The sequence below is a fragment of the Paraburkholderia aromaticivorans genome (assembly GCF_002278075.1).
Taxonomy (GTDB): domain Bacteria; phylum Pseudomonadota; class Gammaproteobacteria; order Burkholderiales; family Burkholderiaceae; genus Paraburkholderia; species Paraburkholderia aromaticivorans.
The window spans coordinates 111899-169569 of sequence record NZ_CP022992.1; the positions used below are offsets into that span (position 1 = coordinate 111899).

Annotated in this window: 52 protein-coding genes and 1 pseudogene (1 of these 53 cut by a window edge); 21 read left to right on the forward strand and 32 right to left on the reverse strand. The window is 59.1% G+C overall.

Going from position 1 to position 57671, the window contains the following annotated elements; translation table 11 throughout:
- Window positions 1–16 carry the start of an RES family NAD+ phosphorylase gene (locus CJU94_RS36700; protein WP_033536808.1) on the reverse strand. Its footprint begins 467 nt before the window's first position, so only the first 16 of its 483 coding nucleotides appear in the window; its start codon is at window positions 14–16; its stop codon lies beyond the left edge, outside the window.
- Window positions 13–504, reverse strand: a complete 492-nt coding sequence (gene parS, locus CJU94_RS36705) for a type II RES/Xre toxin-antitoxin system antitoxin (RefSeq protein WP_208645446.1) — start codon at window positions 502–504, stop codon at window positions 13–15. Before parS ends, CJU94_RS36700 begins: the two co-directional genes overlap by 4 nt.
- A gap of 313 nt (window positions 505–817) precedes the next feature.
- Between parS and CJU94_RS36715 the strand changes: the two genes are divergently transcribed.
- Entirely contained in the window at window positions 818–1417 is a 600-nt protein-coding gene (locus CJU94_RS36715; protein ID WP_157763874.1) for a hypothetical protein, read from the forward strand.
- A gap of 68 nt (window positions 1418–1485) precedes the next feature.
- Here the strand turns inward: CJU94_RS36715 and CJU94_RS36720 are convergent.
- The 6 genes and pseudogenes from CJU94_RS36720 to CJU94_RS36745 all read right to left on the reverse strand — a co-directional run bounded on the left by CJU94_RS36720 (window position 1486) and on the right by CJU94_RS36745 (window position 7678).
- Window positions 1486–2394: pseudogene (locus CJU94_RS36720) on the reverse strand (DUF72 domain-containing protein).
- Between the two features lie 153 nt (window positions 2395–2547).
- Complete coding sequence (locus CJU94_RS36725; protein ID WP_095423517.1) at window positions 2548–3795, reverse strand: MFS transporter; 1248 nt, start codon at window positions 3793–3795, stop codon at window positions 2548–2550.
- 8 nt (window positions 3796–3803) lie between these two features.
- Window positions 3804–4655 (reverse strand): aspartyl/asparaginyl beta-hydroxylase domain-containing protein, encoded by an 852-nt coding sequence (locus tag CJU94_RS36730; protein WP_095423518.1) that lies wholly within the window; start codon window positions 4653–4655, stop codon window positions 3804–3806.
- A gap of 35 nt (window positions 4656–4690) precedes the next feature.
- A complete protein-coding gene (locus CJU94_RS36735) occupies window positions 4691–5407 on the reverse strand; it encodes a haloacid dehalogenase type II (protein ID WP_095423519.1) in 717 nt (238 codons plus the stop codon).
- Window positions 5408–5438: 31 nt separating this feature from the next.
- Window positions 5439–6314: a 2OG-Fe dioxygenase family protein gene (locus CJU94_RS36740; protein ID WP_212159544.1), complete on the reverse strand. Its 876-nt coding sequence runs from the start codon at window positions 6312–6314 to the stop codon at window positions 5439–5441.
- A 20-nt stretch (window positions 6315–6334) separates the two neighbouring features.
- The gene (locus tag CJU94_RS36745) at window positions 6335–7678 is read right to left on the reverse strand and encodes a preATP grasp domain-containing protein (protein WP_095423520.1); all 1344 of its coding nucleotides are present in this window, start codon (window positions 7676–7678) and stop codon (window positions 6335–6337) included.
- A gap of 425 nt (window positions 7679–8103) precedes the next feature.
- On the opposite strand from CJU94_RS36745, the gene CJU94_RS36750 reads away from it, so the two are divergent.
- Both CJU94_RS36750 and CJU94_RS36755 read left to right on the forward strand, forming a co-directional pair.
- A complete protein-coding gene (locus CJU94_RS36750; RefSeq protein ID WP_095423521.1) occupies window positions 8104–8670 on the forward strand; it encodes a TetR/AcrR family transcriptional regulator in 567 nt (188 codons plus the stop codon).
- Window positions 8671–8828: 158 nt separating this feature from the next.
- Window positions 8829–9890, forward strand: a complete 1062-nt coding sequence (locus CJU94_RS36755; protein WP_157763875.1) for an iron-containing redox enzyme family protein — start codon at window positions 8829–8831, stop codon at window positions 9888–9890.
- A 333-nt stretch (window positions 9891–10223) separates the two neighbouring features.
- Here CJU94_RS36755 and CJU94_RS36760 read toward each other — a convergent pair whose 3' ends face one another.
- The 6 genes from CJU94_RS36760 to CJU94_RS36785 form a co-directional block, all read right to left on the reverse strand.
- A complete protein-coding gene (locus tag CJU94_RS36760) occupies window positions 10224–10757 on the reverse strand; it encodes a DUF2726 domain-containing protein (protein ID WP_059888468.1) in 534 nt (177 codons plus the stop codon).
- A gap of 232 nt (window positions 10758–10989) precedes the next feature.
- The gene (locus tag CJU94_RS36765) at window positions 10990–11484 is read right to left on the reverse strand and encodes a hypothetical protein (RefSeq protein ID WP_059888469.1); all 495 of its coding nucleotides are present in this window, start codon (window positions 11482–11484) and stop codon (window positions 10990–10992) included.
- Between the two features lie 349 nt (window positions 11485–11833).
- Window positions 11834–12676, reverse strand: a complete 843-nt coding sequence (locus CJU94_RS36770; protein WP_059888472.1) for a hypothetical protein — start codon at window positions 12674–12676, stop codon at window positions 11834–11836.
- A gap of 109 nt (window positions 12677–12785) precedes the next feature.
- Complete coding sequence (locus tag CJU94_RS36775) at window positions 12786–13130, reverse strand: hypothetical protein (RefSeq protein ID WP_059888474.1); 345 nt, start codon at window positions 13128–13130, stop codon at window positions 12786–12788.
- A 15-nt stretch (window positions 13131–13145) separates the two neighbouring features.
- Window positions 13146–13349 (reverse strand): hypothetical protein, encoded by a 204-nt coding sequence (locus CJU94_RS36780; protein ID WP_043292963.1) that lies wholly within the window; start codon window positions 13347–13349, stop codon window positions 13146–13148.
- Complete coding sequence (locus CJU94_RS36785) at window positions 13346–14368, reverse strand: DNA-binding protein (RefSeq protein ID WP_059888476.1); 1023 nt, start codon at window positions 14366–14368, stop codon at window positions 13346–13348. Before CJU94_RS36785 ends, CJU94_RS36780 begins: the two co-directional genes overlap by 4 nt.
- Window positions 14369–14525: 157 nt before the next feature.
- Here CJU94_RS36785 and CJU94_RS36790 point away from each other — a divergent pair, with 157 nt between their 5' ends.
- On the forward strand, window positions 14526–15698 hold the full coding sequence (locus tag CJU94_RS36790; RefSeq protein ID WP_095423523.1) for a tyrosine-type recombinase/integrase: 1173 nt from the start codon (window positions 14526–14528) through the stop codon (window positions 15696–15698).
- A gap of 201 nt (window positions 15699–15899) precedes the next feature.
- Here the strand turns inward: CJU94_RS36790 and CJU94_RS36795 are convergent, their stop codons facing one another.
- The 4 genes from CJU94_RS36795 to CJU94_RS36810 all read right to left on the reverse strand — a co-directional run bounded on the left by CJU94_RS36795 (window position 15900) and on the right by CJU94_RS36810 (window position 19573).
- Entirely contained in the window at window positions 15900–16100 is a 201-nt protein-coding gene (locus CJU94_RS36795; protein ID WP_095423524.1) for a DUF1289 domain-containing protein, read from the reverse strand.
- A 3-nt stretch (window positions 16101–16103) separates the two neighbouring features.
- A complete protein-coding gene (gene dmeF, locus CJU94_RS36800; RefSeq protein WP_095423525.1) occupies window positions 16104–17399 on the reverse strand; it encodes a CDF family Co(II)/Ni(II) efflux transporter DmeF in 1296 nt (431 codons plus the stop codon).
- 9 nt (window positions 17400–17408) lie between these two features.
- Window positions 17409–17681 (reverse strand): metal/formaldehyde-sensitive transcriptional repressor, encoded by a 273-nt coding sequence (locus CJU94_RS36805; RefSeq protein WP_028206235.1) that lies wholly within the window; start codon window positions 17679–17681, stop codon window positions 17409–17411.
- Between the two features lie 350 nt (window positions 17682–18031).
- Window positions 18032–19573, reverse strand: a complete 1542-nt coding sequence (locus CJU94_RS36810; protein WP_095423526.1) for a carbohydrate porin — start codon at window positions 19571–19573, stop codon at window positions 18032–18034.
- Between the two features lie 1729 nt (window positions 19574–21302).
- On the opposite strand from CJU94_RS36810, the gene CJU94_RS36820 reads away from it, so the two are divergent.
- Together CJU94_RS36820 and CJU94_RS36825 are read left to right on the forward strand one after the other, a co-directional pair.
- Entirely contained in the window at window positions 21303–22964 is a 1662-nt protein-coding gene (locus CJU94_RS36820) for an NRAMP family divalent metal transporter (protein WP_095423528.1), read from the forward strand.
- Window positions 22965–23240: 276 nt separating this feature from the next.
- Entirely contained in the window at window positions 23241–24188 is a 948-nt protein-coding gene (locus tag CJU94_RS36825; RefSeq protein ID WP_095423529.1) for a cation diffusion facilitator family transporter, read from the forward strand.
- Window positions 24189–24726: 538 nt separating this feature from the next.
- On the opposite strand, the gene CJU94_RS36830 is transcribed toward CJU94_RS36825, so the two are convergent.
- On the reverse strand, window positions 24727–24930 hold the full coding sequence (locus tag CJU94_RS36830; RefSeq protein WP_095211915.1) for a hypothetical protein: 204 nt from the start codon (window positions 24928–24930) through the stop codon (window positions 24727–24729).
- A 746-nt stretch (window positions 24931–25676) separates the two neighbouring features.
- Here CJU94_RS36830 and CJU94_RS36840 point away from each other — a divergent pair.
- Entirely contained in the window at window positions 25677–27077 is a 1401-nt protein-coding gene (locus CJU94_RS36840; RefSeq protein WP_095417514.1) for a transposase, read from the forward strand.
- Here CJU94_RS36840 and CJU94_RS36845 read toward each other — a convergent pair.
- Complete coding sequence (locus tag CJU94_RS36845; protein ID WP_244221190.1) at window positions 27022–27930, reverse strand: ParA family protein; 909 nt, start codon at window positions 27928–27930, stop codon at window positions 27022–27024. The two genes, CJU94_RS36840 and CJU94_RS36845, sit on opposite strands and share 56 nt — an antisense overlap.
- A 497-nt stretch (window positions 27931–28427) precedes the next feature.
- Here CJU94_RS36845 and CJU94_RS36850 point away from each other — a divergent pair, with 497 nt between their 5' ends.
- The gene (locus CJU94_RS36850) at window positions 28428–28637 is read left to right on the forward strand and encodes a hypothetical protein (protein ID WP_095423530.1); all 210 of its coding nucleotides are present in this window, start codon (window positions 28428–28430) and stop codon (window positions 28635–28637) included.
- A 207-nt stretch (window positions 28638–28844) separates the two neighbouring features.
- Here CJU94_RS36850 and CJU94_RS36855 read toward each other — a convergent pair whose 3' ends face one another.
- From CJU94_RS36855 to CJU94_RS36870, 4 genes are all read right to left on the reverse strand, one after another.
- The gene (locus tag CJU94_RS36855) at window positions 28845–30287 is read right to left on the reverse strand and encodes a hypothetical protein (protein WP_095423531.1); all 1443 of its coding nucleotides are present in this window, start codon (window positions 30285–30287) and stop codon (window positions 28845–28847) included.
- Complete coding sequence (locus CJU94_RS36860; protein WP_244221191.1) at window positions 30284–31207, reverse strand: AAA family ATPase; 924 nt, start codon at window positions 31205–31207, stop codon at window positions 30284–30286. Before CJU94_RS36860 ends, CJU94_RS36855 begins: the two co-directional genes overlap by 4 nt.
- A gap of 70 nt (window positions 31208–31277) precedes the next feature.
- The gene (locus CJU94_RS36865) at window positions 31278–33251 is read right to left on the reverse strand and encodes an integrase core domain-containing protein (RefSeq protein ID WP_095423533.1); all 1974 of its coding nucleotides are present in this window, start codon (window positions 33249–33251) and stop codon (window positions 31278–31280) included.
- Window positions 33248–33889, reverse strand: coding sequence for a hypothetical protein (locus CJU94_RS36870; protein WP_244221192.1), 642 nt, complete (start codon window positions 33887–33889; stop codon window positions 33248–33250). The genes CJU94_RS36865 and CJU94_RS36870 overlap by 4 nt, the downstream gene beginning before the upstream one ends.
- Window positions 33890–34293: 404 nt before the next feature.
- Between CJU94_RS36870 and CJU94_RS36875 the strand changes: the two genes are divergently transcribed.
- The 3 genes from CJU94_RS36875 (at window position 34294) to CJU94_RS36885 (ending at window position 37502) form a co-directional block, all read left to right on the forward strand.
- On the forward strand, window positions 34294–35562 hold the full coding sequence (locus tag CJU94_RS36875; protein WP_157763876.1) for a tyrosine-type recombinase/integrase: 1269 nt from the start codon (window positions 34294–34296) through the stop codon (window positions 35560–35562).
- Between the two features lie 198 nt (window positions 35563–35760).
- Window positions 35761–36231 (forward strand): DUF2844 domain-containing protein, encoded by a 471-nt coding sequence (locus CJU94_RS36880; RefSeq protein WP_095423536.1) that lies wholly within the window; start codon window positions 35761–35763, stop codon window positions 36229–36231.
- 11 nt (window positions 36232–36242) lie between these two features.
- Window positions 36243–37502: a DUF3443 family protein gene (locus CJU94_RS36885; RefSeq protein ID WP_095423537.1), complete on the forward strand. Its 1260-nt coding sequence runs from the start codon at window positions 36243–36245 to the stop codon at window positions 37500–37502.
- Between the two features lie 204 nt (window positions 37503–37706).
- Here CJU94_RS36885 and CJU94_RS36890 read toward each other — a convergent pair whose 3' ends face one another.
- Window positions 37707–39317, reverse strand: coding sequence for a replication initiation protein (locus CJU94_RS36890; RefSeq protein WP_095423538.1), 1611 nt, complete (start codon window positions 39315–39317; stop codon window positions 37707–37709).
- Between the two features lie 602 nt (window positions 39318–39919).
- On the opposite strand from CJU94_RS36890, the gene CJU94_RS36895 reads away from it, so the two are divergent.
- Window positions 39920–40444 (forward strand): hypothetical protein, encoded by a 525-nt coding sequence (locus CJU94_RS36895; RefSeq protein WP_095423539.1) that lies wholly within the window; start codon window positions 39920–39922, stop codon window positions 40442–40444.
- Between the two features lie 514 nt (window positions 40445–40958).
- Window positions 40959–41243: a hypothetical protein gene (locus CJU94_RS36900; protein ID WP_095423540.1), complete on the forward strand. Its 285-nt coding sequence runs from the start codon at window positions 40959–40961 to the stop codon at window positions 41241–41243.
- Between the two features lie 283 nt (window positions 41244–41526).
- On the opposite strand, the gene CJU94_RS36910 is transcribed toward CJU94_RS36900, so the two are convergent.
- The 3 genes from CJU94_RS36910 to CJU94_RS36920 form a co-directional block, all read right to left on the reverse strand.
- Window positions 41527–42564, reverse strand: coding sequence for a ParB/RepB/Spo0J family partition protein (locus CJU94_RS36910; protein ID WP_095423542.1), 1038 nt, complete (start codon window positions 42562–42564; stop codon window positions 41527–41529).
- Window positions 42565–42570: 6 nt separating this feature from the next.
- The gene (locus CJU94_RS36915; RefSeq protein WP_095423543.1) at window positions 42571–43236 is read right to left on the reverse strand and encodes a ParA family protein; all 666 of its coding nucleotides are present in this window, start codon (window positions 43234–43236) and stop codon (window positions 42571–42573) included.
- A 967-nt stretch (window positions 43237–44203) separates the two neighbouring features.
- Window positions 44204–45541 carry a replication initiation protein gene (locus tag CJU94_RS36920; RefSeq protein ID WP_095423784.1) on the reverse strand — a complete coding sequence of 446 codons (1338 nt, stop codon included), beginning with the start codon at window positions 45539–45541 and terminating at the stop codon, window positions 44204–44206.
- Between the two features lie 1062 nt (window positions 45542–46603).
- Between CJU94_RS36920 and CJU94_RS36925 the strand changes: the two genes are divergently transcribed.
- A complete protein-coding gene (locus CJU94_RS36925; RefSeq protein WP_095423544.1) occupies window positions 46604–46807 on the forward strand; it encodes a hypothetical protein in 204 nt (67 codons plus the stop codon).
- A 135-nt stretch (window positions 46808–46942) separates the two neighbouring features.
- Window positions 46943–47521: a YcbK family protein gene (locus tag CJU94_RS36930; RefSeq protein ID WP_095423545.1), complete on the forward strand. Its 579-nt coding sequence runs from the start codon at window positions 46943–46945 to the stop codon at window positions 47519–47521.
- Between the two features lie 11 nt (window positions 47522–47532).
- On the opposite strand, the gene CJU94_RS36935 is transcribed toward CJU94_RS36930, so the two are convergent.
- Window positions 47533–48435 carry a PD-(D/E)XK nuclease-like domain-containing protein gene (locus tag CJU94_RS36935; RefSeq protein WP_095423546.1) on the reverse strand — a complete coding sequence of 301 codons (903 nt, stop codon included), beginning with the start codon at window positions 48433–48435 and terminating at the stop codon, window positions 47533–47535.
- A gap of 124 nt (window positions 48436–48559) precedes the next feature.
- On the opposite strand from CJU94_RS36935, the gene CJU94_RS36940 reads away from it, so the two are divergent.
- From CJU94_RS36940 to CJU94_RS36965, 6 genes are all read left to right on the forward strand, one after another.
- Entirely contained in the window at window positions 48560–48961 is a 402-nt protein-coding gene (locus CJU94_RS36940) for a hypothetical protein (protein ID WP_095423547.1), read from the forward strand.
- 112 nt (window positions 48962–49073) lie between these two features.
- Window positions 49074–49712 (forward strand): hypothetical protein, encoded by a 639-nt coding sequence (locus CJU94_RS36945; protein WP_244221193.1) that lies wholly within the window; start codon window positions 49074–49076, stop codon window positions 49710–49712.
- 65 nt (window positions 49713–49777) lie between these two features.
- Entirely contained in the window at window positions 49778–51070 is a 1293-nt protein-coding gene (locus CJU94_RS36950) for a recombination directionality factor (RefSeq protein WP_095423549.1), read from the forward strand.
- Between the two features lie 300 nt (window positions 51071–51370).
- Window positions 51371–51988, forward strand: a complete 618-nt coding sequence (locus CJU94_RS36955) for a hypothetical protein (RefSeq protein ID WP_157763877.1) — start codon at window positions 51371–51373, stop codon at window positions 51986–51988.
- Window positions 51985–52674: a bactofilin family protein gene (locus CJU94_RS36960; RefSeq protein WP_095423551.1), complete on the forward strand. Its 690-nt coding sequence runs from the start codon at window positions 51985–51987 to the stop codon at window positions 52672–52674. The genes CJU94_RS36955 and CJU94_RS36960 overlap by 4 nt, the downstream gene beginning before the upstream one ends.
- Window positions 52675–52813: 139 nt before the next feature.
- Window positions 52814–54004 (forward strand): carbon-nitrogen hydrolase family protein, encoded by a 1191-nt coding sequence (locus CJU94_RS36965; RefSeq protein WP_244221194.1) that lies wholly within the window; start codon window positions 52814–52816, stop codon window positions 54002–54004.
- A gap of 56 nt (window positions 54005–54060) precedes the next feature.
- Here CJU94_RS36965 and CJU94_RS36970 read toward each other — a convergent pair whose 3' ends face one another.
- From CJU94_RS36970 to CJU94_RS36980, 3 genes are read right to left on the reverse strand one after another with little or no spacing between them, the layout of a single operon-like run.
- Window positions 54061–54459 (reverse strand): hypothetical protein, encoded by a 399-nt coding sequence (locus CJU94_RS36970; RefSeq protein WP_095423552.1) that lies wholly within the window; start codon window positions 54457–54459, stop codon window positions 54061–54063.
- A gap of 42 nt (window positions 54460–54501) precedes the next feature.
- A complete protein-coding gene (locus CJU94_RS36975) occupies window positions 54502–56343 on the reverse strand; it encodes an ATP-dependent helicase (protein ID WP_095423553.1) in 1842 nt (613 codons plus the stop codon).
- Window positions 56344–56346: 3 nt separating this feature from the next.
- Window positions 56347–57090: a hypothetical protein gene (locus CJU94_RS36980; protein ID WP_095423554.1), complete on the reverse strand. Its 744-nt coding sequence runs from the start codon at window positions 57088–57090 to the stop codon at window positions 56347–56349.
- Window positions 57091–57671 lie beyond the last annotated feature (581 nt).

Here is a 57671-nt window from a genome sequence, read left to right on the forward strand (position 1 = left end):
GTCGGTACAGCCTCATGCAGACACGCCGTGGATGATGCGAAGCAACAAGTCGCGCACGCGGTCGTAGCCCGGCTGCGAATCCAGTACCTCCAGCGGCCGCAGGCCGCCCAATTCCATATGCGGCCGTTGCATCCATTCTGCCGCCAGTGCGTCGTCTTCGAACACCTCCGCTGCCTGCTCGAATACATAGAGCACTCGCGCGACGCGATCCGACTCGGGTCCGGACAGGCGTTCTTCCTTCGAGATCTTGCGGAGGATCGTCGAACTCGGCAGCCCAAGACCGCTCAACAGGGTTTGTACGGGAATATGCAACAGCTCCTTCGCGACCCGATCGATAATGATCGCCTCCATTCCCTCACGAATCTGGCGGCGCTGCTCAAGCGGGTCCATCTTCCGGAATGATTCGAAGTCGTGCGGTTGTGCGCCGAGGCCGTTGGAGCCTGCGAACGCCTTCGCCCGTTTGCCGGCGGCCGGGTCGCGGCCGGCGGGTTGATTCAGTGCCATGCGAGTCTCCCAAATGAGAACATCATAGCTCCCAGATTAGTACTGTCTCAAATGGGAGTCAAGGTATTTCCATATGGCAGCAGTATCGCTCGGGACACGGACGTCGAAACTGTACTTGGGAATCGGTCTTGCTGACCGAGGGTGTAACGTCGAGGGAGAACCGCCATGTGCTACGGAGAGCCAGACAAGCTGCTCGAACTTGTTCTCGGGAATCGCGAGCTGCCGAGAAACGACCTCGGGCACACGCCGCTGGACGACTTTCGCGACTTCTGCGCCCGCACGCGCTGCAAAGAGGATCACGGCCTTTTCTTTCGTGAAGGTCGCGTACGTAACTGCCGCTCTTGGCCGCGCCAGCTTCCGACGCGCCGTTGAATGGAATGATCCGCCGCCGCCAGATGCCGCCCACATGGCGCCGGATGAGCTGCTGCAGCTGTTCATCGTTGATGGCGCGCTTCCGAAGAACGATCTGGGGCATACGCCGCTCGACGACTTCGAACACTTCTGCGCGTATAGCGGCTGCAATGAGGGTGCCCTAGGTCAAGGGGCATTCGCATTCGTCAGACTTGCATATGTGACGGCAAGCTTGGGACGTCGAGGGTATAGATGGGCGCCAATCGACGACGAGCTGGCAAAGGCCCGGGCGAACGTCGGCATGCTCCTGCGCGATCACCCGCCGGGAACCACCGCTGACATTGCCGAGTACTGCGTGCTGTACTGGGATGGCGACGAGCTTGCCGGCGCGCACCTTTCCGCTGACCAGCCCGGGACCGTCGACGAACCGTTCGACACGGATGAGGTGCTTCCGGAGATCGCTGAAGCGGTCGACGACTGGCTCAAGTCGCCAGTCTTCACTTTCCGCCCGTCACTTCTGGAGTGGCTGAAAGATGCGCCGCCGCGCGATTCCGCCGTCTGAAAAAAACTGTCTGACCACACGGCGCCTGTCACTGTGGGCTCCGTCTGCCCTGATCGCCCTTGCGACGCTCACGGCGAGATCGCCGCAGAACCGAGGATACCCATCAGGGTCCTCGCGTTGCGCTGTCCCTGGTCTTCGAAATTGTTGTTGAACACGACGTGAGTGCGCCCCACCGCCTTCGCGATCTGCAGGATTGAAACGGCTAGCTCCCCTAGCTCCTGCTCGGTGTAGTCATAGTTAAACCTCGAGGACGCTGAAGCTGCACCCTGGATGTTCCACGTTTCATGATTTCTGCCGTGCAGCCGGATAAGAGCGAGTCGCGGGTTCGTTACCTGCCAGATTGCCGGGATCGAGTTGGCCGTCGTGTTCGGTTCGTCGACAATCACATTGACCAGCCGGCGCTCGCGCTCCATCGCGAGCGTCGCCTCGCGTGCATTTTCAGAGAACTAGGACTTGTGTCGAAATTCGGCTGCGAGCGTGTAGCCGTCCATCACGTCCGCACAGTGCTCGACGTGCGCCCTGCCGTCGGCGTTGTTCACCACCCACGGCGCAAACTGGAAGTGCACAGCGCCCAACCTCCCCGCTATGCGCAACGGCTCGATTGCTTCGACATACCGACGCCAGAGTTCGCGCAGGATCTCTCCAGGAGTGTCCTTGTAATACAGGTTCTTTTTTTCGCTTGCTGGTAACGCGGCCTGTATATCCTTGGGCAGCTTGGCCCGGTCTGTATGATGCCCGGTGAAAAGGCGGAATGCCTTGATGTTGAACGTGAAGTGCGGCGGCGTTCGCTCGACCCACAGCGCCGAATTCGAGGCACTGGGCATCGCGTAGTAGCTAGAATCGACTTCGACCAGCGGAAACTGGGTCGCATAGAAGCGCAGTCGCGCTTCGGCGCTCGTGCAGCCGGGAGGATAGAACCGCTTGCTTGCGATCAACGTTGGGTCCGTCCAGGATGCCGTACCTACGCTAATGGTCATGGATAGGCCTGTTCGTTTCGCATGCGAAAAGCGTCCCGCACAACGCTTGATAAGGGGCGCGCAGCACGCGGTCGAAGTATTCCGTAGTGGGAAGTGGCATTGCGCTCTGCTTGCGGAAGATGCGATCCAAATTCTAGCGCTTGACTTGGGCGGCTACCTCGATCGAATCGCTTTCCCTCGTGCGACCATGTTGAAACGGGCTGAAAGCGCAACGCCGACTAAAGCCGCCAAAGCGAGCGTACCCCATATCACCGCCGCGCTCCGATCGCCGATTGCAAGCCAACTACCGACATAGTTGCCCAACCCACCGCCCAGTCCCCATGACAAGCCCACTGCGCCAAAAAAAGTCGCTTGCTTGCCTTCATGGGCAAGCTCTGCGGTTAGCGATTCTATCGCTGGCAATATCAGCGTTTCCGCAAAGGTGTAGGCGACGACAATACCTAGCAGCCAGGCGAATCCCTCTCCGAGTCCGGCCACTGAATAAAGCACTGCGAGAAAAATGTACGACCACAGCAAAACTTGGTGCCGCGAGACTCGCCGGAAGACAAGCAACGACGCGCCCACGAACACTAGACCCGCAATGCCGTTGGCCGTAAAGACGGCGCTCGCCCCAGCCTCTGAGCCAGTCAATCTCGCGCCGAGAATTGGAAAAAGGACAAAGAGCTGGGAGAAGAGGAACCACCACGCGAACGTGGCCAGCAGAAAAAGCAGGAAGACGCGGTCTTTGACGACCGCGCCCCACCCCGAGAGGAACGCAGACCTACTGAGATAGGTTCGGTCGAGGTGACCGAATCCTATGCACCATACCGCCATACAGGCGAACAGCGCACCGCTAACGTAAAACGGCGCAATCGCGTTGAAGCCGAGGAGATACGCGCCGAACATCGGACCAGCGACCACTCCAAGATTCAGAAGCAAGTTGTTGAGTACAAATACCTGGGGGACCTGGCCTGCCGGCTGGCGGCCAAAGATGCCATAGACCGCCGATTCGTACAGCGATGTGCCAAGCCCTATTGCAAGCGTGGTAGCCGAGATCATGGCGAAGCTGCTCACGATGCCAAACCCGCAAAAGCCGACGGCGCGCAACGCCAGCCCAAGTACCATCAGCCCTCGGAAGCCAAAGCGGTCTGATAGGGGCCCGGTTATGATCGGCAATGCGCGCGCACCGATGAGATGAATCGACAACACTGTGCCTACCTCGGCAGCGGAGAAGTGCAGTCCACGCGCCATATAAACGGCCATGAGCGGGAAGGCCATGAACGTAGACACGTTGAGAATAAACTGCGCCAACAGAAGTCGACGGACATCGCGGGGCAGCACCGCGAAGTCATCGTAAAGACTCTGGGCGAGTGCTATGACTCCAGCCTTTCGCTTCTCATCGGCTTCGCGCCTGCTGATCATGGGCTCTCCTAGACGAGCCCCTCTCCCATGGTCAGATCTTGGCGGCCGTTGCTCTGGCGGAGCCGGGCGAAGGAGCTCTTGATATCCTGCATTGCGTTCTCGACGGTGAAGGAGCCATTGTAATCGTCGTCCAGCAGTTTGAGCATCGGCTCGAGGATCGCGCGCTCAACCGGGGTGAGATCAGGATGCCAAACGTCTACGAGAAGAATGGCGCGCGACTCCGAACTTCTGTTCCAAACTTCATGCTCAAAGCTGTCGTCGAACGCTAGCACTTCGCCGCTTTTCCAAGCGCGAACCTCGTCGGCCACTCTAATTTCGCAGTCGGGCGGTATGCTGAGGCCAAGGTGCAACGTAAGCCTCGTGTTCCATGGGGCGCAATGCGGCAGAATTTTTCCACCCGGGCGTAGGACCGAAAACATGGCTGTCTCTGCCACGTCCGCATCTCGCAGTACGGCCGCTGTAACGGGATAGCGATCTGTCTCTTCGTCGTTGAAGTACCAACGTTTGAGAACCGCCGCCCGCCACTCGGTGCCTGTGATGAACTGGGCGTTGTTTTGGGTGTAGGCCGAGCGTGATGCTTCGGCGGACCGCGTCATAAATTCTTCCCTAATCTGCCGATAGTTTCTGGCGAGCTTTTGGCAAAAGGGCACTGCGTCCGGCTCGTGCCATGCGGTGTCGGACAGCCCAGGATAGTAGAGACGAGGGTGCTGATAGTCATGAACCGATTTTGGGCTGCTTCGCATACACAACGAGTCAAGCCACTCTAAAGGTCTACTGGTATCTGGGTCAGGGCGTAGGGCGCTGAATCTGTCCCGGAACTGCTTGAGGCTATTGATAACCTTGCCGCTGATTTCATCCATGTTCTTCCCCAATGAGTTTCGCAGAATCTGGCCGTTCAAGCCCTGCGGAATATCGCCTCTGCGAACTCTGCCAAGCTTCGAAACTCGAAGTCAGCACGCGTGTTGTCTTTGCCACCCGGGGTTGCGCCGGAGCCTTGCATCCCATGCCTGCGGTCAATGAAGCACGTTGTCAATCCGCAATCTTTAGCGGGCTCTACGTCGTGAAAGATGCTGCATGCCACGTGCAGCAGTTCGTCGGGTCGGATGTCCCAAGCTCTGACCTGCTCGATCAAGTACTCGAAGTTCTTTCGGTCGGGCTTATAGGTGCCTATGTCCTCCGCGGTTATGACAGCGTCGAAGCGCACTCCCAGGCGTTCCTCGGTCCGGGAGAAGTTCTCGTTGTCGACGTTAGACAGTACTACCAGCTTGTACTGCTTCTTCAGTTGACGAAGCGCGTTCGCGGTATCGGGAAACACCGGCCAGTCCCCTACGGTTCGCCCATACCGCTGGCATTCGTCCCACGTCACGGGTACCGATAGCTGTTCGGCCACCCGCTTGTACACCGTCGCCAGCAAGTCCCGGTAGAGCTTCCACGGAGTCGCGTGTTCTAACGCGATCGCGTGCCGCGCGTGCAGTTGGAGCAGTTCTTCGGAGCTAATTTCAGCGCCCGCCTTAGTCGCCAACGGCTGGAGGGCAGACACCATACCCGCCTCCCAATCTACGAGCGTACCGTAGCAATCGAAGGAAAGCGCCTTGAAGTCTTTGAACGCCATATCACATGTCCCAGGTTAGTGTGGCCGTCTATCAGAAGCTCGCAACCATCGGCATTTCTCGATGCGGTCTTAGGGAATCGTAGGGATGAGTAGGATGCCCCGGTTCCGTCGGACGACGCGTGAAGAAAATCAGCATGTCGCGGGTAGCGCAGCGCGATGTGTCTACCGCACGCACCGGCGATAGACTGTGCTTGCGTTCGTTGTCGACGATGAGCAAAGTGTCGAGGAATGAGCGATGCTGGACTTTTCCCAGGATCAGATCGCGGCTTGCCTGTGCGTTTGGCGTTCCGTTCACTTCCTTGACGTCATGGATATACGTCTGCGCGCTGTCCGGTGACATATTCGAGTGACCGAGCAGTGTTGTCATAGTATGTTCGACACCGTCGCTGTGGACGCCCTCGAGCGCCGGTTCGCCAAGCAAGTCCGGCGTCGTAACGGTCCGGAGGTTGAACACTGTAGACACCCACAATCGCGACGTGTGATTGAGCCTCGGACGACCCTGGATAGCGATCCCATCAATGACATAGGCTTTGAAACGCAGCAGTCCTTGGAACGCCGCATTTAGCTGAAGGTCATCCTGGATCGCCCGAAATTCCCTGACCTTGCCCGAATCGTGGCGAACAAAGTCTTCTTCTTTCGAAAGGATGAATGGTTGATACTCGGCTCGTTCGATTCGTCTGCCCCCGAAGTCGATGACAAAGCGCCCGTTGCGGGATCTGCGAAACGGTAAGGTCGGGTCGGGAGGTAGCGATTCGCTCACTCGTTGGAGTTCAGCGAAGTCACCGTCGGTCGCCCCCATCTCGCTTAGTATTTCCCTCATGGTGTGCCCTGAGACGAAGGCAACTCGCTCCCGGATATAGCCCTCTCGAAGGCGCTTCAGCTCAAGAGAGAGGTTTTTGATAAGCATTGCGTCCTCCATCTGTGTCGTTAAGCTGCGACCTTCGAGCTGATGCTTTCCTGAGTAAGCCGGATTAAAGAAGCTTCGACTTCCAAAACCTCGTCCTCCGACTTTCCAATTGACAGCGCTTCGAGGCGGCCGGACTGATTCGCGTCTTCTGCTGTGATCACTACGCCCCGTTGGGTGCGTTTGTCGAAGGCAAGACCGGTTTCCCGTAACCGTGACATCAACCTGGACAGGGAGCGCGTCCTGACTTCATTGCTCGTTGCAGCGACTGCCCTGTTGCCGTAGCCTTTCCCCAAGAGCTTTTCGCAGATGGCGTGTACGTGAGAGCACCCTCCGGTGCGGCCATTCACCTCGTTGAAGATCACATCGCCTTGACTGGTTACGATCCCGTCGACGTCAAGCAAGCCGTCGAATCCAAGATCGCACGCGATCCGAGCAACTTCAGTCGCACCCGAAATAAATTTTGCCGCGAGGAACGGCGGCACTTCACCTGGCGGAATCGTAAGTCCGAAGCAACCGGGATTCATCCTCGGTGAACCCCAGTTCCTAAAGTGGACGCTGCTCGTAGCCCGTTCGATCAGAAACTCGGCATAGAGAATTTTCTTTACCGGGTAATACGCTTCGACTACGAGCGCAGCTCCTTCGTACCCCAATCGCTCCCATATCGTATTGAGCGCATCCGCTCCGTTGCCAACAAACTCCAATACCTCGCTTGCGCCTTGCCCGGATATGCCGCGAACCTTGGTCACGACCAGATTCCCGTCCGTGGACGAATGGCGATCCTGTTTGACGATAACGGACCCAGTTACTTCGATAAGGTGCTGCACAGCCTGTGACAGCTCAATCAGTGAACTGACCGAACATCCGTCGGCGATCGGTATGAGGCGTCCAGCGGCCATCGCCCGGAAAATTCGCTTGTCATTGAAGAGCTCGGCGCCGCCCTCCGACAGGAACGGATTAGTGCCTTCACGCCTTCTTATGCCGAGCGCATTTACAAAAGTGTCAACGTCCCGGTCGTGGTAGTACGGCCAGATCGTCCACTCATTGTCAGTATCAATAGCCTCTCGCACCCGCGGAAGAAAGTCCGACCCGAGAAGTATGTCAAGGCCCATTGGCCCGCAAAAATCCGAGGGCAGCTCCGGTGCGAGGAACGTCACGTCACCGTCGTCGTATTCCATCAATTCTGCGATGTAAATCTGCATTTGGTGACTAAGTGGCCTCGGTAGCACCACAATGTCGCCCGGCTCTGCAAACCATGCATGACGCATCGCAAGCGTCGTGCTGCTGCGATAGAAATCTGGGGACCATCGGTATTGATCGCCCATCATGCTTGGGTTGTCGAGATTCGCTATTAGAAGTTTCGGCATGCCTCTTCCACCTCATTCTGTTTGGATGTGTCAGTAGATGGGATAGCAATGCGCCAATGACAACGCGGCCCGCGTCGTCATTAGCGCATGTAGATCGGGTTGGACCGCGCCGTGCAAGGCCCATCGTGTGGGCCAACAGGAGCGTTGCGTACCTATCGCTTGTGGCTAGAGTTCGCGTTATGTCGCCGGTAGACAGACAGACCTGTATACCCTAGTCAACTTTTTTAAGAAGGCAATGAATTTTTTTTGACGTGGTATGAAGGCGAAGCAGGGAAAGCAAAGCACACCGTCGCTGAAGGACGCGGGAGGGGGCTCGCCGTTGGCGTGGTATCCTCCCCTCAGCCAACGTTAGGTTGGCGGTCTTGGGCGCTTGCTGCGGTCAAGCAAGCTGAACAACCCTTGTCCGATGGACTTTTGATCGTCTCATGGCTCACAAGAGAGAAGACATCCTCGCGGCCGCAACCAGATTGTTTGCAAGCGACGGATATCACGCTGTCGGCGTCGACCGGATCATCGCCGAATCGGGTGTCGCCAAGATGACTTTCTATAAGCATTTTCCGTCGAAGAACAAACTCATTGTCGCAGTGCTTGATGCAAGATCTGCCGCAGCGCTTTCGTCTCTCCGTTCATTCGTGGGTGGCAGAAGCACACCGATGAAGCGACTCCAGGCCGTTTTCGATTGGCATTCAAGGTGGTTCGGGTCAGCAGATTTTACCGGCTGCATGTTTATCGCTGCGACGGCCGAGTTTCATAATTCTCAGCCCGAGGTCTCCCGGTGCTCCTCGGAGCATAAACGCCTCCTCACCGGTTTCATCTCCGAAATCCTCTCTGACTTGGTAGAACACAGGTCTGTCGACCGGCTCGCCCGACAAACCGTCATGTTATTGGACGGTGCGGTGACCGCGGCGCTTTTGCACGACCGCAGCGCCGCCGCGAAAGAGGCCTGGGTCGCAATGCAAGCACTGGTAACCGCCGCCGCCCGGCCGCGCTGAGAAGCAGCCGCTTCCGATAGGCAATTTCGCCCAATCCTGACATACTGTTGACGCGCAAATAGACGAACCTGTCTGTATGTGATGTATCGGCCGTCGCGAAGGACGTCTTCCGATTCGGCCGTTGATAAATGGTCCTCATTCGGATGCGAGGTTGGCTGATGACGACACAGATGCTTTTCGCAACGCCCACTTCTGACAAAGGCAGCGCGATTGGGATACCGCGGCCCCCCACCCTGCTTGAACTCGCTTCGCAATTGCTTAGTTCGGATTTCCGAGCCGATTCCGCGATCGATTGGGGCAAGCTGCCCGGATTGATATCGAAGGGCACGAGCGCGATAGCGACGGCGTACGAATCGGAAGACTCGGCGCTTCTACATGACGTGCATCACGCCCTTTACATGCTGCAGTCCGCTCACTTTGCGTCGCCGGACGATGTCGCCGCAGCCTCCCAGTTTTCGCCTTTCACGGTCGCCCTTCGAAGCAGCATGGAAGACGTGATGATCGATCGGATGCTTTCCAAGCTTGAACTCGACGAAGCCGTAGATCAACTAGGCTCAGCGATACGGGAACAGGTTCGGCAACATCCGGCCGGAGCACATCGACTCTTCGATCACTTGGAACAAAGAGCATCAGTGGCCGAGATCCGCCTGTTTTTTGAGAGTGACGCGAGGCTGAACGAGCGATTTTTTGACCTTCTCGCGATGTGCTTGGTCGGCACATCGGGCACGGCGAAAACCGAGCTTGCAGCAAATCTTTGGGACGAGGCTGGGCGAGGCAACAACGCACGAGGCCATGTCCATCTATTCTCGGAAGCGCTCGCTGCAGTGGGCGGGCGAGAACCCACGATCGAAAGCTTGGCTTCGTGGGAATGGCAGGCCCTCGCTGGCCACAACCTCTTCGTTGCACTGTGTTCTAACCGGAAGCATACATTCCGAGCAATGGGCCTCATGGCCGCGACGGAACTGCTAGACCCACCTCAATATTCCAAGCTTATCCAGGGCTGCAGGCGAGTAGGACTACCCGTGCCCGAATACTATTCGGAACACGTAGAGATCGATGTCGTGCATGGCAGCGGATGGCTCGATAACGTAATCGCACCGCTTGCGCGCTCGAATCCACGGGCCGCAAGGCACATACTCGAGGGCGTCGCGTTACGGCTTGAGAGTTGCCGCGACTATTACGATACGCTCTTACGAAAGCTGCAGTCGATCGGTAGCTAAACGGGAAACCATCACTGCGTGCAGCACACGGCACGCTTTTCGACGGTCGCGAATGAGTACGCGAGAGGAATCCCCAACGGCTGTTCAGAATGAGCGTCTGGCCGTTGGGGAACAGAGCAAGAGCCTTGCAGTTGTTTTGCCCCCTCGCTCAGGCCAAGCTCGCACTTCTATCACGGTGCTTTTCGGTTTCGGACTAGTCAGGTCCTCGATACGAACCGCTAGAAGCCCTTGAAGCCACGTCGGATGCACTCCTTAATCAACGCGTTGCACACCGCGAGCGGTATCGGCGTGCGAAGTAGCGGCTCGAGGGTTGGAAATAACACACGGTCCGCATCAAGCACGCCAGCCACGTATCCCTGCCGTTCGCTCAACGACCAGTGGCCCTTTGTTGGACGGGTCCACCGGCGCGACGTCGCCATCGGAGAACATCGCGAGCCGAATCTCTGCCTCTGTCGGCTTTCGCGTGGACCGGAAGCGTATTGTCCGTATGGACGCTGTCGCCAACGCCGCGTCCCTTGCAGCGTCCCGTTTACGGTTATGGGTCCGATCATCCAGTTCGACGACTGCTAGCAACTGCAGCGCGGTGTCGTAAATCGCAAAGTCGACGCGCTTTTGGGAGATGCGGTTGAAATCGCTTAATCGCTTGCCCGTACCCGGACGCGGCTCTATTAGTGCGGACATTGCCACTTGCGGAAATATGTGTTCGTCCGGAAGCGCCCGGCGCAGTCGTTCAAAGAACTCCATCTCGTTCGAGGTCATCAAGGGCCTCGCGCAATATCGCGGGTCGGGTGTCTTTCTTTTGTTGCCAACTGCGAACACCAGGCCGACAAGTAACATGACAGCGAGGAGTGACAGATTCAAATGCATGGTGCCTCGACTTTTTCCTATTCAGTTCGGAGCGCATCTCAGGAGAAGCCAATAGCGATCGAGCGCCTACGCGGAGACGCGTGCAGCCGGCCATGCAGACGTTCTCCTGGTAGTCCGCCCACACCGTGTGGCCGGCAGCGCACTACTCCGTTCCTCTTTTTTCGATGACCCTTCCGCTCCGCCGGGCCTCTATCCATGCAGCGCCGCTGGCTTTGCGGTGTTTTCGTCTAAGTCATGCTCCAAGACGACGCTTGAGATCAGACGCATCTGGCGATGTCTGGAAGTCCATGTAATCCGCAGCGAGAATCGTCTGTCTGGCGGCAGCCGGCGTTAGATGCTCTGTGACGCTTACGGATTGTACGGCGTAGGCGACCCTGCCGTGGGGCAACTTCAGCGCCAACACATCATCGAGCAACTGGGCCACTTCCTGATCCCGCGGAGAACGCCTCATGGTCATGCCCGGTGAATCGATCACCATCGCCACAGGACATCTGACCTGCTCAGCGTCGGCGAACGGAAGATCAATGTCAAGATCGGCCACTGCGATCAAGAGCGGGCAGTTCTGTATCAGCGACCCGTTTGTAAATCCGGCCGGGAAATCGCTTGGGTGCACATATCTCTCCGTGAAGGCGAGCCGAAGGTGTTTGAGCTGCGGGTGAGCGGCATACGCGCGAATCGCTGTTGCGCACTGGGTCGTCGTCTGCGTGGTGGCACGGAAAACAATCATGATTGTCCTCTACGTCAGCCGGCAGGATGCCGGCGAACTGAAAATGCAGAATTATGTGACGGCGATCGACGGAGTGCGATGGCTCACCGGCTTTTCGCATGCGAAATCGACCTATCCACCGAAAACCTGCTGCAGATCATCCAGGCGATGAGCGTCGAGCCGCTAGCTGGCATACCGGATTGGGTGTCGGCACTTTGCGCTCGGAGTTAGGACATTCGTGAGCGGCTTACCGGCGGTAGCAGCCGGGCTGCCAGAGCCCGGCTCCCGCGGCTACATCAGCGCGACTTGCGACGGTGGATGCGGAAGGTCTCAGGTATTCCCCCGCTGAGCAGAAGCGCGCAAGGCGGGGCTAGCGGCCTCCAAGACGCTGATGTTCGTGCAGCAGGTACGATAGATAGCTACGCGTCAGGTCACAGAAAAGGCGCGCCTCGCCCTCGGTCAACTCGTACGCGTCACCAAGCACCGCACCGTGTCTCACGCCACCTCCGGTCGGCGACGACAGATACCCGTGCAACTTTTCCATCCATGAAATGGCTTCGCTGAGCACGCGTCCGCGGTTGAACCGCTTGAGGTCGCCGATGATCCGGTTGAAGTATTTACCCGTCACCGTTCCGTCTTCGTGCTCCAGCCCCTGGAACGCGGTCGACACGGTTTCGAGCAACCAAAGGATCTCCTGCACGGCGAGCCGATACTTGCCGGTGGTCAGCAATCGCTCGGACTCCGCAAGCGACCGTTGGATACGGTCGTTAGCCTGTTCGTCTAACGACGGCACTTTGGCCGGCACCGCGACCGGCATGACAATGCGTCCCACGACCAGCCTCGGCGGATCGATCGCGTATCCGCTCGCAGCCAGCGCGTCGTTGACGTAATGCCACGGCGGCAGGCCTGCATGGGGATGCTTCTTCGCGAAGTCCTGCAGGGCGTCGTACAGGGCCTCTACGAAGAGTGCCGCGTTCCGCCCGGCCTGCCTCATATAGCCGAGGAGGTCGCTCGCGGCCCAGCTTTCGCTCGAGCTTCGGCTGGAAGACTCGCCGCAGCACGCGGCAAAGCGTGGCTTGAACAGCTCGTAAATATCCTGCCGGCTGCCGTGCGCGGGCAGGCGGGATATGACCTGTGAGAACACCGCGTCGACGGCGTCATCAGGCATCACACCCGGAGACTCGTATCGCCACGCCTGATCGAACTGCAACATTGTTCGCCCCCGTTTCGTCGTCGGTCGCCCTGCCCTCAGTAGCCGGTGGACCTTCTGGGCTGCATTCTGCACCAAAGCAAGGACGTCATGAGTGTCAAACGAAGCAAAGTTACGTAGCCGACCGGTGGCGATCGAGGGTATGAAAGGCAAGCATGAATACGGCGAGCAGCCATAGCAAGCCGGCCATGACCCCGATCTGCCCGACCAAGGGGAGGAGCGCATGAGACATGATCTGCCAAAGCGCACCGCCGAGTAGCAATAGCGCAAAGTAGACACCGCCAAACAGGATGGCCCGTAGCCGCTCCATCGTGGGAGCAAGCGCAGGGTCGAGTATGACGTCACGACAGATGAAACCAGCGAGTGCGGTAGGCGCAGCCACAAACGCGCAGGCGAAGGCGATCTGACGTCCGACGAAGTAAAAGTTGTTCCGTTGCAGAAGTAAAACTTGTACCAACTAACCGTCTCGCGATCAGAACAACTGGGTGGTAAGGGCTGAGAGGTTGGCCCATTTCACCGCGCTCCGAAAAAGCCTCCCGTCGCCGTTGACCGACTCGACGATCACGCGCTGGCCACTTGCCTCCGCCACCACGCGTACAACACGCACCCCGTAACGCATCAAGGCACCTATCTCAGGACAGACTGGCCGGTGCCGCTGCCGTTTGACGGCGCTCATGTCCCTGCGGCTCCTTTGCGGGAACTGCGCACGGATTTCACTGCACCGGCGATGGCACGACGCGACTTGCGCCGCTCCGGCGGCCGACCGGCCGCAGTGGTCAATTTCTGCCGCAACACTTCGATCGTCTGGTTCTGCGCATCGTGGCTCGCCTGGAGCGCCCCCAGCTGGCCTTCCAGTATGCCCGCATGATGGCGCACATCGCCCAGCTGCTTCTGCAGCGCCTGGATTTCCCCTTGAGCGCGCTCGCCGTCGAGCGTTGCGCGCTGCTGCGCGCCTTCGAGTTCGCGTTGCAGGCGAGCCGTCGCGCTGCGCTCGCGATCGATCTCAAGGAGCGCGCGTTTCTCTGCCGCCTGCAGACGTGTTTCTGCCAGTTCGGCGCTCGCACGCACCTTGTCGAGTTCGGCCGCAAAATCCACTCGGGCCTGCGCGAGCGCGGCGTCGCGCTCACGGCCTTCCTGCTGCAGACGTCCAATTTCGCCTTCGAGCGCGCTGCGCGTCGCCGCGGCGGCGGCCAGCTCCCGCTCCTGGTCGCTCACCTGAACCTGTGACGCGAGCAGGGCGGTCGTCCGCTGCTCGAGCGCGGCCTCGGTGCGCGCGAGATCCGCCTGTAGCGTTGCAACCGAAGCCTCGGCGGCGAGGCGTACTGCCTCCACGTCGTCGCGCAAAGCGGCGAGCGACGTTTCAGCGGCCGATGCGGCACGTTTCCACAACGCGGCAACAAGCTCGCCGGCCGCGCCTTGCAGATCCTCGGGCAGGTCGGCGTGCTCAATCCGCACGCGGCTTTTTTCACGCAGGTCAGACCAGAACTCCGCAAGCACGGCCACGGGCGTGCTCATGCTGCCGCGACGCACCAGTTGGTGGAGCCGATTCGCCGTAGGCGTCATGCCGAACCGAAAGAACAGCAGCACGCAGGCTTCGCGGTACAGCTCGCGCGTCTGCGAAGTCTGGGGGAATTCGACCTTCAGGCGCTCGATCTCGGCGGCAAGGCGGATTTCGTCAGGTGCGGCGTCGGACATGGCATTTTTGGTCGCTTTGGTACTTACCATATTACGTCATAAACCGTCTGATTCCTACTTTCGTGCACTCATATTTTGACATTATTTATATAATGTTGAAAAGTTGCGACAAGGGTGAGAGAATCGTCGTGTGACACCTGAGGCCGTCCGGAACTCCATGAAAACTGCCCTGATCGCGCCGCGTCCGCTCGACGCACTCGAGCTGCCCGCTGACCTCGACGGCCGCACTGGCGTCAACCGCGCCACCGGCCGCCGCCAGATCGCCGCGGATGACGACCTCGCGGCTGTACGCGCTTGGCTGGCGCGCGTCGCCGACACGAAAACCACCTTCGAGAACTACCGCAAGGAAGCCGAGCGCCTGCTGCTGTGGTCGCTCGTCGCTCTTGGCAAGCCGCTGTCGTCGCTCACACACGAGGACCTGCTCGTGTACCAGCGCTTCCTGGCCGACCCGCAGCCGCGTGAGCGCTGGGTTGCCGCCGGCCGCAAGTTTGCGCGTCACGATGCGCGCTGGCGCCCGTTCCACGGGCCGCTCGCCGCCACCAGCCAGCGACAGGCCATGGTGATCCTCAACACCCTGTTTTCGTGGCTCGTCGGCGCCGGTTACCTCGCCGGCAATCCGCTTGCCCTCTCACGCCAGCGCGCCCGCCGCGCGGCCCCGCGCGTGACGCGCTTTCTGGAACGCGACCTCTGGCAGGAGGTGAAGCTCTACATCGACAGTCTCCCGCGCGACACGGACCGCGAGCGCGAACGCTACTGGCGCGCGCGGTGGCTCTTCACCCTGCTCTATTTGGCTGGATTGCGCATCTCGGAAGTCAGCGGCAACACGATGGGCGACTTCTTCTGCCGGCGCGACGCCGACAGGCACGAGCGCTGGTGGCTCGAAATTACCGGCAAGGGGGACAAGGCGCGCCTTGTCCCCGCCTCGGCCGAAATGATGATCGAGCTTGGCCGCTACCGGCGCGAGCGCGGCCTGCCTCTTCTGCCGGCCCCACATGAGGACACCCCGCTCGTGCTGCCGCTCGGCCAGTCCATGAAGCCGCTCACGCGCGCGGCCCTGCACACGATCGTCAAGGGCATTTTCGCGGGAGCGGCAGAAAAGCTGCGTATGCGCGGTGAAGAGTACGCTGCCCGGGCAGCACAGCTCGAGCGCGCTTCGGCGCACTGGCTACGCCACAGCGCGGGGTCGCACATGGCGGATGGCGATGTCGACCTGCGCATGATCCGTGACAACCTCGGACACGCCTCGCTCACCACGACGAGCCTGTACCTGCATGCCGACGATGACGATCGGCATCAGGAAACCGAACAGAAACATCGTATGGACTGGTAGCACCCACCCTGCCGCAACAACGATGCTTGATCAACAGGGAAATTTCATCGAGCAAGATATCCGACTTCACCTGCAGAACTCGGGCACCTGCAAGTGTCCGTGGACGACCCGTGTCTGCCGTTGACAAGCCGCCCACTCAAACGGCCGCAATATGGCGTACTTCGGACATCCCGAGCGATGTCGAGCAACACGTCTACTCCTTCAACTTGCCACCTTAGCCATCTGCGCCGCACGTGCTACCTTTGCCTGTCGCCGGGACTTCTCGCTAAGGATCTGGTGACGCCGGTGGTCCGTCATCTGCTTCCAGCCCCGGATTTCGTCTCGCGTCCGAAAGCAGCCGATGCAATGTCCAGTCTTGCCATCAAACGCACATACATCGATGCAAGGCGATTTGACTGTCATCGGTCAGGCAGCGGCGGCGGGCGAATTCACTTCGACTGTCACGTGCGATAGTCCCTTGAAACGCTTGAGTGCCGCGCGGTAGAAGCCCGGGTTGCGCTGCGCTTCGCCGGTGGCCACCGATACGATCGCGCTCATGTGCCCCGGACCGACGCGCCAGACATGAAGGTCGAGCACGGTGTCGCCGTTGTCTTCGATGACATGACGGACATTCTCGGCCATGCGCTCGTCCGGATTCATGTCGAGCAGAATGCCGCCCGTATCGCGCATCAAGCCCCACGACCAGTTTGCAATCACCAGTGCGCCGACGACGCCCGCAAGCGGGTCCATCCAGACCCAGCCAAACGCACGCGCCAGCAGCAGGCCGATGATTGCCAGCACGGAAACCGCCGCGTCGGCAATGACGTGAATGTAGGCCGAGCGGATGTTGTGGTCACGGTTCGCGGCCGCCTGTGCATCGTCGTGATCGTGCTCGTGTTCCTCGAACTCGATCTCATGTTCACCATCGGGCAGGAGGACAATGGCCCTGAATGCGTGCGGCTCGGGAATGTCGTCCTTCGACTCGAGATAGCCATCGCGATCGGCAAACGCGAAGGTCTGGTGCTTGCCGTCGGGGCGGATCGTCGTAACTGAGACATCGCTGGCGTTCAGTTTCGAGGAAGCCGTTTCGGGCATGATGCGAAAGACAGGCGGTACTCCGTCTTCGAACACCGACAAGGCAAATACACCCCCACTGCCGAAGATGCGGTGCACCTCGTCTTCGTGACCGTGTTCGTCTTCATGGCCGTGACCATGACCGTGGCTATGACCGTGGCTATGCCCGTGACTGTGGCCGTGGTGGTTGCCGCGCAGCAGCCAGACGCTCGCGAGATTGACCAGCAGTCCAAGCACCGCGATAGGGATAGCCTGACCGAAGTGAATGGGCACAGGCGAGAGAAAGCGCGATATGGCTGCGTAGCCGATCAGAAGCGCGATCATGGCGAGCACGATGGCGCTGGTAAAGCCCGCGAGATCGCCCAGCTTGCCCGTACCGAATACGAAGCGGTTGTCGGTCGCGTGCCTGCGCGCGTAGGTGTACGCCAACGCGGCGATGAGCATCGCGCCGGCATGTGTCGACATGTGCAGACCGTCGGCGATGAGCGCCAGCGAGCCAAAAAGACTGCCGCCGACAATTTCAGCCACCATCATCGCGCTGCACAGCGCAATGACCATCCAGGTCCTGCGCTCGTTGTCTTCGTGGGCTGCACCCAGAAAGATGTGGTCGTGCCCCGCTCCGAAAGCGGAATCTTCAAAGTTGCTCATGGTTCCCTCTTACTTGAAGTAGCTGTGGACTACCTCAATCAGCTGCTCGGTGCCGCTGCCGTGCTCATCGTCCGGCTCTGCGTCGACGAGATGCGTTCGGATGTGGTCTTCGAGAACCACGGCAAGCAATCCGTTCATCGCGCCACGGCTACTGGTGATGAGCTGGAGCACATCCATGCAGCCGCGCTCTTCTTCGAGTGCGCGCTCGATGGCTTCGACCTGTCCCTTGATGCGGCGAACCCGGTTGAGCAGCTTCTGTTTTTCGCGAATCGTATGGCTCACGGTTAGCCTCCTGAATACGGTAGGGGGCTATCTTACCCTAGATAGGGTACGGGGGTATACGTTTGTGTCGATCTGGATTTGTGGAAAACGTTGCCCTGCGGCTCGTAGGCCAGAGGACCGCAGCCGGCCAGGCAGGGTGGGCTCGATTCGGACGACTGCTTATCGGCCCGAGGACACGTCTGAATGCCTACTGCGGTGTTCGCGCGCGGTTCAGCCGTTCGGCCCCTAGAGGACACTCTTTCCGCCAACCGCGGGACCATGTCCGCGGCGAACGCGTCGGTCGAATGACCGTTTATCCGGGCCTGTTCGCTAGATCGTTGACGGCCCGGGCACCTCAGAACGTCACGCCATCAGAACGTCACCACCGTCCGCAGTCCGGCCACGGCCTCGTTGCCGATGCGTGCGCCACTGTTGTTCGGATCAGGAATGCCGCCGCCCGGATGGAAGATGTACTGGAGTTCGCCCTGCAGCAGCCACCACGGCGTGACCTGGTACTGGTACGTCGCCTCGATCACCGTCTCGGCCGTTCGCACGGGGTACCCCGGCGTCTGGACGGTTGCGATGTCTCGGTCGAGCGCGCTCACGCTCGAGCTGATGTTCGCGTAGCTGAGCGCGAGACCGACCGAGTCGTTGTCCCGGCCCTTGAACGGCGCTTTTAGCACCACCCCCGCGTTGATGTTGAAGTCGATCAGGTTGCGGTCGCCCGGCGCGCCCATCACACGCGTGAATACGCCGAGCGACTGGGGGCTGTCGGCACTCGGGCGCCACACCATCTGGTCTGCGACTGCATAAATGCTGAAGTTGCCGCGATGCGTGGCCGGCACGCCGTTCGACGCCGGGCTCGCGAGCGAGATGCCGTTTGTGTCGAGGTGTTGATCCGCGAAGCGATTGTTGTTGTACCAGAAGCCCAGTTTGTAGGTGCCGGGGAGCCCGCCTGGCTGCGCCGCGCCGGAGCCGTTTGCCGGCGGCTGGTTGATCGCGTACTGGATCTCACCGATCATCATCGCGCCGTTGTGCAGGTTGAACTGCGTACCGCTGGCGTTGAGCTGCTGTGGGTCGCCGTTGCCCGGCGCCGGGTTGCCGTCGAAGATGCCACCGAGAATCGTCATCGAATCACTCGGCTTGAACCGCAGGCGCACGCCGAGCGATGACAGCGGATAGGCGGGACCGCCCGCAGGCAGGGCGGTGGCAGCCAATACGGGCCAGCCGAACGTCGCGTTCGCGAAAGTGCTGGCGTACTGGCTGACGATGAATTCCTGATCAAGGCTCTGCTGACCAATCTTGACGTCGAACCTGTCGCCGAACGCCTGCTGGTACCAGAGTTCCCACAAACGCGTCGACGCTTCCGCCTCAACGCCGCTCACAGCTTGCAACGCATCCAGGCGTGCCGCCGTGATGCCGTGCCCGTGAATCTGCAAGGCATCGACGAAAAAGGTACCGCCCTTCAGACCGAACGCCTTGTCAGTATCGACGTTCAGGCCTAACTGCGTGGCGCCGTTGTACGAAGCGCCCTTCGAGATACCACCTGAGAAGTTGCCGTAGAGCTCGCTCGTCTCCTGCGCGTTGAACGTGATGCCGTGGTCGCCGAGCAGTGTCCGCAGTCCGCCCATGTCGCCGAGCAGGTTCGAGCGGTCCCAGAAACCGGTCGGAGCGGCGGCGGCCCCACCCGGAGTGGGGTTTGCGTCGGCGTTCGAGGCCGGCGCGGAGGTCTGGTTTGGCTCTGTCGGCGCAGCGGACTCTGACTGTGCGCAAGCCGGAGTGGGTACACCAGCGGCCAGTGCAATCACCAGCGCTGCGGCGGCGCAGACCGGCTTCAGGCTCGATGAGGGAGCGAGGAGGCACTGCTTGTCACAGCCATTGCCGTTTTGTGTGAGCGTGGTAGAGGAGATCATTTTTACTTTTTCTGGGAAATGAATTTACGAATGGGCGATGCCGAAGCACTGTGCGCCTCCGGCGCGCCATTGGTCCGCTGTTTGGTGACACCGCACTCGCGACAATAGCGCTCAGGCCGGCCACGATGTGCCGGAAATGTTGTGTTGTGATGTCATCCAAAGGGACGCGATCGAGGCATTGCGTTGCACTGGCTGGCCTGTGCGGCTGCCTGTGCGTCGCCAGAGCTGGCCATGTCCGTCAAGGTCCCGGCGCAGTGAGGCGACCGACGACACGCGCAGGTAAGCGCGCGAGTCGCGTAGAAAGCGTTCGATATGCATGACTCAACTCCCGTCAGGCCCGGGCAGGCCGGGCAACGTTCGATAAGCGACGCGCGTGCAGGCAGCTTAAACGCTGCTGTCCGCGTTCTTACGCAAAAAGGGAGCGAGCTACAGACGGACCGCACAGGCGGTCCTGAAGAAGCGCGCTGACCCGGCAATCGGAGTCAGCGGCGGGAAGGAAAGTCCGGGCGTCGCTAACGCGCGATTGCAGTCTGGGTGCCGGCACAGGCCGGCGTACAAGATCGACTACTAGAGCTTGCGTCCACGAAGGACTCTCCTGTTGATAAGACGGGGCGGATTCTATTCGCGCCGACTGTGAACGCGCAAGCGGAAATTGTCATGCAGTGCTTAGTAGCCTGAAGAGCGATGCCGAACGCACCGGCCCCGGCGAAGTGGATGACATCCACGACGGCAGGACGGCACACGAGCGCGCCCCGCGTCGCACGATGCGGCACGCGTTCACGAGCAACGGTCACTGCTGCATGAGTGCAATACGAGGAGGTGTGCAAATGATTTGCATCCACCCCAAGTAACGGATTCGAAAGAAAAATCTTCGAAATATCCGTTGACTCGGCTCGCGCGTCGTCACTAGAATTCGCCTGTTTTCACGAAAGGGGCATATGCCTTGGACAGTTGCAGTAGTCGACCTTCGAATAGTTTTTCTGCCTGACCGGCACGACGCCCGCCTGGATTCTTCCCGAGCTGCCGTCCTGCCAGCAGGCAGACGGTGCGCGCCGCAGTAGCTTCCGCAGTTTCTCCCCCGCGCATTTTTTCGATTGGCCGCCGTCGTTGACGCGTGCGTTGTAACGCGCATTCGTCGAGACGACCTGGCGCGTCGAGCCGTTGGCTCGCGGTGCCGCTTGCCCACGCCGTTTTCGCGCACCCTGAATGCCGCGCGGACCCAGCGTGCGGTTAAACACGTCCGTCAAACGAGAATCGGACCCAAACGACAGAGGAGTTCACGATGCCCGACCCCGAGCCTGGTCCCTGCACGACTCGCCGCGCGTTCTCGCAGAACGCCGCCCGCTTCGCCTGACATCCTGGCCGCACACGTTCCTCCCACACGCCCGAGCACTTCGGCCCGTGTGAACTGAAACGAAGGCAGGCCCGATTGAAGGCGCCACGTTTCAAGTATTGGAGGAATCACCATGCACTTCGCTCTGCTCGTTTCGCAACTCCCGCGCGTCCAGGAAGCTCGCATGCATTACAACGGCATGCTCGTGCTCGACGCCCGTCCGCACGTTTCGGCCCGCCTGGTCGCCGCCATCCGGACGGCGCTCAAAAAGCTCGCTCACTGACGCCGCCAGGCGTTGCCGCCCGCCTGCGCACTGGCACGAACACCGGCGCGTGGCAACGTTGCGCCGTGTGTTCAAGCACGACTTAAAGCATTACCGATAAGGAATAAATTCAAATGTCCGCCACACCTGCAAACATCGCGCCGCGCCGAACTGCCGTGCTCGACGACGCGCACGTCGGCGATATCAAAGGTGCCTTCGGCACGATCGCCCACCACGACACCGCCCCGCGGCACAACTGGATGGCGCGTCTGCGCACGCTGCTCGCCATCCTTGGCCCCGGCCTCATCGTCATGGTCGGAGATAACGACGCTGGCGCTTTCGGCACCTACACGCAAGCCGGCCAGAACTACGGCACGTCGCTGCTCTGGACGCTCGCCCTGCTGATCCCGGTTCTCTACGTGAATCAGGAAATGGTGCTGCGCCTCGGCGCCGTGACTGGCGTCGGTCACGCACGCCTCATTTTCGAACGCTTCGGCAGGTTCTGGGGTGCCTTCAGCGTCATCGACCTCTTCCTGCTCAATGCGCTCACGATCGTCACCGAGTTCATCGGTATCACGTTTGCGCTCGACTTCCTCGGCGTCTCGAAGGTTCTCGGCGTCTGCATCGCCGCAGTCCTGACGATGGCCGCGGTCAGTACCGGCAACTTCCGGCGCTTCGAACGCTTCGCGATCGTCCTGTGCCTGCTGAGCCTCCTCCTGATTCCCGTGCTCGTGTCGATCCACCCGCCGGTCCACGTCATCGCGCGTGACTTCTTCGTGCCAACATGGCCGAAGGATTCGAAGCTCTCCGACGTGATGCTGCTCGTCATCGGCATCGTCGGCACGACCGTCGCACCATGGCAGCTGTTCTTCCAGCAGAGCTATGTGATCGACAAGCGCATCACCCCGCGCTTCATGAAGTACGAAAAGGCTGACCTCTGGATCGGCATCGCCTTTGTGATTATTGGCGCGGTGGCGATGATGGCCTTCACGGCTGCGCTCTTTGACGGCAAGCCCGAGTTCGGCAACTTCACCGACGCTGGCGGCGTGATCGCCGGCCTGCACAAGTATGTCGGCCAGACGTCGGCGACGATCTTTGCTGTCGCGCTGCTCGACGCGTCGATCATCGGCGCTGCCGCTGTCTCGCTCTCGACGGCCTACGCGATCGGCGATGTCTTCAAGGTCAAACACTCGCTGCACCGTAGCGTACTCGACGCGAAGGGCTTCTATCTCGTCTATTTCGGCATCATTGCGCTCGCTGCCGCCCTTGTGCTGATGCCGGGCAGCCCGCTTGGCCTCCTGACGGAAGCCGTGCAGACGCTCGCCGGTGTGCTGCTGCCGAGCGCAACCGTGTTCCTGCTGCTGCTGTGCAATGACCAGGCTGTGCTCGGTCCGTGGGTGAACTCGAAGAAGCTGAACGTGTTCACGGGCGCCGTCATTGCCGTCCTCGTCGTCCTGTCGGTCGTCCTGACAGCTGCCACCGTGTATCCGGACATCAGCGGCGCGACGATCGTCAGGATTCTCGTGGGCGGATGCGGGCTTGCCGTGGCCGTGTATGCCGCGGTGGAACTCTCGCGCAAGTCGCGCGGCACGGCTGCCGCCAACGATGCGCCGGCACTGAATAAGCCAGCCCTGAAGGCGTTGCGCAACACGTGGCGCATGTCGCCGCTCGAAGACCTGCCGGCGCCGCAGCATCTGACGCTGTCGACGCGTGTGTGGATGGGCGTACTGCGCGGCTACCTCATCGTCGCGGTGGGTCTCGTCATGGTGAAGGTCGTGCAGATGGCCATTCACTGAGACTGTCAAACGGATCGGGCAGGCGCGTGCCTGCCTCGCTTTCCACACGGGTTCGGAGTCGGCGCCGAACCCGTTTTTTATTTTAGGACCTGCAAATTAGCGATAGAAAGACGCCTCACTGAGCGGACAATTAACGAAAAAGATATCGCGAATTATTGTCATTTTATATTCCATATAAATCAATAAGTTACGTGATTATTTGGTTCGTTTGTGCGACAATTTGTGCTTTGATTTTTTAGTCTCTGCGTGCAGTCGGAGACCTGCGGAGCCAGACTCATGAGCGTTAAAGATTCGATTGAAGCTAACCATCACGCGGCGGCCCAGCGCAGCACAATGGTAAGTGTTTGCGTGAACCTGCTCCTCTCATTGGCGCAAATCATCGTCGGCGTCTTTGCGAGGTCGCAGGCTTTGCTATCCGACGGTGTCCATTCGCTGTCAGATCTCATCTCAGATTTCGTTGTCCTTTTCGCAAGTCAACAAAGCAGGAAAGGGCCGGATGACGACCATCCCTATGGACATCGACGCTTCGAGAACGCCGCGTCTTTCTTTCTGGGACTGCTTCTACTTGCCGTCGGCGTTGGAATGCTCTGGACCGCCGTCGTGAAATTCCGCAATCCCGGGGCGATACCGCGCGTGCACGTGGCCGCCTTGTGGGTTGCATCCGTCGCGCTTGTGGCGAAGGAACTGCTTTTCCGTTACATGCTCGCAGTTGCCAGGCGCGTTCGGTCGAGCATGCTAGCCGCGAATGCCTGGCACGCACGGTCGGATGCCGCGTCGTCGCTGGTCGCAGCTGTCGGCATTGTCGGCAGCCTGCTCGGCTACCCGATTCTCGATCCTGTCGCGGCGCTCATCGTGGGTGTGATGGTGACACGCATGGGTGCGAAATTCGCGTGGGCCGCTTTGAACGACTTGATGGATCGCGCGGCAGACGAGGACGAAGTCGCTGCAATTCGGGAGACGCTAGCGGCAATGCCTGGCATCGCAGGCTTCCATGACCTTCGAACGCGCAAGATGGGCGACATGATCGCGGTCGACGTTCACCTCGAAGTGAATGCAGGGTTGTCGCTTGTCGAGGCACACGACATCTCGACCGCGGTGCAGCGCGTGCTCGTCGAAAAACATCCGGTACTGAATGTCATGACGCATATAGACCCTGTGCACGAACCGGCGCCTGGGGAAATGAATGTATATCGCCACGAACATAGGCTTAACCTGTCAAGCTGATCGGGCAGCCCGTCGTCCGCGGGCCCCGAGTCAGTTCCAGGGCATGTACTCGGCGCTAGCCATCCCGATCCTGTAAGTATTGTCTTCCCATGAGAATGCACATTGACAGGCAAGTGAGCGTCTCTTCCCAGGTGAGCAGGAGTCTTTCTTAGGGCAGTACACAATACATGACGAATGTCGCTTGCTGGCCGACCGGAGCCGGATGACGATCGGCTCAGATCGACCCATTGGCGCCCTTCAGCGAATTTTTGCGAATGTCACTATCACGCTCCAAAGCAGCCACTCTGGTTAATACAGGCTGATCGGTGCGACTGACGGCCCCGTTCTGAGGTCATTTTGTTTTGTCGACGCTCACCGGGATTTACGTTAAACGAGGCGCTCATCGCATCTGTCGTCGCGTTGCCTGCGAGTGGTGATGTCCGCGCCGACTGAATACATCAGCGGCAGACAGGCCCAACCGATTAGAGCTTTCCATCGACCTCTGCCAAGCTCTTGCCAAGTCTGAGGGCGAATAGAAAGCTTTCCGCCATTGCTCAGCTCAGACCTTACGCCAATGGTCGGGCATTCGTTTGTCACTCAGATGCCGGACGCGAGCAACATGCAGCGGGCTTGCCGGGTGATTATTCTTTGCCCAAGCAATCGCCTCCGCCTGTGTCTTGAAAGTTGCGAGTGGCACGCTGGTATGTGCCGGCTCGACGGTAAAACCTGAAGCTTTTTCGTTTATGAACAGACTGTTACTCATATCACCTGCCTCCTGGCTTGCTGGCAAACGGCCAGCACGTTGCGTCGCAAGTTAAAGACGCGACACGAGCTCATCCATTGCTACCTTGGCGTTTTCTAGGTAGTCGTCTTTAACCTGTACGCGGTGGCCGTTGATGGTTTGCTTTCCGACTTGCAGTTTGGAAAAAGGAAGTCCTTTTGCGAATGCAACGACGCCTGTCGTCTGGAAGTCCCGGATTTCGACAAAACCTTTGGGTATCGTTTTAAAGCCGAAAATTTCAGGGTTTCTCGAGAGTGCCGACTTCTCGCTTGTTTTTTCTCGGACTCGCTCCGGCCTCGGCGCTTTTCATCTGAACACCGATCCATTTCCTGGTGATGTGATCCGGCGTGGCCGGTTGCCTTCGTGCACCAGATTCATCGTCAGGCGGCAGTGATCAAACTCACGTTGCTCTATTCCTCAATCAATGCCTTGTTGATGCTCTCGTAGTTGACTTGCAGGGGCTCACATCGCTCAGCGCATCGCCCACGAAGGACTCAGTGCGGATCTTCCTGTCCCGCGTATCGCTCGTCTGTCAGTATGCCCCGAACTGGTTCGGGAGGGCCTTGCAATGGGGGGGGGGTGAGTGACCCCGCGCGTCTTTCATCTATCGCGGCGAGCATCGCCTTGATCGTCTCAATGAGTCTTTCGATTTGAAGGAGCCGTTTGTGCTGCCTATATTGCATATTCTATGCGATACTTCGTAGTGCAAAATAATGTAGAGAACAACAATGAAACTCTGGACGGCTTGGTGGGACGCGATCTGGCTGCTACGCCCAGCGTTTTCTCGCCTGCGCAGCTTCATGTGGTTCGCAACTGTCGTCGCTGGCTTGACTGTGCGCACCGAGTTGCTGGGCGTGACCAGCATCGTGCGGGCTCTCAAACTGCGGCCAGCCCTGTACAACAAGCTGCGTGACAGCCTGCATAGCGACGCCGTGCAGCTCGATCAGCTTTCAGCGCTGTGGACCCAGACGGTGCTGCGCCTGTTCCCTGACCCGCTACGCGTCAATGGCCGACTGGTTTTGGTCGGCGATGGCATCAAGGTGGCCAAGAGCGGCAGGAAGATGCCCGGCGTCAAGCTGCTGCATCAACAGTCCGACTCCAACACCAAGCCCGAATACATCATGGGGCACTCGATGCAGGCGGTCAGTATGCTTGTGCGGGCCGCCCAGAGCGTCTTCGCCGTACCGCTGGCCGTGCGTATTCACGAAGGTCTGGTGTGGTCCAACCGCGATCGGCGTACCTTGCTCGACAAGATGATCTCGCTGCTTGGCATCGTCTCGGTGCAGCAGCCGTTCTACTTCGTGGCCGATGCCTACTACGCTGCTGGCAAGATCGTCAAAGGCCTGCGCGATCGGGACAACCACCTGGTCACACGCGTGAAGTCCAATGCAGTCGCCTGTGCCCCGTACGTGCAGCAGGGACCGCGCAAACGGGGGCGTCCCAGGCGCTACGGTGAGAAGATCAAACTCAAATCGCTACTGGCTGATCCCCAGGCCTTGCAATCCGCCCCCAGTCCGGTCTATGGCGAGCACAATGTCACCATTCACTATCGGGTCTGCGATCTGCTGTGGCCGGCGTACGGTCAGCTGGTTCGCTTCGTGGCAGTGACTCACCCAAGCAGGGGTTCGTGTCTGCTGATGTGCACCGACCTCAGTCTGGATGCCGTCGAGATCATCCGCCTGTATGGATTGCGCTTCAAGATCGAGTACAGCTTCAAACAGGCGGTGCATCGGATCGGCACATTCGCGTACCACTTCTGGATGCAGGACATGAAGCCGCTCGCCCGCCGAAACGGCGATCAATACCTTCATCGCGAGTCACTCGAGTACCGCAACGCCGTCAAGCGCAAGATCCACGCGTACCACGTCTTTATGCACGCTGGCATCGTCTGTCAGGGACTGCTTCACTATCTGGCAGCGGTGTTCCCTTCACAGGTCTGGAGTTCCTTTGGATCCTGGCTGCGCACTATCCGCCCCGGCATCCCTCCATCGGAGTTGGTCGTCGCCAACGCACTACGTCAATGCCTGCCCGAATTTCTCGTGAATAGCGCCAAAACCCATTTCTTCGCAAAATTCATCGCAGAAAGGCAGGACCCCGACACATTCGAGATGTTCCGCCTGGGCACATAGCCGAAAAACCACGCCTGAATTCGGCACTCTCGAGTTCAGGGTTTGATTTCAGCAATTTTGTGATGTCCGTCTCGATTGCGGCCAGCACGGCGGCGTAGGCAGATGCGGCTCCCATGTACTGTGTGATGCGATTTTTTACGATTAGATGCACCTTGGGAAGCGGTCGACCCGCAGCCTTGAGTTTCGTGGCAAAAGCATAAGCCGCGTAGATTTCTGACGGCAGCTTCAGTCCATAGATAAGAGAAAAGGCATTCTGGATCGCGCGCCGCGAAGAGTCGTCCGCCATCACCGGCAAGACGATGCGGTCGGTCGCTGCAAGTGCGATCTGGGTGTAGAGAGAAAAGCTGGGGTTGCAATCGAGGAACACGGTGTCATATTCGTCTTCGACCTGGGCCAGGAAGTCCTTCAGCCAGTCGACAACGGCAATCCAGGGATTCGTGCCGGGAATCTGGTTGTTGGCGAGAGTATTGACCGCATTCGCCTGCAATTCAAGCAGCGGATCACCACATACTAGGTGAATGTTCTTCGCAACCCCCTTGTTGTACTCATGCGGGAGCGTGATGAAGTCTTGAGCGTCAAAGGCGGGCGGCGAATACGGTGCTGGTAGCCGGAGCTGGAAATACCCTCCAACACTGCAGCGAGGAACAAGCCCCTGCCGCTCCAGGAGCTTTTCGCTACCCTTGCTGTTCAGACCGCCGAGCAACAGTTCCGACAGGTTTGCTTGAGGACACATGTCGACGGCGAGCACCCGTTTTTTCGGGTGTTTCTCCGCATAGCGCACGATTGACTGGAAAGCCAGGCTGGTCTTCCCGGTGCCTCCCTTGTTGTTCCAAAAAGCGTACCGGATTTCCATACCAAGGCCCCTATCATAGTGTCGCTACCAGACGGACGTGCGTCCATTTGAGACACTGTAACGTCAAACGTGGACAACTTCAAGTCCAATTTGTAACTCCGCCGCTGTAACTGGGGATGCGCCCGACGTCGCGGGCAACGGGCATCAACTGGGTACTTGAAGAACGGCGGTACGCTCGAGAAGGCGCAGAGTTGGCCAATCATGCGTTGACACTACACTGCAACCAATATTCGAGAGCGGCCCAGTTTGAAGAGATCGAACGGTTTTCTTTTTAGGACATGGACAGATATTCCGCGTCGAATCTACGCTGGACTTCGGCCATTCGATCATATAGGTCGAATGTCTCTTGATGGCCGATCACTGCCTACTGGGGAACGCACGACAAACCAGCCCACAATGCTCAGACGATGTCGACGCGCGCGAACCTTGGGGGCAAGTTCTCGGCGCCAATTCGTGAATGCGGGTGGTTAAACTCCGCCCGATAGCGCGCCGACCCGATGAGCGCGCTATTCGTGATCAAGCCGTGGCAGGTCCGCGAGCGTTCGGCCCGCATCGGTATCCGCGACCACCATTTCTATGCCTTCGCGTCCGGCCTCGTCGACGACGCGTCGGACCTCTGGACCGGCGACGCGCTGTCCCTCCAACGGGAAGACTGTTACAACGGTGTCGCCCTTAGCCAGTGCTTCTACCACTTCGATTACTGGTGACGCTTGCGGAGCAACCTCAAATTGTTCTCCGCTCACGGACACCTGCCCCCAAAGCACATGTGTGACCCTTTGCGAATTCCCGTCCATCCGAACCGCTGTTATAGCGTGCACTGCCATCGCTTTCCCCCCCTTGTCGAGCTTAGATGGTAGCGGTAATCGAACCAGAAGCCATCGTTGAACTAGTTGCTCGTCTCTCGGTCGTTGTGCTCACGACCGCGGAACATGAAACGCGTCGCGCATCGGGTTATGGTTGTGGCTCAGGCGGTCGAGGTGTTCACGATGATGTTTGGCCGTGCCATGCTGAGGCCCTGGCGAGTGATCGCTATATCTCCGGTCAAGCGGCATAACGCAGAGCTGCTGCGGCACGTCCTGCAGAGATGCGCCGCCGCGCATCACCATCGCGCGTCGTAGAAAATCGTGCACCGGAAATGGCAGCCAAAGCATACCCCGCGCACCCGCGCCCTGCGCCTCATCCAGATACGTACGGAAGCTGTCTATACAGGCAAGCGCCAAGGCGTGCAACGTCAGCCAGTGAGCCGCCTCCCTGCTCCATGCTCGTGGCGCGACCGGTGCGTGAAGCGACAGCCAGACTGTCAGGCCGAGCGGCCCATGCACGGGCTGTTGTAACAGGGAGCGGGGTATCCCTATGCCTTCCCATTTGCAACGCCATCGCAGGAAGGCCAAGGCGACCGGACAACACGATGTCGTCGTACCTCCGCAAAGCGGCCATGCGAGGTGAAGGGCAGCACTCTTAATGCAGGCCAGGTGGCTCCGGCCATACATTCGCATGATCCGTCGCCGCACCGCCTTGTAGCACGCGTGCGCCGATGCGTCGTGATCGCTGGAAAACTTTTGCTGCGTCACCGCCTGTGGCCATGGATCGTCAGGCTCAGCCTGCCCGCCCGTGCCAAACCTGATCCAGGACACCTCCTGCAGTGGCAACTGATACTCCGAAACCGGGAGCAGTTCGTCCGGCGTTGAGGGTAGCCCGCCCATGGCGCACCAGATTTCTTCCGATCCTGTCGGCTCCTGAATGGTCAGCCGGACATGCCTCGCACGCTTTCCCAATCGTCGTCGATACGGCTGTCCTACACGAATATCATCCAGACCCTGGGATGGCACCCACCATGCTTGCCCGCACGACGGGCAGTTAAACGGAGCCTTGAACAAGTCGGCCCGCAACCGGTAAGGAATGGGTTCCTCGCACCGCTCGCAGCGCTCGACCAGCGGTATTCGATGCACGGGGCACTGATCGACGCGGCGGTACTGAAATACGGCCAGATGAACACCCTGCTGCGCACATTGCACACACCAGCGCAGCGCCGGCGACGAAATCCTCCGAATCGCGCCGGATGGCATGATGAACGCTGCGGCGATCTCTGCCAGCGGCAGGCGCAGCATGTCGCTCATGCGTGGCAGATCAAAGCCACGCGCGTCGCGAAGATCGAGATACTGCGGCAGCGTGCGCCGACCCTGCCAGCTTGCAAAGGACTCAGTGAGCGCGGTGCAGGACAGCGCGTTGAGCCGCTGAAACTTCGCCAGCAGCGAGAATGCAGATTCTCCTGGAGCATGCCAGTCGTCTCGCCAGCACCACGGATCACGGACCGGAGGCGCACTGTCTGTCAGCAGGATATCGAAGTACCGTGTCACGACCCCGCCTCATCGACGAAGATGATCCGCAACGCCTCAAGCGCGGCAATAAAACTGGATTCTTCGACGGCCTCGTCCCAGCAGGCGCGGCTCAGTTCAAACCCCGCCGAGTCGTGTTCCATATTGCGGGTCAGCGCGATCTCAACCGAGCGAGCCAGATACTCCATGGGGATTTCCATCGGAAAATCGAACCTCGCGGTTCGATGCGCCGCTTCGAACGCATCCCACAGCACCTTCTGCTGCGCGCCGAGCTGAAAGCCCGTGTCGTACGCGCGCTGCAGAAAAAAGCGCGTATAGGTCCAGTCGCTGCCTTCCGGAAAGATTGAGCTGTCGTACGCGGCGAGAGACATTTTCAGATCAGCCGCCTGCTGCATGCCCGCAAACCGCATCTCGTCAATCATGAAACGGGCGACGATCTGCGAGGTATCGACGTTCTGCCGGAATGCGCTCCTGCGGTTCAGGATACCAGGCTGGCCGACGAGAAACGCAAACACGCGGATACCGCGGCGACCAAGCTCGTCCTGGACGTCACGCAGCCACTCGTAGTGCTCCATCTCAAGTCGTTGTGCCTCGTCGATGAAGATAACCAGCGTGTTACCCGAAACGCGCGCCACGAGTTCGGCGAGCTTGTGATAGAGCCGCAAGCGCCGTTGCAGGGCGGTACCGCTGTCCGGGCGGGCATGCTGGGCGACATCGAGCAACATCCCGAAGAACAGGGACTCCGAGCGCGTGGGATTCTGTGGCATGCCGAGCGTGAGGACAACGACGCGCGGCAGCTCGTGCCGCAGCAGCCGCACGCAATATCGGACCGCATAGGTCTTGCCCCAGCGTGTATGCCCGTAGATCACGGAACCCGTCACGCCCCGGCGAAGACAGTGCCGGATTCGCGCGTACATGGCCGCGATCGCCGGCGTCGGCACGATGTACGACTGGTTAAGCAGCGGGTGCTCCGACGGGTCGACCGGACGTTTGAGTGTGTCGAGCATGGCTTCAGTACGTGAAGATCTTCGTCAGCCATGGTGCCGGCTCGCCCTTCGGGCGAGCCAGTGTCGGTAACCTCACCCCGTTCGATGCGGCCGACGACACATTCGCTACGGCGAGCGTCCCCTGTTGTGGCGCGTGTGCCTTCGCGCGGTCGGTCAGCATCCGCGCGAGGTCATTTGCATCGCGCGCATGCTGCCGTGCCTGATCCTTTTTCCACGCGAACCAGGTGCTAACCGGATCGTCGCCCTCCCGCCACACGAGCTTGCGCTGGCGAATGAGCGAAAAGATCTCCTGACGGACGCGCAGCGAATGCGGTGTGAAGCACCATGGCCGGGCCGCCGTGAGCACGCCCAGCTCGGCGCCGTTCATGAAGAAGGCGTGCAACTGGCGCACGTCCTTCACGTTGAAATAGACGCGCAGCTGCTGGCCGATCAGCCCCGTCATGCTGGACAACAGGCGGCTGTCGTAGCGCACGTACTTAAAATTCACGTGGGGCCGCACGCCCCGGCTGACGTTGCCGCGAATGGTCACGATCCGCGCTTCCTGCAACAAGCAGAGCGTGCCGCGCCGAGCTTCCGGGACCGTCCGCAACAAGCCCTCGCGTCTCGCAAGCTGGAACTGCATCGCCTCGAGCGGCGATCGGCCGCCAAGTCCCGTGTGTGGTTCGCCGTTGTAGTTGGCGAGCACGACGTCAATCACGTCCTCAAGTTCGTCGAGCGTCATCATCAGCGACGTGTTGCCGCCGACGTCGCTCAGCGCCCGCTCAACGGAGCGCGGATCTCGACCGGTGGTCGCCGGTAGACGGTGCGCGAAGTGCGACGCCAACTGGTCGAAGAAGCGTTCGATGAAGGCCCGCTCATTTTTCTGGCCCAGCGGCCCGTTGTCCGTCGCACAGCCCACCACTGTCGTAAGGCGCTCGAGCGTTGCCTTCGCGAAATGCGACTTGGCGGCATCGAAGCGCAGCGTGTTCCAGCATGCCCATGCGGCCTGAGGAATGATTTCCGAGGGGAACCCTCCACCCCGCTTGACGCGCAGTGCGGGAATCTTCGGTTCGCGGGCAACGTGCGGCATCAGTGCCGCCTGCAGCGCCTGTGCAACATCGTCCCGGTTGTACTCTCGCCCAGGGGCAAGCGCGTAGCCGACGACTGCGCGGCTCGCCACGTCGAGCAGCACCAATATCCAGATCCGGCGCATGACGAGCAGCGTCTCGAAGCCGAACGGATCGTCGATACGCAGCGTCAACCGCACGTCGAGCTTGTGTCCGTCGAACTCGACTACCTCATAAGGATATGTCGCAGTCCTGCGTACATCTTCTGAATCGGCTTGCCACTCGTGACTGATCTGCTCCGCGCCCGCCGCGCGAGCCGCCGATGCAAACTGCTGCCCTGCGAGTTTGTTGACGTGTTTTGCGAGAGAGCGTTCGCCGAGATGTTTCCGGTTGAACGGATATTCGTGCGCCTGGATACCGGCCTTCCGGCATTCGGCAAGAAACCCGGCATGCAGCCGCCAGATCTGGCGGTGGACCTCTTCCAGTTTGGTCTCGCGGCGGCTCCGGGCAGCGACCTTGCGCTCGATCCAGCGCGCAAGTTCCGGGTATCGAAGCAGCAGCTGACCGAAAGCGCCGCTCGTGCCGTCGGCACCACTTGTCGCCACGCGGGCCCGTCGCTCATACCGGCGAGTATGCAGCCAGGGAAGCAACGCCCGGCAACCGTGAATACGGCCATCTTCGTGAGGCGCGATGCACCGCTCGAAGAGCCGGTATAGATCGTTGATCCGCACTCCTGTTTCGCGGCCGATCGCCTGAAGTGTCGTGCTTCCGTCGACAAACAGCGTCATCGCGCGTACCCGCCGCGCGACGAGTCCCCGCGCCTGTTCATCGAGAGCGCTGTCGTCGGCACTGGGCCACTGGCTGAGGTCAGCCAGCTCCGCCGGAATGGAGCGGCGATCGAAGCGTAGTGTTCCGAAGACCATCGATCTCATGACATCACCAGGCGGCTATTGGGTCCGAGAGGCTGCGAGGCGATCGTTGGACAGTCCAGCACGCCCTTCAAAACCAGCGAGAACGCGGAGGCACGCACGAGTTCAGGATCAAGGGCCGCAAACCGTTGTTCGAGTTCGATCAGTGTCAGGCCGTCGTTGCACGCAATCGCGATAGCGCGAGAGATTTCATCCCCGGCCGCCGCGGTGTTTGCCGCGAGGTATTGCAGCATCGTGAGCCTGTTCTGGCACAGCGGTTCAGGATCGTCGAGTTCGCCCGGGAGGATGGTGTGTACCGTCATCGCGTTCGCCCGGCACCACGCATCGAGCGCCGGGTACACGCGAAGCCCCTTTGCTGCGATTGTCGCTTCGGATGATCGCAAAACCAGATGCAGTTGCTCGCCGTCGTCCGTGCAAACCCAGAAGTCCGCAGCCCGGCTCCCTCTCGCCTCCGGGACGAGCAGCGGCCGCTCGCAATAGGTAACCACTTGTGGGGTGGACTCCAACCGCAGCCATAGCTGAAGCGCGCTCCGGCCAAACAACGTCAGCCGCCGTCCGACCTTGGGACCGAACACGTCGAACCGATGCGTGCCGTACGGACGCACATCGGTCGCCGCCTTTCGGAAACGTGGTGAACGCATCGCGCGCTCCATGCAAGCTATGCACACGTTTTACTACAAGAAAGGTGGGAGTGACGGATAGGGAAACCGCCAGGGCCAGAAGGTACCGCGGCGGTTCACATCAATACTACGAAACACGTATCAAATGATACGAATTGAGGAGCGCACGGCCTTGAGCGGGAAGAGCCGTCTTTTCAGAGGGGTTTTCGGCACTAAAAAACGCGCCTCACTTAGCAGGTTCGTGAAACATCAGCGCACGAAATGCTGAATAGCTTTTATAAACAAATCGTTAGGCCAAGCAACCCTAATCTTACGATGTTCCACGGGACTGCGATATCCAGCCCGTCGAGCACCTGAGATTTCCAACATTTCCTTCTCCGCAACGAGATTTCCAACTCTTCTTTCCGAAATCAAAGAAGCGAATCTTGTTCATTGGAACGCGGTCGACCACGTTCCGCATGGATCATGCGCCGTCGAGCCGGTACAAGTTTCACTTCGTCGGACGGAACCGGGCGACCAGCCCGATCCTGCCGGCCGGACTTACCGAGCAGGAAGTCGTGATCCAGTGGCTGAAGACGAAGGAAGCCGGTGACGGCCGACTGGCAGAAACGACGCGCGCCCAGTATGTGGTTGAGGCCCGGAGGCTCTTCTGGTATGCGCGATGGATCGACACGCCGATCTCGGAATGGACGCTCGAGGAAGCCGGCGACTACCTCGCGTTCCTGAAGGCTCCGGACGAGGCTGCGATCTGCGCGGAGCGCGTGCCGCGCGGCGATCCGCGCTGGACGCCTTTCCGCAAGGCGCTGAGCACGGCATCTGCGCGCCAGAGCCAGGTCATCGCCGGCAGCCTGTTCAAATGGCTCGTCGCCGTGCAGTACCTTCGGGCCGATCCCTTCGCCGGCTACGGGCTGGCGGGAAAGAAGCGCCAGCGCGCCAAGAAACAGAAACGGTTCGTTGGGCAGGATGGCATCGAGCTTGCCCGGGATGCGGTCGTTGGCCGGGAATGTCGCACCGACCGGGAACGGGCCAAGCGGGCCCGCGATCTGTTCATTGTTGACCTGTTCACCAAGACCGGCTTGCGCACGTCCGAGGCGATCAATGCAACGATGGGATCAATCCAGTACGCGCGCTTCACTCCCGCGCAGCGGGCGAAGAACCCCGACTATCCGGAGGGCGTCTGGGTGATCGAGGTGGAATCCGGGAAAGGCGGCCATGCACGGACGGTCTCGTGCGCGGCCATCATGGGTAGCCTTCAGGATTATCGGATCGCCTATGGCCTCTCCTCACTGCCCATCCCGGGAGAAACGACCCCTCTCATCCTTGGCGCCCGGCGACGGACGCCCGAGCTCAGCAGGCAGGTCAGTGAAAGAGGGCTTCGCGGCTTGAGGCGTGATCTCGGGACCATCGATGGCGTCACGGACCGCTCCTCGCTGTACCGGCTCGTGAAGGCGATTTTCCGTGAGGCGCTGGCTTGGTGGGATGCGCGCGACCCGGTCGAAGCGGCCAAGCTCGAACGCGCCTCCACGCACTGGCTGCGCCACAGTTTTGCCAAGAGCCTCGTGTCGGCTGGCGCGGATCTAATGACGATCGCCCGAAACCTTGGTCACGCCGACGTGAATACCAGTCTCGTGTACATCGATGACGAGGAAACGTCTCGGGCTCTCGACACCGAGAGGTTGCTACTGGACCGATAAGGCCGATCATCCTGTGGGAAATAACTTCCCACAGGAAACTTCACATTCCCCGCCCTCTCCACTCTTCCCCGATCTGTCACGGGAAACCGACACCCCTCGTTTTTGGACTCGCCTCCTTTTATACTTCCTGTCAGGAAGTTGCGGAATCGACGTCCGTGACCCTTGGTTATTTCCATAAACGAGTCGGAGTATCTGACGATGAAAAAGAAATTGCTGGCGATGGCAACAACGGCGTGTTGTTCGATCAGTACGCTTGCCTACGCGTCACTCGGGGGCAGTATTCCCACCGTATCAGATGATCAAGTTCGGCTGGTCGCTAACCACCAAGCCGTGAATCAACAAGCAACGGCTGGCGCTGGCTACACGGTCAGCGAGATGGTGTTGCCAAGTAAGACGGTCGTGCGGGAATACGTCGCCGGCGGAAAGGTCTTCGCAGTGACCTGGAGCGGCCCGTCGGCGCCGAACGTCCGGCAACTGCTGGGCGCGTATGTCGATCAGGCCAGCGCAGACGTCAAAGCCTTTCGCGAGGCGCACGGTGGCATTGGACCGGTCTCGGTCTCGTCCGGGGATTTCGTGTTTCAGTCGGGCGGCCACATGGGTTTCTACGCCGGCCGTGCCTATATCCCGAGTGCAATTCCCAGCGGCGTCACGAGCTCGGACATTCGATAAAGGACTCGACAATGCGCAAAATCCTGATGCTCACGGCGGCCTCGTGCCTGTTCGCTCTGATGACAGCTTGCGGTGGCGGCGGCGGAGGTTCTAGCTCCCCTGCCCAGAGCACGCAAAGTCCGCCGTCAAGTACCTCGACGTCGCCGACCGCGGGGACACCGTCGACCGGTGCTTCGCCTACTCCGGTTGCAAACCAGATGTCCGTAACGGTCGGCCCAAACACGTGGAACGCGCAAAACGTGCTCTACACGTCGGTCACGATCTGTGTGCCGGGCACATCTAACTGCCAGACGATCAATAACGTTCTTGTCGACACCGGCTCCTTTGGACTGCGACTGTTCAACTCACAGGTCACGCTTCCGCTCCAGAAGGTCTCGGCAACGGTCGGCGGCACCCTTACCGAATGCACGACCTTTGGTTCCGGCACGGCATGGGGCACCGTCGCGCAAGCGGACATCAAGCTCGCAGGCGAAGTGGCGTCAAAGGCCCCGATCCAGTTGATAGCCGATCCGGCTGTCAGCGGCTCGGCCGCGAACAACTGCATTCCTGCCGGCGTGACGGACGTGAACAGCCCCGCAGCTTTGGGAGCGAACGGCATTCTTGGCGTTGGTTTGAACGCTGCTGATTGTGGCGCGAGCTGCGTGGCGACGACTTCACCGGGGTGGTATTTTGGCTGTACCGCAAATGCGACGACGTGCCCTGGCACGACTGTTCCGTTGGCAAACCAGGTGACGAATCCGGTAAGCATGTTTGCGCACGACAACAACGGAGTCGTGTTGACGCTGCCGAGCATTCCGTCTAGTGGTGTATCGAGTGTTTCCGGGACCCTCACTTTCGGCATCGACACGCAAGCCAATAATGCGCTGGGATCCGCGAAGGTCTACACGCTGAACAACAACTATGACCTGACCACCTCGTTCAACGGCAACACATTCCCGGAATCTTTCCTCGACAGCGGATCGAATGGTCTCTTTTTCAATGACTCGATCACCACCTGTTCAGGGAGTACCTTCTACTGCCCGGCGTCGACCATGAGTCTGTCCGCAGTGATGCAAGGACTGAACGGGAACAACGTCTCACTCAATTTCGACGTGGGTAACGCGAACACGATGGTGGGCAATGGTGCGTACGCGATGAACGATTTCGCGGCTCAAGGCGGCTCAGCGAACTTGTTCGATTGGGGACTCCCCTTCTTCTACGGTCGGTCGATCTATACGGCGATCGCGGGCACGACGAATTCGGGTGGAACGGGGCCATTCTTCGCGTTCTAAATCAGCGCCCTTCTCTTCCCTGAAAACCGGCCTGCGGGCCGGTTTTTTTACGTCTCGCTGATGCAGAATCGGGGGCTCTTCCTGTAGACCTGGGGTTCGGACGAATCGAAGATTCGACCGCATGGGTGCATGAAGTGCGCCACGGCGTATATAACCCACCAAGGGTGAGAAGTTTCGGGATCACTTCGCGCTAAACGAGTCCGCCTACGCACCGGCTTCGTCGTCGGTCCTAGCGGTGAACTGCCAGACGAGCCAGGTCTGGAAATCCCTGTCATGCAGTTCGGGTAGCCATTGCTGGAAAAGGTCCTGCCTCGCATTGATGAGCCACTGCTGGAAAAGGATGAGCCAAGCGGCGCGAGTTTCTCCCTCCTTGTACAGCGCTCGATCTGCTGGATTAGCCTTCAAGTGCGCCTGAATGAGGCGGTTGCGCTCGTCTTCGGGCAGTGACTGCAACCCTCTTGCTACCAACGAACGCTGGTGTGCCTTGAACTTGGCTTCCAGGGCCTCCTGCCGGCGCTGCAACTCGGTTTGCTGTTGAAGTCGACGAGCCTCTTCGAGGGCTTTTTGATCTGCTTCCTCTGTCTGAGTCTGCTCGTTCGATACATTACGAAGGATGGCGCGGAAGAACGCTTCGCGGGACTGAATCACCTCCCCTCGAGCCTTCAGCCGTGTCTCGGAGACCGCCATACGCGACATTGCTTCTTTGACTTGCGGATGGGTATAGAGCTGGGCCAAGGTCGACATGTCCTTTTCCGTGAATCCCAGATCCTTCAGCTTTTGGATTGTGTCATCGGGCCAACCAAGGGGCAGTTCGAAAGCTTGCTGGCGCTTTTCCGTGAACTTGAAACGCAATTTGGTAACCTTGCGGCCGGACTTGAACTCTTCCACCGCGATCGTGTGAGTCAGCGCTGGATGCGCGTTTAGCATCGCGATTGCCGGATTTAGGTAAGTTCGCTTGAACTCCCCGTATTCGCGGGCCTGCTTTTCTTTTTTCTCGCCGATGATCACGAACCGCGAGGGGCCAAGAATCAAGTCTATCCACGTCGCGAGATCCAGTATCGGGGTGACCTTGGCGTTGGTTCCTATATAGCGCCACGCATTTTGATACAGGCCGAAAGCGGCCTCGCCCGAGCCCGCGTCACGCCCGAAACTGGCCATTACTGACCAGTTGAGGTTCGCCCACATCGTCGGTTCGAGGAACCACAAAAGTACCTCCGGTTCGAAAGCAAACCGCGTAATCCCAGCCTGATTGCCGACGCCCTTGTCGCGACGGATAATGAATGCTGCGATAGACTCGTACTGCACCTTGCCATCCTCGCCGAGCACATTCCAGATGAACTGGAAGTTGAGCAGTTCTGCAAGGGTGTCGTATATCCGATCCTTATTCGTGGTCGATAGGCCTGCGAGTTCGGCAAGCCGATGAGTACGGATTTCGAAGAGGGGTGCCGCGCGATCTTCACGGATCTTTCGGATCAGCGTCTGAGCTGCTTCACGGCCGCGTGCCCGCAAATCGAGTTGCACGGCAAGCGCAAGCGCGTCCATGAGCTTGCGGGCAGACAGTTTGAGGTTTTTGTCGCGCTGGACCGGAATAGCGTGAATAGCCGCGACAGGCTTGCGATAGGTGCCGGGGCGCTCTGGCAGGAACAGCTCGTCGGCCGAAAACAGCGGCGTCTGGGGCGTCCCTGGTTCCCCGTCACGCGCGAGCACCTCATAGCTGTCGCTATCCGGGGCGTTCTCCTGCTCCAGCCATTTGAGTTCGAGACCGGGGCCCTGTTGTTCTGGTGTAAGGTTTTGTTGGTGCGGCTTCTTTGGCATCGGTGCAGTGGTGTGGTCGCATGTTGAAATGCGTCAACATCATAGCGTCTAATGATGGTGAAGACCAGCGTTGGCCAACCATCGTTCGAGTTATCCACCGATCGCCTATGCCAAAATACCATCGATCGAGCCGCTGAACATCGCGGCTATGCCAAAGTGCCATCGATGCCACGGCGGACTTACCATCATGCCCCGGCAGGAACACCATCGTAGCTATGCCAAAATACCATCATCCCAGCGTCAAAGCCATATCTGGTAAGGCTTTGACGTGTTGGAAGTTGGGAAGTTTTGAGATATTTGTCGGAACACAGACGTGGGTCCTGTAGAAACAACACCCACAATCCCCAAACCACCGCACCGTCAGTCTCGACGGGCCTTCGGACCATGTCATACGGCTATTCTTCGGCGCCCTCCGCGATAGATGGTATAGCCGCATAGGCTATGCTCCTATGCCAAATGCCAAGTTCTCATAGCGAAAAATGGTATTTCTGCATAGGTTCACTGTGCGATATAGGACCGGATCGCAAGGCATAGCCTGTTCTGGCTGACCGACTAGCCCCACATAGTCCTATGCTGATACACTCCAAGCTGGAACTTGGACTATGTCATCTGACCTCACCGACGCGAATGCGCGCTTCCTGCTTGGCGAAGCCGTCCGGCTGCTCACGCAGTCGGGCGTGACCGGCGTTGCGCTGGCGGAATTCGTGCTCGGCTTTACGCCAATCGTGAACCAGAGGCTTGCGTCCATAGCGTCGTCTACGTCGACTGCTGGGATGGCAGATCGGGTCACGCGGGCCGACGTGAAAGATGCGGTGAAAGAGGCATTGCAAGAAGTGGTTTCTGCAACCGGCGAGAGTCAGGAAGGCCGCGGAAAAAAACGACAACGACGCAAGTCTGTTCCAGTTCGACTCGCTGATGGCAAGCGAACCTCCCTGTGGCTGGATACCGACCTCGTCGAGCGATTCAAGCAAAAGGCCAACTCGCCGGCCGAGGCACGCCAAGTGCTGGGGGAACTGGCTGGTTCCGTACCCGCTACCGCAGAAAGCAAGTCATCGTGGGTCGAGGAACAACTGACCAAACGGTTGATGCTCCTCGAGGCCGTTCCGACTACAGCCCACGCAAACTGACGAGAATTATTTATCTGCTAAGGCATCGTAGTTCTTGTCAGGAAGTAACCCCTTGACTTTCTGGCTGCACTCAAAAACAATACGCGCATTGACGTACCGAGCAGCTGGAACTCGCACCCTTTCGAGCCCTTCCTAGAACGCAGATCCACTCGGGGAGATCTTGGGAAAAGCTTCAAGGCCTTTCCCAAGGTTTTCTCCAAGCCCTCCTGGGTTTGCTGGCTTCCTCCGTTGCAAGCTGGATTCGGGACACATGCGTGCGTGCCTGGTTTTCCCGCGAGATCCATTGGATCTTGCTCGTCCCTTGGTGGACGGCTTGCTACTTCGGTAGCCTAGAAAGTCCTTCGGGATTTTCCTGTCTGACGTCGTCGTTTCTGGCGGCTTGTCATCTGCAGTGCCACTGCTACGGCTGTATCTCGATTTGATCGGGATGCGGCTCAGGCGTGTTTTCAACCCGCGCGGGGACTCGATTCCCTCGTGGGGGACGACGTCTTCGCAAGCTCCTATGGAGATTGTCATGTCGAACGTCGTTATGTCGGAACGTGCCCTGCGTCGCCAAGCTATTTCGGAAGCCCACAGTCACCTCCTCGAGGTCGCTGGCAAGTATCCGGAGAAGCTGCTCGAAAATTTCCGCCGGTATCCGTCGCTCGTCGGCGATCTCTCGTGCCTCGAAGAGGTGGTGGAGATTCTGGTGGAAAAGGGCTTTGCAAAAGAGATGGCAACGCTCTGCGACGCGCCTGGTATCGGGCGTTATGCGAGCAGCGTCATCGCTCGTCTGGTTCTGATGCCGGCTCAGCCGTAATCAGTTCCCCTTCTGCGATCCGCGCAAGAAGTTCCGCATCTGCGGAGTCCTCTTGCGCGGCCAGCAGGTGGTAATGCCGAGCCGTTTGCTCTAGAGCCCTGTTGTATTGGGCAATGCTTGTTGGAAGCGTTGATTGCCCTGTCAGGGTTTCGAACAACCTCCCCTCCTCTCTCGTCAATCGAATCGCCCTCCTCAGCCGTAGCATTCGCCCTCCCCTCTTCTCGTTTCGTTTCCTGCCAGCTTGTGATCGGCCGCAATCCGGTCGAAAAAGCTTATGGGCGCCTTACGCGCCCGAACCGGCGTTGCCAGTCATGAACTCCCTCACGACGGCCTCCAGCCGCTCTCCCAGTGCTTCCTGTTGCTCTTCTGAGAGGCCGGTGAGCTTGAGCTCGGTGCGCCCGTCCCGAAACCGCTTCAGTTGCCCGTATTCGGTGCCGTCTGCTCCTGCAAACTGGACGCGAGCGAGATAGTGGGCACGCTTTTTCCGGGAGCCCTCGCCATTGTCGTTGCGGGAGTTCAGATCTTGCAGATGCTTCGAACTCATCTCGCCGGCGAGTACCTTGTCGAGGACCTCCTCCGCGGTGTGCAATCCCTTGCGTTCGAACATCAGCGCAATGTTGTAGGCGTGAGAAATTCCCAGCGGCTCATCACTCTCGGCCATACGGCGCAACAGCGTTTCTGGCAGCTTTTTCAACTTTAGAATTTTTGACATGAGCGATTCGCTGATGCCGAGACTTGCAGCCAGGTCTTCTTGGCCCGGGAATACACCGTCGTCGAGCAGTTTCTGGTACGCCAGCGCATCATCGAACAAACTCTGAGGCGTGCGATCCTTGTTAAGGCTGTTCGCAATCAGGAAGAGGTCACGGTCGCTCAGCGCGGGGAAAACCTCGACGTCGATGAACCCGTCCGCGACGCTTTTCTTCGCCCTGAAACGATACTCACCGTCGATGATCACGTGCTTACCGGGGAAGCGCGCGTTCTCGGTAACCTTAATCGCTTCCAACTGCCCGTCGCGTTTCATCTTTACTGCGAGCTCGTCGACCTTCTCGGGGCGGTAGAACGTCCGCGGATTGTAGGGGTTAGAAACGAGGTCGCTCAGCGGCAACGTGAGGCGAGGCTTTACCGACGCGGTATTGCCACGGCCACCGTACGCCGGAACTGACGGCGAGTGAGTTGAGCCGGCCCCAGCCATCGGGGCAGAGCCGACCTCTTGAGCATTGAGTCTGGCGTCGACAGCGCCCCGCTCCATGTCCATACCTTTGCGAAGCGACGACACGAGGCTGCTTCTGCGTTGCGGCGCACTTTGGTTTTGATCGCTCATTTGAAGTTACTCCGAAATACCCATAATTCCCAACATTTCCATAGCGACATTCGTGATTTCCTGGCGAGCCTGCTTGGTCGACTGCCCCTTCACGCTGAAGACTGTCGCACCGAAACCGATAGCGGTCTTATAGACCTCCCGCATCGAAATCACGCTCTTCAATACCGGGTAAGGACTGTCCTCTGAGATCACCTCGCTGACGTCCCGATAGGACGCCCTCTTGGTGTTGACCTTGTTGAAGACGATGCCGCAGCGCTTGGGATCCGGGCCGATGACCCGGCGGACCAACTGGATCATTCCCTGCGTACTCCAAGCGTCGGACGGAGAAGCATCCATTGGAATCAGAACGAAATTGGCAACCTGAAGAACGTTCTCGGTATTCAGGTTATCGACACTCGGCGGACAATCGACCAACACAAGATCATAGTCTTGTGCCATTCGACTGATCTCTCGTCCGAGTCCTTTGCCCGCCGCCGCCATATTCGTCACAACAAAAGGATACGGTTCCTCTCCTACTCCGGAAGATCGCATCGAGGTGTTTTGCGAGTCCGCATCGACGACGAGGACTCGAGCGCTCGGGTCATCATGCGAATATGCGCCGGCCAAATTGAGAGTGATCATCGTTTTCCCAACCCCGCCCTTCTGGTTGGCGACAGCAAATACCATCCCCATGCAGTCCTCCTTTAAAGATTTTCACGAACAATATATCGCTACGTTACAAAAATCAAGAGAGAACGTAGGGTGGCACCCACTTTCAGCGCTGAAAATTCGACTTCCAGCGCTGAAACTCGATATCGGGACAGAGGCGTGGGCGACAGCCAAGCGGCAACTGCCTTACGAAGACAAGCAGAGATCTGAGTCCTAGACTTAAACAAGTACGAGCGAGTTAGCCTTCCGTGATTTCAGCGCTGAAACTGGCGTAGCGTGGCATTCGTAGCCAGCGGACAAAGAGCGACCGAAACGTTAAGAAACGTAGGTGTTGTTGTGGTTCCCGCGTTCGGATGAATCACGGTCAGACAACTGCGCCGACCACTTTCAGCGCTGAAACTGCGGTCGAGATGCTGGCGCTCGGCATTTGGGCAAGCCGTTCCAGTTTCAGCGCTGAAACTAGCGTGGTCGCCGAGCAGGATCTACGACGTTGCGTTGTTCGTTGGGCTGTCTTGTAGCCCAGTCCACAGGCGTCACTTTCAGCGCTGAAACTGAGCGTCGCGGGTTGCTTCTCTCACTCAGCCGTCTGGTTTCAGCGCTGAAACTCCCATGTGTTATGCGGCAAGCGAGGGATTGGAGGGAGTAGATTCTCTTCCTTTGTCCGCGGGACGATCAAATGTGGATTCGAGCAAGTGTGAGTCTGCAGTGTGCTTAGTTGTTTTCGGTCGTGTCTAGGAATCATCAAAGAGGCCGTTCATTGGCCGTTGCTGGCCAATAAGTGGCCGATCGACAATCTGAAGAGGTGGATTGTCGATTTATCCATCGTTGGAATAGACCGCATGGCCGGAGTGCGGCCAAAGCTGGCCGATAACTGGCCAGTGCCTCGTTTCGGGTCTGCGATCAGATTAGGAAAGGGGAGTGAGAGGCGAACCGGGCGAGACGCCCGGTGCGAGGGGAACTCTTTCGACGAGGAAGGGACTACGAGGGTCGGTCACGCTTCCGCTTTGGGAAAGTGGAAGGCATACACATCTGCGTCTGAGGGTTCGCCCCATAAGCGAAGATTCAGATAGCGAATAAATGCGGTTTTTGAGAGCTTCGCTTTTTTCGCGGGATCGTAGCGCAGCTGCTCGTGGGTCGCTCTCGAGTTGTAGTCATGTAAAACGTTCGCTTGTTCATCGAGCGCCATAGCAAGAAACGACGCCTCGGCCAGAGGATCTCGGCTGCGCATGAAGCTTTCGCGAAGCCCCGCATCGGTCAACAAAGGGGCAGAGGGTTCAGTTGTGGCGACGGCCGGCGTGAGAGCTACCGGCTTTGCATACCCTTTCTCCAGACTGCAGATGAAGAAGGATGCTCGATTCTTTAGCGGCTCCTTGTTGGAGGCGGCGTCGCGGAGAACGGTATGGTTCAGCGCCGCTCGAATGTCTTCCGGTGCGTATTCGTTAATGATCTGGGCAGCTCGGTTCGGTGTTACTCCGATTCGAAGCACGTCCTCGAGGAGTGTCGTCACGGATGGCGCGCTAATCAACTCCCCGGGTTCGCTCTCGAGTGCTGGCCGGGCACTGTTCTTCCGTCGAACCTCGAACTGGATTTGCTCGACGACGCGTCCGTTCTTGTACTCCTTCAGGGTCACTTCAATGTCTGAGAGATCGTTCACTTCCGCGATCGCTCGCTTGAGAATTTTCGATTTGAAGAACTTGTACTGCTGGTAGATCGAATCTTCCTCGACGATGCCGACCACGGCGTGGCGGAAGTCTTCCCACGCCCAGCGACTCGTAAGTCCAGTCCGTTCGTAACGTTTGCACCATTCGTAGAGCGGCGCGGTGCCCATCGAACGGAATCGCTGGGAGATGGCGAGGTCGATGCGTTGCCAAATCTCTGGATTTAGAAGGACCTCTCGAAGCTTCGGGCTGAAAGAGAATTCATAAGCTCGCTGATCGACCAGGTGTGTCACATCGGCCAGAAGGGTAGAGACCGAGAGTCTTCTGTCTTGTGGATTTACCGTCGCGTCCCAGATCACATGGGCCTTCATCAGGCTGATGAGCTCGCCCATGATGTACCGACGATTACTCGAATCGTTGTACCCGATGATCGGCTCAAGCTGGGACAACTGAACGACCCAACTCTGAAGGCCTGGATTGCGCTGCGCGAAGTAGACGCACGCGTTGAACAAGCGACGCTGCAGTACGGACAACGGCTTTTCAGGAAAGACGAAGATCGCCTCCTTAGCCTTGCGCATCGTGACTGGCGTGCCGCGCTTCTCCGCAGAAACGCTTTGCTTGCTAGTTGTGACTGCCAGTTGCCTAATTGAACTTGTACTGATGTCGCTCATTTCCTGCCGATCCCAATACCGAGTAGCGCCCAGAGCGGGCCCGGAAACCCTTCTCAAAGCGAAGTCCATGCGGTGCGCATGCGACGCTGTTTTACGGGTAACGTTACGCCTTGATGGCAACGGCAACTTCTTGACCGGAAGCAAAAATATACGGACGGCAAGACGGAGGGAAGAGGGAAAGAAACGCCCATTCGGGGGCCTATTCGTACCACAAGGCGAATTTGACCCGTTCGCCACTACCACGGTGGAACGAAAGGCTTCCGACGGAAAGCCTTTCTGGAATCCATAAAGTTGGTTACCAGTTGGGTCTGAAGTCACCCGGCTCACCCCCGCCCCGACGGATTGGTAACCGCTTTTACGGACGCTGTCGCCCGGTTTCACAGGCCTTCGATCCACAGGTGGCAATCGCGGTAAAAACAGTTACCTTTGCCGCCTGACTTCTTCTTGCTGAGAACTCAAGTAGTTCTCTTCCGCCCGAGATGATTTCGTTGCAAATTTTCCACAGCCTGAAGGTTTTGGAACATGACACACGCTTCAAGAGGGCAGTCCGGCAGTAAATCCGGTTACCTGACGACCACGCGTCAGCATGCTCAAGATCTGTGCAACGTTTGCCCGCAGGTAACCACTTTTACATGACGTGCCGTAAATTCGGGTACCGTGTTCTCGCAAAGATGGCAACCTGGAGCCGACGAGGTGCCGTGTGAATGGCTCCCTTTCCTGTACGACTGGTTACCTTTCCTCCCGCTAGCGCCTGTCCCACACGGCTCGACGGACGCTAAACAATTAAACAAAGACTGTAATATTTAAAGAATGTATACAAACGTGTCTCCACTCCTGTAAAACCGGCAACCTGTCGTCGGACCTTGTGGATAATTCCTGGCAAGAAGCTGTTCGTCGTTGCCATTGAGTAGACCCTTCGATACCATGAGGGCTCACACTGAGACGAAGATTCTTGTTTCAACTGACCAGCTGGGGATCCAGCCCATCCGGGAAACCGGCTTACCGACCGACGGGGCATCTCACCCCCGGGGTTGAGCTGCTCCGCAACACCTTGGAGCAGATATGAAAACGTTGTTTGAATGGGCAGTCGGCCTGTTCGTGCTGTTTTGCTTCTTCGCAGGTTTTTTTGACCTGGACGAAACGCCAAAGCAGAAGCGTGTGCGGGAACAAGCAGAGTGGTACGCCGCTGAGGAAGATCGGCGGAACATCGAAGCTGATGCCACGTACTACGCTGAGCAAAACAGGCATGATCATCACCATGTGTAAGAAGGGGAGGGGCTTAGGCTTCTCCCTTTTTTTTGGGGGGGTCCCGTGCTTCGGCCGCCGCAGCGGTGGAAAGCGGCCCTCGATGGGCTTCGTTTCGCACTGGATGGTGCGTCAAAGTCCAGAAAAAATGCGGAGATGGAAAATCTCCTCATCCCGTCTTCGATCGAAAGCATGCCCCGCCGTCAGTTCCTGCGGAGCACTGCGCTGTTGACCGCTGCCGCATGGGCTCCGGAGGTTTTTGCGCAACAGAGTGGCGACTACTGGTCGCGGCCGCGGGCTCTCTGGTTGAAGAGAAAAGAGACCGGCGAAGAGGTTCGAACGGTGTATTGGGCGGACGGTCAACTGGTCGTTGACGCTTACGTGCAGTGTTGCACGTTGCTGCGGGATGTCCGGGCCGGATCTGTCGTTCAGATGAACCCGACGCTCTTGGACATTCTCTGCGGTGTGTATGGGTGGTTCGCGCAGGCCGGGATGGAAAGGCCGATCGTCGTAACGTCCGGATATCGCACGAACGCTACGAACAACATGACCGAGGGGGCCGCTCGAAACTCCATGCATCTTGTCGGTCGAGCTGCCGATATTCTTGTTCCTGACGTTCCTACCGACTATCTGGCGAGGCTCGGTATGTATTTGCGCGGAGGTGGCGTGGGGTACTACGCCACCAAGCATTTTGTGCACGTCGACAGTGGTCGGCTTCGGACATGGGCAGGCTAGTAGCTCGCGACTCAGTCGCCGAGAATGTGGTGGTTCGATTTGTACTCGTGCCACCGATCGATCTCGAGCACATATTCCCCCGCGTATCCCGGCCACGAGTCGTGCTCGCGTGCGTGCTTGAGCCGATTCAACGCATCCTCAAACTTCTGCGCCCCGTTGTCGAGCAGAGAATCACCAGCGGTATACGTCATGACGCTATAGGGCGCATCCTTTTCGACGGGCACGAAAATGAACGGACGCTCGTCGCCGGTAAAGTACTGCACCCCCGTTTGGTACATGAACGCAGACATATCGTAGTGGTAGTTCTGAACGGCCGAGCTGAACGAGCGGGGAAGCACGTCCAGAGTCGACTTCAGATCGAAGATGAATTCCGGGTGCAGACAGTCGACCTTGACCCGGCATTTGACGCCAGTGACCCTCTCGACAAAGTAGATTGCTTTCTCGGGCTCACCCTCATCGAACCATTCCCCGAGCGCCCGACCGCGAAACCGATGCGAGCGGACAGCATTCCGCATTGCCAGAAGCGCGTCGTACTTGTCTTGGCCAATGACGATGTGATTCGGATGGTCGGCGACGAACTTTTTGCACTCACGATAGCGCCGGTTGAACTCGCCATCAAAGGGGAGGACAAGATCCTCGAAGCGCCAAGGTTCGAACACGGCCATATGAGCCAGCCTGCCGAACTCAAGCGCCGCCGTGTCCTTTCCTGCGCCCTGAACAGCAGCAAGAAAATGCTGCGGCGTCTTCAGCATCGATTTGAGTTGCGTCGACGAGACGTGCTCGGTATCTCCGTGATACTCATCGTCAGTTACCGCCATGGTGTAGCTGTCCGGATCGCGACCGAACGTAATTTTCTTCTGTCCGCTCCAGATGGTCTGGCCGACTTGATGCTGGATCTGCGCGCGTGCGTTCATTCGATACCTCTCCTGTTTGAATACAGCGTACAGGCGAGCGTTGATGTTTCAAGGGGCCTCGTGAGTCAGTTGTCCCATCGCGAGAGGACTAGATATCCGAAAGTGATCGCGTATCGTCGATCCCATGAAACGTGTGAACTCTCTATCCCGGCCTGGCGCCGCGGATCTACAACGATTCGTCGAGCAGACGTTCAGGCAGTTCGGAAAAACTCACTTCGCGCAGCCAACCGACGTCTGCCAGGAAGTCCGATCCATCTACAACAACGTGGGCAATCCTCCGTTACTTCGTGCTCGGGCACTCGCGACGCTCTTGTCTGCAACGGACAGATATCCGGATCACTTGACGCTGAAAGACGAGAAGGGCTGCGTGGTGTCATCACAGACGCATGGATTCACCGAATTTTGTAGGGAGTTTCCGCGTCTGGATCAAGCTGAGGTTGCGGTGCTCTTTCGTACGGTGGGGCTTGTTCGCGATGTTCCGAACGCGCTCGAACATACCAACAATTCATTCTTTCTGGGAATCTGACATGACCGAACACGTAATTGGAACGCATAGCGGAGCTCTGTTTGGTGTGCCGATCCTCTTGCCGAGGAATCGCCGATGCGAGACGGAGTCGATTCGCGGACAGTATCTTTTCATGACCGAAGTCACGCGGATCCTACGGGCCGCAACGCCCTACCGGGTTCGCGCATTGGATCGTCTGATTCCCCTTACCGGTGCAACGGTGATTTCGCCGGAGACCATGAAGGAATTCGAGCGCGAGATGGTGTCGCTCGCCATGCACAACCGTACCGCAAGCATCGAACAATATGTCCACGCGATCGCGCCTGGAGAGGTCTGGCCCGAAGTCGTCATGGCGATCGGCGTTGTCGCACGAGAGACGAACGGAAGCTCGCGATTCAGCCTTCCGGCGCCGGACGTTTGGCAATCAGTGGTGCTGAAGCTGCAGGGTTATTTGGGTTTCCATATGACCGAACTCGGCGGTGCCGTTATCGGCCAGGCCAAATGGATCGATGCGGCGATCGATGACGCGCGCCGAATGTTGATCAGCATTGGTACTCGAACAATCTCCGACGAGAGCGAAATCGACGGTGTCACGATCACAACCGTCGATCAAGCCTACCGTGTCCATCTCCACAACGGATCTAGCGTCCGTGTGATCGATGTGCCGGCGCGGAACGGTGGAGATGTCGGTGGGGAGATTGCGCGACTGGACGAAAGCATTCGCTTCCTGACGGGAAAAGCGGCGGTGTGGGGTCACGAAACTCGCCACTGAACGACAGGGCTAGAAACTGGATCGCAATCTGATGAAATGACCTCCACTGACTTACGGAGGAAGCAATGGTTACCGGACTCGAATTCGACACTCCTATTCTCGGCACGGTTCGCATGGGCGAAGTTCGCCCTGGCGAGGCCGGGTCAGCAGACGAACTCCTGCATTTCGATTACTTCGAGGTCCACACCCGGCGAAAGGAACTGGACGGCACGTGGGTCAAGCATGCTCTTCACGAGAAGCTGCTCAAAATGCAGAAGGAGACCAGACAGGCCGACGGCGAAAACCAAGAGCCGAATCTGCTGCGTGAGATCCCGATCCTGCTGCCGTACAACAACCCCGAGTTGCTTCTGACGCAACAATTTGAGGCCCGCCGACTTTCGGACGGCAAGCGGGTCTGTGTTGGCGATGGCAAGAAAGCGATTCGGATCGTCGACGCAAATCGGACCGGCGCAGCTGAGTGCCCGGGCTGCGACCGATGCCCGTTCGGCAACAGCCAGGATGTGCTTTGCCAGCGCCGGACCTCGTTGAAATTTCGTATCGACGGCCAAGGTGACCAGTTCTCGGTCTTCGTCCTGCATTCGGCAGGCAAAAACACTGGACAGACGCTAGTCGCCAAGCTTCACGCGATGCATGGTGCGTTCGGCGGAAAACTCGTCGGTATCCCGATGTCGCTGAAGATGCGAAACACTGCATCAATGGACTCGGCCCAAGGTCCGGTTTTCTACGCCGACTTGGTGCTACGCGGAGTGAGCCCCATCGAGGCGGTCAAGATGGCCCGGGAGCACGAAAAGGAGCAACTGGAGGCCGGCTTTGATCAAGAGGGACTCGAGGCTGCCATGCTCGAGCTGAAGAAGCACTCGCAGTTTGCCCCACCGGAGGAGTTTGGCCAGGTTCAAGACTTCTACGCAAAGGATGCTCGACGTTCTTCGCAGGAAGCTAGCGCTCAACATTTCGAGGGCGCCGCCGTTAACTCCTGTGAAAAGTTGTCGGATGGGCAGGCGGTGGCCGGCGTACTCGAAACGGACGTTGCAACGACGCGCTGGTCGGCTGTGGGGCCTGCTGCTGGAGCTCGCGAGCGGATGCGTGCAGCCGCATTAGCGGGCGGACAGGAAGGCGAAGCGGCGCCGGCGCCGACGCAGACTCAGTCTCGGTCTCAGTCACAAGACCCTGCTGTGGAGGTAAAGGTATCCGAAGACCGCCCGAAGACTCTTCAGCTCGTGGAAACGGCAGTCAAGGGCATCGGGGCCGCGGCGGTCATTCAACCGCCGGCGGGCGCAACGATTCCGCGAGTCGTAGCAACCGCCCTGTCCGGTATCCCGGAAATGCCGCGTGCGAATGCCGCGCCTGCAGCGTTTTGATAGATCAAAAGGAAAGCTATGGCCTTTGAAGAACTTGATTCGCGGGTGATCGGGGCGAGGATCTCGATTCGACTCGATGGCCCTTCGCCTGGTGTGTCTCCGCGAACTCCTGCCACGCCGACCCCTCCGAGGCCAGCCGCGGCGCCGGTTCAGCCTGTTCAGCCGAAGGCGGCTGCGCCGGACGTCGCCCGAACTCCGCGTGCGGTGAGTCCCCGACCGGCTCCGGAAGCGGTCGTTCGATCTGCGCCAAGTTCGCCTGAACCTGTCGTCGTACCGAAGGGCAAGTGGCGAGCGCTTTTCGTGATGAAGCCGCTGGATGCCGAGCGGATGCGAACCGCCTGGGCAGTCGTGGCCGTGGGATTCGTGGTGATGGTCGGCGGAGATATCTGGTTGCGTGGAGGCGGGAAGCTCATCGAAGACTTCCTTCCGACCGCGCATTTGCCGTTGAAATCCAGCCCGAACGCGGTGACGACGGCCGCACCGACCCACCGAACGGCTCCGACCACGGAAACCACCGCGCAGCAGAAGGTGCAGTCTGCCGCTACCGCTTCGACGCCCGTTGCTCAAGCAAGTGCCCCTGTCACGCCGCAACCGCAACCGCAAGTTCAGCCGGCCGTCGCGACTCCGCAAGTTGTGCCGCCGGCAACGGTTACGTCGGTGAACGTGAAGGCTGAACCCGTCAAGACCGTGACAGTCAATCCAGTGCCGGCGAACGTAATTGCGTCGGCCACTCCTGTTCTGCCAATTCCGCCGGCGCCGCCGCTGCCCGGTCATCGTCGAGGACATCCAGTCCAGGAGGTCCGGCGGCATGTAGAGCGTGAGCTCAGTCAGCAGCCTTCGGAACAGAATTCCCCCATCCTGGTGGGCGGCCAGTCCAGCAACAAAGCGACCGATTCGAAAGGGAGTGACTCCAAATGAGTAATGCAACGAGCAATGATCAGCAGGTCGATATCGTTCAGTACGTCCTGAATATCGACCCCACGCTTGAACGCGTGACGACGATTTTCCCGGCTGGAGCGACGATCGAATCGGACGGATCGCTACGCCTCAAGGAGGGCGGTCGTATCGGCGGTGTGATCAAGGGCAACGTCTACAGCGAAAGCGGCACGCTCGTGATCGATCAGGACGCGATCATTGAGGGGAGCGTGTTCGCGAAGGGGCGGTGCCTCATATTCGGCCAGGTTGGGATGCCCAATCGCAAGGCGGTGATCCGTTGCGAGATGGCAGACGGTCTCTTGGTGAGCCACATCGCCCAGCTGCACGCAGACATCCAGCACAACGGCATATCGTCCACGAACGTGAGCGGCCAGATTCAGCGTATTACGGAAGCCGACATGCAGGTGGCGCAGACGCCTCAGCAGCAGTCGACCGCGTCGTGGCAACCGCCCGGCCAACAGCCTCAGCGGGATCAGGTGCCGCAGCAGCCCCCGGTAGCAGGGGCACCACTGGCATTGCCCAACAACCCGTCGCCGGTCGCGAACTTCAACAATCATGTCCCGTTACGGATCGTCATGCCTGCCGAGAACGAGCAGGGATCGGCCCAGCAAACCCACGGTCACCAAGACGGCTATGCGGCCGGGAACGGGGTGCGGTACACCAACTGACCGGGTATTCCGGTTCACGCATTGAAGCCGCGGCGATGTCTTGTAAGACCGTCGCGGCATTTTCTTTCTGGAGCAAGGTGGGATGGCGGATCACGTTCTAAGGTATGCAGGGGAGTGGCGCAGACGCCTCGAGTATCTCGTGAAGAACCCGGCCGCGATGTACGGATGTACGTTTCTTTTCGGCGTTGCGGTCTGTTCGATTAGTTGGCGCAGCGGCGCCGCTCCACTACTGGCCGCGCTCCTCCCCGTTTTCATGGTGATGTGTCGTTCTCGGATGCAGGCATGGCTGCTCGGAATCGGGTATGGCCTGGATATCGGAATCATGGGGTTTGGTGGCGCCGGACAGTTCTTCGGCGGGTCCTGGCTCTTGGGGATTGCTGCCGGATCTGCGTACGGCCTTGCCTTCAGTTCGACAGTTGCGGCGCTGTACCCAAAGAACACGGAGAGTCCAAAGAAGAAGGCCATCGCAATTCTGGCGTGGACGGTCCTGTGGGCATACCCTCCGGTCGGAGCATTTCTGCCCGGCACCCTGATCGCAACGTGGGGATTCTGGTTTCCAGGAACGAAGTGGCTCGGCCTCGGTCTTGGCCTAGGTTTGACGATGCTGCTCGGAGCCTACGCCCATACCACGCGAGGACGGTTCGCGGTCGCCGGTGCGGTGGTGCTGTCACTCGTCCTATCGCCCCTGAAGGAGAGGCAGCATTCGCGGGCCGGGGACTGGTTGGCTGTGTCGACCACGTGGGGAGTGCAAACGCCGGAAACTGTTCCCGATACGCTGGTCAAAATGAATCGTGCGATCCACGAGTCTTCAAAGGCCGGGGCCAAGGTCATCGTGTTCCCCGAGAGCATCATCGGCACTTTCGATTCGTCCGAGCAGGGCGCGATCGACATCATGATTGCGCAGGAAGCCGAGAGGGACAAGGTATCGGTGATATTCGGCTCGAACGAGCTCACGGATGCCGGGATGGCTAACCAAGCACGGGAGTACGAATATTGGTCGGGCGGTGTGCACCAGTCAATTTTCGAGGCTCGCCAAACGGTTCCCGTTGCCGAGTGGAATCCGCTGTCGAAGTACCACTACCCGGCTGGCTGGTTTGCGCGCGGTGTGGTGCCGATTGACGGTAGGAGCGCGCTCTTCCTCTTCTGTTACGAGGAATTCCTGCCTTGGGAGGTGCTGTATTCGATCGGCCGCGAGAAGCCGGATATGATCGTCGGCTTGTCCAATCTGTGGTGGACGAAGGGTACGGGAGAGCCAGTATTGCAACACCGCTACGCGGAAGGGTTTGCGCGGCTCTTCAATCTGCCGCTGCTGATAGCGATGAACCAGTAGGTCATTGGCACGGCGAAGTCCGTAGAACCGGGGACTTCGCCGTATGGTGAAGCGGGTTAGCGGCCGCTGCGGATGTCGTCCTTGATGTACTGCGCAACGACCTTTGCCGTAATACGACGCTTGATCTTTGCCGGGAGGGTCCAGCGGTAGAAGAGGGCATGACCGAAGACACTCAGCGCGAAGAAGCCGACGAAGTACCGGAACAGCAGTGCCTTCAGATCGTCGACGCTGCCCTGATTGAGAATCTCCCGGGCGTGCTGCAGATCCGATGCTGCGACCCAGAACGCGACGACCGGGACGAGCACGACGGCATATACGAGACCCTTCCACGCGAGGACGCAAGCGTCGTAAATCCACGCCGTATCGGCCCACTTGTCTTCGGAATAGACTTCCGCCTTTTCCTGCTGGTAGAGGCGCTTGTAGTCGTCAACGGTTGGTAGCGCGATGCGGTTCATCGGGGAGCTTTCTCTTGGTTGAACGTCTATATGGGAAAGGCGTTACGCCGGGTAAACGGTCGCAGGGTTGGAAACCAAGCCAGCCTCAGCGATATAGGGGGTATCGTTGGTCGGCGTGTGAAGGATGAAAAGACGATTCTTCGCTCGAGTCATGGCGACATAAAAAAGCCGTCGCTCGTCGACCTCGGTGCTGCCCTCGCCAAGCGATGGAACGATATCCTTGTCGGCGCCGACGATGGCAGTGTTGCCGAACTCGAGTCCTTTGCAACTGTGCATGGTGAACAGGCCGACCGATGCTGGGTCGTCCTTGCCCTTGGGCTTCTGGACACTTTGGACGCGTGAGACAAGTGAGCCGTTGCGGCGCTTCAGAATGTCACCTGCTTTGCTCAGGTGTCTGGCCACGCGATCGCGGAAGTTGCCAGCACGCAGCCCCATCGTCAAATAAGTCGCCGCGGAATCGATCGCTTGGTTGACTGCTCGCATCGGTGTCGTCGTCCCCGGAATTTTGCGGAACAGAGCGTCCTGACGCCATGTGACGAGTAACTGTTGGAGCGCGCGCATATGCTCAGTATCAATCTTGGCGATATCGCCGTAATCGTCGAAGTCCCGCTCAAAGAACGGCGCCATCGTTGCGCCTGGAATGCGCTTGTGGAGCTGGCTCAGTGCTTCCTCGCTTGTACCGACAAATGCCAGCGCGTGGTCGATGCCGCTGCGGTTCATCGTTTCAACCGAAATAAGCAACTGCAGGTAGGTGTTGATGTAATCCTTGTCCCAGAACGACCCGCCGTTTCTCCTCGAGCGGATGTTGAACTCGTCCAACACGGCTTCAACAGAGTCGAGAAGGAAGTTGGTCCGGGCAAGAATAGCCCATTCGCCGGGCCGGACTGCGAGCCGCCCACCAGGCTGCTCGTCCTCGGGCAGCACGGCTTCCATGATGTATGGCACGAGAAATTCCGTCTGGAGCGCGACCGTGTCGTGTTCTTCGCCGTCTTCGCGGTTAGCGGCCGAAACGGCATAGACGTGCGTTGAGCCACCGGGCCCGCGCTTGGCCACGAGATCTTTCTCGACACGCTGGCCGGCATTGTGACGAATCAATCGATCGGCGGGCGCAAGGATTTCCGAGTGGGAGCGATAGTTTTCCCCCAATGGGATGATTTCGGCGCCTGTCTGCTCAACGAAATCGATCATGCCTTTGTAGCTGAGTGCGCGCCGCCAGGCATAGATGGACTGATCGTCATCTCCGACGATCGTGACCGGAATATCACGCTTGGCGTGCGCCATCATCCATACGAACTGGATTTCGTCGCTATCCTGAAATTCGTCGACGAGCAGGTGCGTGACGGGCAAGGGAGGCAACTCCCCATTGCTCATCTTCGTCGCGCAGTCACGCATGACGTCGTACAGATCCACGACGCGGTTGCGCTTGAGCATCTCGTTGTAGGCCAGGATGAACGGCGGAATCTCGCTCCCATCGTGCTCGATAGCGCACTTGTAGTTCTCGAAGAGCTTGAATGCTTCTTCGTTGTCAATTTCGGTGTTCGTTGCCGAGATGGCCCGGCGCAGGAACGTCTTTTGCTCGGGCGGGGTAGCAATCTTGCCGAGCATCTTATGCCGGCGGAGATGGTCGATCGACAGCTTGTGGAATGTACCGAGGTCGACGCGCTTGAGGACGTCGGGGCCGAACTCCTTCACCAGACGTTCGCGCATTTCGTTCGCGGTGTCGCTGGTGAAGGTGACGGCACCTACCCGGAACTTCCGATCGGCTTGCAGGATGACGCCGATCTTCGTGATGATCGTCTTGGTCTTTCCCGAACCTGGCCCGGCTACGGCAAGCATATTGCCGAAGCCATGGGCCACACGGTGTTGGGAAGGATTGAGGCTCACGGATTAAGCCGCCTGCGCTTGAGCTTCGTCGGACGGCGCCGACTCGGTTGCAGCAGCGTCCTTCGTCGGCGCAGCCGGTTCGGCTTGTGCGGCGGCTGCTTGAGCGGAAGCGGCGCCGGCCGTCGTGGAGCCGGTGCGGGTCTGCTCGTTCGCCTGCCACGCGTTGAACTTTTTGTACGTCTGGAACTTGACGTCACGAGCGAGGTTCGTGATGGAGCGGATGCGCTTGCGCACCTTGAGCTCTTCGCCGTGGCGATCGCGGGCCGAGACGAGGCCGTTCAGGTAGGCGGACCAAAGCAGCAGCATGTACTCGTCGGCGATGCGGAGCAGCTTGATGTAGTTCTTCGCGTGCGGCGAGACGTAGAACAGATCCTGCCGGAGGACGCTCGGGAATTCGGCCTTCGGGTCGACTGCGTTGGCCTGGAACAATTGCCAGAGTTGCTGCTTCAGGTTGTTGACGTAGGTGATCGATTCGCCGATCTTCTTGCGGAACAACTCGTCGACTTCGTCGCAGGTGGTCGTGTCGAATCGCGGCAGCGTGCGCGGCGCGTCGATCGCGAAGTGCAGGTTCTTGTTCAGGAGAGTGTAGTCACGCCGGACGAACGACTGGACGATGCTCGATCCGAATTCGACCGGCTCCTTTTCCAGCGCGCCGCGCATTTGGCGGCCGAAGGTCTCCCGGGCGAATTCCGCGACCTGCATGGTCACGGACGGGCGCAGGAGGTTGACGCTTTCCGCGGTGGTCATAATATTTCCTCATAGGAAGTGGGTCAGCGTAGGTTAATTCTCGGACTTTGCTGTAACAACGCTGAAACGTGATCTAAGAGGCCGGTCTTTCCATGCTGCGGGCGGGTGCTATTCGGGACGGCTGGTAGGTCCGGATCGCACCGAATAGTCAATAGTTGGGCGTATTTCGTGTCAGGAATTTGCTTGCAATTTCCTGTGGGCCAGTACAGAATCGACTCCGCGCCGGTAGAGAATCGGTGCCCAGCAGCTGGAGCTGGTACTCATCTCGAGCCCCCTTGTTGCGGACTGACGACGGTCGGTTCCTGGCAGGAAACTGCCAAATCGCTTTGTAAAAGGGTCCTGCGGACCCGGGAGTGCCTCAAGCACTGCCAGAAGTACTCGCCCCCGGGTGGTTCCCGGGGGCTTTCGAATAGGCGTTGATACGCTTTCTCATCTCCTCCATTGTCTATTCCAAAGCCAGTATTTCGCGCGACGTAGCTGTTAGACGTCGTTGAAATGCCCTCTGTCCGTTGTCGTGTCAGGGGGTGAGTCCGGGGTTTCCCGGCATAGCTGGTCCTCCAGCCAATCTGTCTCAGGCATCG

Coding starts and splice junctions, on each gene's coding strand:
- CJU94_RS36950 (WP_095423549.1), top strand. CDS start 49,778: ATGGTTACCGGACTCGAATTCGACACTCCTATTCTCGGCACGGTTCGC.
- CJU94_RS36740 (WP_212159544.1), bottom strand. CDS start 6,314: ATGCTTATCAAAAACCTCTCTCTTGAGCTGAAGCGCCTTCGAGAGGGC.
- CJU94_RS36895 (WP_095423539.1), top strand. CDS start 39,920: ATGTCATCTGACCTCACCGACGCGAATGCGCGCTTCCTGCTTGGCGAA.
- CJU94_RS36850 (WP_095423530.1), top strand. CDS start 28,428: ATGAGCGCGCTATTCGTGATCAAGCCGTGGCAGGTCCGCGAGCGTTCG.
- dmeF (WP_095423525.1), bottom strand. CDS start 17,399: ATGAGCAACTTTGAAGATTCCGCTTTCGGAGCGGGGCACGACCACATC.
- CJU94_RS36880 (WP_095423536.1), top strand. CDS start 35,761: ATGAAAAAGAAATTGCTGGCGATGGCAACAACGGCGTGTTGTTCGATC.
- CJU94_RS36915 (WP_095423543.1), bottom strand. CDS start 43,236: ATGGGGATGGTATTTGCTGTCGCCAACCAGAAGGGCGGGGTTGGGAAA.
- CJU94_RS36790 (WP_095423523.1), top strand. CDS start 14,526: ATGAAAACTGCCCTGATCGCGCCGCGTCCGCTCGACGCACTCGAGCTG.
- CJU94_RS36780 (WP_043292963.1), bottom strand. CDS start 13,349: ATGAGCGCCGTCAAACGGCAGCGGCACCGGCCAGTCTGTCCTGAGATA.
- CJU94_RS36725 (WP_095423517.1), bottom strand. CDS start 3,795: ATGATCAGCAGGCGCGAAGCCGATGAGAAGCGAAAGGCTGGAGTCATA.
- CJU94_RS36820 (WP_095423528.1), top strand. CDS start 21,303: ATGTCCGCCACACCTGCAAACATCGCGCCGCGCCGAACTGCCGTGCTC.
- CJU94_RS36940 (WP_095423547.1), top strand. CDS start 48,560: ATGAAACGTGTGAACTCTCTATCCCGGCCTGGCGCCGCGGATCTACAA.
- CJU94_RS36910 (WP_095423542.1), bottom strand. CDS start 42,564: ATGAGCGATCAAAACCAAAGTGCGCCGCAACGCAGAAGCAGCCTCGTG.
- CJU94_RS36745 (WP_095423520.1), bottom strand. CDS start 7,678: ATGCCGAAACTTCTAATAGCGAATCTCGACAACCCAAGCATGATGGGC.
- CJU94_RS36925 (WP_095423544.1), top strand. CDS start 46,604: ATGAAAACGTTGTTTGAATGGGCAGTCGGCCTGTTCGTGCTGTTTTGC.
- CJU94_RS36980 (WP_095423554.1), bottom strand. CDS start 57,090: ATGACCACCGCGGAAAGCGTCAACCTCCTGCGCCCGTCCGTGACCATG.
- CJU94_RS36870 (WP_244221192.1), bottom strand. CDS start 33,889: ATGCGTTCACCACGTTTCCGAAAGGCGGCGACCGATGTGCGTCCGTAC.
- CJU94_RS36735 (WP_095423519.1), bottom strand. CDS start 5,407: ATGGCGTTCAAAGACTTCAAGGCGCTTTCCTTCGATTGCTACGGTACG.
- CJU94_RS36885 (WP_095423537.1), top strand. CDS start 36,243: ATGCGCAAAATCCTGATGCTCACGGCGGCCTCGTGCCTGTTCGCTCTG.
- CJU94_RS36825 (WP_095423529.1), top strand. CDS start 23,241: ATGAGCGTTAAAGATTCGATTGAAGCTAACCATCACGCGGCGGCCCAG.
- CJU94_RS36840 (WP_095417514.1), top strand. CDS start 25,677: ATGAAACTCTGGACGGCTTGGTGGGACGCGATCTGGCTGCTACGCCCA.
- CJU94_RS36765 (WP_059888469.1), bottom strand. CDS start 11,484: ATGATTGTTTTCCGTGCCACCACGCAGACGACGACCCAGTGCGCAACA.
- CJU94_RS36935 (WP_095423546.1), bottom strand. CDS start 48,435: ATGAACGCACGCGCGCAGATCCAGCATCAAGTCGGCCAGACCATCTGG.
- CJU94_RS36930 (WP_095423545.1), top strand. CDS start 46,943: ATGGAAAATCTCCTCATCCCGTCTTCGATCGAAAGCATGCCCCGCCGT.
- parS (WP_208645446.1), bottom strand. CDS start 504: ATGGCACTGAATCAACCCGCCGGCCGCGACCCGGCCGCCGGCAAACGG.
- CJU94_RS36755 (WP_157763875.1), top strand. CDS start 8,829: ATGACGACACAGATGCTTTTCGCAACGCCCACTTCTGACAAAGGCAGC.
- CJU94_RS36865 (WP_095423533.1), bottom strand. CDS start 33,251: ATGAGATCGATGGTCTTCGGAACACTACGCTTCGATCGCCGCTCCATT.
- CJU94_RS36900 (WP_095423540.1), top strand. CDS start 40,959: ATGTCGAACGTCGTTATGTCGGAACGTGCCCTGCGTCGCCAAGCTATT.
- CJU94_RS36960 (WP_095423551.1), top strand. CDS start 51,985: ATGAGTAATGCAACGAGCAATGATCAGCAGGTCGATATCGTTCAGTAC.
- CJU94_RS36760 (WP_059888468.1), bottom strand. CDS start 10,757: ATGCATTTGAATCTGTCACTCCTCGCTGTCATGTTACTTGTCGGCCTG.
- CJU94_RS36920 (WP_095423784.1), bottom strand. CDS start 45,541: ATGAGCGACATCAGTACAAGTTCAATTAGGCAACTGGCAGTCACAACT.
- CJU94_RS36810 (WP_095423526.1), bottom strand. CDS start 19,573: ATGATCTCCTCTACCACGCTCACACAAAACGGCAATGGCTGTGACAAG.
- CJU94_RS36970 (WP_095423552.1), bottom strand. CDS start 54,459: ATGAACCGCATCGCGCTACCAACCGTTGACGACTACAAGCGCCTCTAC.
- CJU94_RS36945 (WP_244221193.1), top strand. CDS start 49,074: ATGACCGAAGTCACGCGGATCCTACGGGCCGCAACGCCCTACCGGGTT.
- CJU94_RS36770 (WP_059888472.1), bottom strand. CDS start 12,676: ATGTTGCAGTTCGATCAGGCGTGGCGATACGAGTCTCCGGGTGTGATG.
- CJU94_RS36750 (WP_095423521.1), top strand. CDS start 8,104: ATGGCTCACAAGAGAGAAGACATCCTCGCGGCCGCAACCAGATTGTTT.
- CJU94_RS36830 (WP_095211915.1), bottom strand. CDS start 24,930: ATGAGTAACAGTCTGTTCATAAACGAAAAAGCTTCAGGTTTTACCGTC.
- CJU94_RS36730 (WP_095423518.1), bottom strand. CDS start 4,655: ATGGATGAAATCAGCGGCAAGGTTATCAATAGCCTCAAGCAGTTCCGG.
- CJU94_RS36795 (WP_095423524.1), bottom strand. CDS start 16,100: ATGACAGTCAAATCGCCTTGCATCGATGTATGTGCGTTTGATGGCAAG.
- CJU94_RS36890 (WP_095423538.1), bottom strand. CDS start 39,317: ATGCCAAAGAAGCCGCACCAACAAAACCTTACACCAGAACAACAGGGC.
- CJU94_RS36845 (WP_244221190.1), bottom strand. CDS start 27,930: ATGGAAATCCGGTACGCTTTTTGGAACAACAAGGGAGGCACCGGGAAG.
- CJU94_RS36785 (WP_059888476.1), bottom strand. CDS start 14,368: ATGTCCGACGCCGCACCTGACGAAATCCGCCTTGCCGCCGAGATCGAG.